This window comes from Paenibacillus sp. SAFN-117, from assembly GCF_051966115.1.
In the GTDB taxonomy this organism is placed as follows: Bacteria; Bacillota; Bacilli; order Paenibacillales; family NBRC-103111; genus Paenibacillus_L; species Paenibacillus_L residui.
This window is the reverse complement of sequence record NZ_JBQCLK010000019.1, coordinates 1-57,671: the sequence shown is the minus strand read 5'-3', so window position 1 is coordinate 57,671 and position 57,671 is coordinate 1. Positions and strand designations below refer to the sequence as shown.

Genomic DNA, 57,671 nt, shown 5'->3' with positions numbered 1-57,671 from the left:
CCCCGACACTGGAGAATAACAAAGCAGCGAGCGAAGAGCGGACCGCCGCCCAACCAGCCCCCTTCTATCAATCGCTGTTCCGGCATCACCCCGATGCCATCTTCGCTTATGATTTACAAGGCTTTCTCCTTGAAGCCAATCCCGCTGCGGAGAGATTGCTCGGCTATGATGCGAATGAGTTGAGCAGCATAGCGGTCTGTGATCTGGCCTGCCCGGACAGCAAGGAGCTGAAGAGGAAGGCTTTCGCCCAAGCGGCGGGCGGTATGCAGCAAGAATTCGAGGCGGTTTTCCGGCATAAGCAGGGACACAGCATCCATGCCATGGTGAATAGTTTTCCGATCATTATGAATAACGAAATTATCGGCGTCTTCGAAACCGTTCGCGGAATTCAACCGAATCACCAGCAGATGGCCGAGGACTTGAAATTGACCAAAGAACAGCTTGAATTCTATCTAAGCAATACCGAAGATGCGATCCTTGTCGTCGATGCCGATTTTCATATCGTTAAAGCCAACCAAGCCTGTGAACGTATGTTCGGCTGGACGGAGCAAGAGCTGCTTGGCAAAGAGCCCCCGATGGTGCCGGGCCATTTGGAAAGTGAAAACGAAGACATGCGCAACCACATGCTGCGTTCACGGAACGTCATTCCTTACGAAACGGTGAGACAGCGAAAAGACGGCAGCCTGATCCATGTTAACCATTGTGCCGCTCCCCTCTTCGACAGCAAGGGCAGCGCCGCCGCCTATGTGCTTATTTCAAGGGATATTACCGCCCTCCATCAAATGCACGATATGCTGATTGAAAGTGAGAAGCGGCTGCGGACGCTGATCAATTCCATGCCCGACCTCGTCATCTTTAAGGACGATCAAGGGAAATGGCTTGAAGCCAATAATACGGCGATAGCCGCGCTAAATTTGGAGATGATCGATTATCAGGGAATGACGGACAGGGAGCTGGCCTCCTGCAATCCATTTTACCGGGAAACCTTCATTAAATGCTCGCTGTCCGATCGCCGGGTCTGGGACAAAGGCAGCCTCATCCGATTCCAGGAAATCATCCCGCACCCTGGCGGCAGGTCCATGATTTGCGATATTATTAAGGTTCCCATTTATCATGGGGACGGCAGACGCAAAGGATTGATCGTCATCGGACGCGACATCACCGAGCTGAAGCAAACGGAAGAATTGCTGCGCAAAACCGAGAAACTTGCTGTTGTCGGTCAATTGGCGGCGGGAATCGCCCACGAAATCCGCAATCCGCTTACGACGCTTAAAGGCTTCCTAAGCTTGCTGCAATCTGCTACAACCACGACGAACATCTGGTATCTGGAAGTCATGCTGTCCGAAATCGAGCAAATGGAGTCCATTACCGACCAGCTCTTGACTGTAGCCAGGCCGCAAACCATCAGGATGGAAAAGAGAAATTTGGAAGCTTTGATACGGCAGGTTTCTTCATTCTTGTATCCGCTTGCAACGATGCATAATGTACAGATTTCAGTGGAATCGGACTCTAGTGACTTGCTCGTCGAATGCGAAGAAAACCAGCTTAAGCAAGTTTTCATCAATATTATCAAAAATGCGATTGAGGCGATGCCCCAGGGCGGACAAATTGCCATGAAGGTGAGGCGGTCCGGGGATTTCGTTTCGGTTCAAGTGGCGGACTCCGGCTGCGGCATACCGCAGAACAGAATCGCCCGCTTGGGCGAACCATTCTACAGTTTAAAGGAGAAGGGGACCGGCCTCGGGTTAATGATCTGCTACAAAATTATCAAGGAGCATAAAGGAACCCTTCAAATTGACAGTGAAGTAGGCCGGGGAACGACCGTCGAAATTATTTTGCCGCCCTAGGAGTTATAAAAAGTTCAGGTTGCGCGGCTAAGAACGCCCCAAAGTGATTTGCTAACTGGGTTATATATGCACGGGTGAATTCAGGACCCTGGAGACAAATCTTTTCTTCCGTATCTCAACGATATGCCCACTAACTATATACTTTACGTAGGGCATTTACCCTGCTCCACTGCTTTTCATTTACGGTTTTAACGCCATCAATATGATAATGGCAACGACGAGTAGTTTACAAAACCAATCATAAGGAGTCAGTTTACTAGACAAGATTTTATATTGTTGCGGAATCTCTTCACTTTCACAGGTTCTGATCATTTCATGCATAGTTTTCATTTTAGGTCCGATAACCATTTCCGAGTAAAGGCTGAAAACTACGAACAAAGCAATGGATGTGTCGAACCACAACATCTGAAACAGTGACGGGTTGATCCATCCCATCAATAATCCTGTAAGCAATAAAGCGATCCAACCAATAGTGGCCGCCTTATTCAGTTTCTCAACGCCTTGATGTGCATATTTTAATTCAAGTGCCAACCATACAGCGGAAGCTTGCCGATATGACTGGAAAGCTTGATCCTGAGAACGTAAAGTATACGAAAAGCGGCGATATGTGAACCCCTCCCCCAAACCAATTCGTGATAAACTATTAGACTTGAGAAGTTCCTCATATTATATTTTTTAGAATACGACCGAATAAGATTCAAGGCTTTTTCTAGACGCTTTTCCCTCAAATAACCAAATACGGTCGTTCCATATAGTTCTTTAAAACCAATTTTTAATTTGTTGTCGTTAATGCCAATCATACGGGATAATTCGAGCAGCGAGGGGGGATTTGCCATACGCTCCAACATTATATCGCGTGCCTGCTGTATTTTTTGCCTTTCAATGCTGGATAATTTGGGAAGGAAGCTTCGGCTCAACGAGATAGTGCGTCAGAAGTTCTTTTTTCCGATTATAAGTCCATAAAAACAAATCCCTGCCGCCAGGTTTTATAGGCCTTACAAACTATTTTTTCAAACAAAAACGGCAGAATGGTTAAATTTTGAAAAAAGAACACATGTTTTGTAGGAATCTGTCGCTTGATGGCGAATTTGATAATAGGTACAAAGGATTGCTAATGGTCCTTTCGACGGGTATGCTCAGTACGATAATCGCAAACCTCTTGAAAAATTGGGACGCAAAACCTACGGGCCTAAGGATCTGCTTTCTATGGCGGCCGGGTTGCCGAAATGGTCGTTCTATCCGGAAAGGAAATTAGTCATGCCATCCACACAAGCTCTTATCAAACAAGAAGATTTATATCACGAGTTCCAGCCGATCTGCCATCTTCATACCCACAAGACGATTGGCTATGAAGCTTTAATCCGCTGCTCAACGGAACCAAGAATCGATCGGCTGTTCCGGGCCGCTGCAAGACATAATATGCTGTTCACGCTGGACACCCTTTCCATTTATAATGCAATTTCCGCGTGCTTTGCTGATCCAGGGAGGGTGGAATCCGATCAGCACCTGTTCGTGAACGTATTCCCTTCGACCTTATCTTCGGATCGATTTACCAGATTCATATTTAAGCTCATGCAGCGGTACGGAAAGTACGCCCACAATATCGTATTCGAAATTAATGAAGCCATCTCGGAGATGGACGACTGGGACACCGGGCAATTTCTGAGAAACATCCATCTGCTGCGGGATTGCGGCTTCCTGGTTGCGCTCGATGACGTTGGAGAAGGGGCAACCACCTTGAAGAGAATCGTGGAAATCGGCCCCGACTTTATCAAGATGGATCGTTTCTTTGCCAAGCACCTGCTCTTCAGCAAACAGAAGCAAAAATTGTTAAAGTTCTTCGTTGATTTCTGCGGAGACGAATCTAATCTGATTCTGGAAGGAATCGAAGAGATTGAGGATTTGCGGCAATCCTGCAAGCTAGGCGTTCCCTTCGGCCAAGGCTATCTGCTGGCGAAGCCCGGCCCTCTGCCGGGTCGTCCACCGACCTCGTTTCGCTCAATCGAAGATTAAGGGAGTTATGACATTGGACATGAGGACGAATTATTCCAAAAGAGCTATGCTTTCATTGAAATTTTCCGAATTTGAAATGCCTCCGATGCAGGACATGCTCATTATCGGAAAAAGGGCGCCGATTGGTCCGGAAGCCGCACGCCGTATGGCGGAAGCACTGTCTCCCGAACAATTCTCCATCATCGAACTGGAGCACCCCCGAGTGGAAGCCGTTCTGGTGCGTAACTCGCTGTTGCAAATGCTGGAAAAGAAAGTGCTCATCGGCATTATTTTGGAGGAGGTGGAAAACCTGCTCAGCGATTCGATGGTGCTTCGTTCGGAGCTAAAGATCGAGATAGCCGTGCATCGGGAGGTGGATATGAGTTGAAAGTGGCCGATGTGATGACTTCGCCGGTTCACAGCGTTTCGCTTGGAAAGAGCGTATGGTACGCTTCGCAGCTAATGTCCGAACTAAAAATCGGCTCGCTGGTCGTCGTTGAAGCAAGAGAAGTTGTCGGAATCATTACCTCTCGAGACGTCCGGACCGCGCATCCGAACCGGATCGTGGCCGACGCAATGACGCCTAACCCGATCTGCGTCCCGGAGCATGTTTTCGTATGGGATGCGCTTCTGCTGATGGAACAAAACAGGATTGAACGACTGATTGTCCTCCGGCAAGGAGAGCTCGTTGGCATCGTCACACGAGAGTCTCTGACTACCCGGCTGTCCGAATGGTACGATTCGCTAACACAGCTGTATGGTTCCTCCTATATTCATGTGATAGGAGAGGAGCTGCTCGCGAGCGGTCGGTCCTTCCAGCTGCTGTTCATCGATCTGAACCGCTTCGGCGAAGTAAACAAGCGGTTCGGGCATCCGGTCGGTGACGACATGATCCGTGAATTTTCGAACAAGCTGAAGTCGCTGTTCGGACCGGGCGATTACATAAGCCGCTATGCCGGAGACGAATTTGCCATTATTACGCAGAAATCCGATGAAGAAGTGCAGCGAATTATCGATCAGCTCTCCTGCGGTCAATCGGTCGGCAGGGCCAGCGTCTCGGCCGATACCGGCTGGGTGAACGAACGGGTTGTGCCGGAATTCGGACAAATGACCTTCCGCGAGTTGATTTCCAAGGCAAGCATGCTGTCCACGCAAGCGAAGATCGACTATGCGGGCCGGAGGTAACCGCTTGAGCGCCTGCCGCATAGTCTGGCCTTAGTGCATTCGAATGTATCCGATAAGGAAAGCGAAATGCAACCGGGAATGCCTCCTCAGGCTGTCCCGGTTTTTTTTTCGGAGATTGACGCACCGGCTGCTCAAGTTATGCCAATACTGAAATTTTCCTTTGTACGATTCGGCCAGTGCAGACCTTGTAAACATAGTAACAACGGTTGGTCAAATCAACCAATCCCAAGACCCGCTCCTCGATCACTGCATTTTTCTCTTGTAGAAAACCCTCGACCCGAAGAAAACGACATTCCCTCCCAATAAGATGGTAAATTCCCATCCCGTTTTACCTACAGTAAAGAAGTTGGTTAAGGACCAAGCCAATAAGGCCACGGTAAAAAATACGAAAGCATTCCTTGCCGATTTATCGCTCTGGTATCTTTCCATCTCATCCGCCTTACGCAGTAGTTTCATAGGGAGTCCTCCTCGTATATAAATAATTGATCAACCTTTGTTCCGAGATGAATAGCCAATTTAAAAGCAAGGGAAAGTGAAGGATCGTACTTATCGTTTTCGATGGCGTTGATAGTTTGTCTTGTAACTCCACACTTGTTTGCGAGCTCCTCCTGGGATATTCTCATCGTTTTTCTAATATCCCTGATATTATTCTTCAATGTAAGGAATCACCTCGATGAAAATGTAAAAAAGTTTTTACATTGATTATCGTAATACTCTTTAACCAAAATGTCAAATTGTTTATACATTTCTTACAGCTTTCTCCCAAGCTTATGGTACTTTTTCGTTGTAAATACAATATTACCATTGGGCTTTTTTTGAAATTATTGTAGATTTATGATTAGACATATTCTGAAAGGAACTTTCTTAAATGATTACAACAACCATCAAGGGGATAAGTTAAAATTTGAAGACTCGTGCCGGGCTCTTCTCTCCGCGAACGGTGGACAACGGAACTCTGGCCATGCTGTCGGTCATTGAATTTGAAAAAGACGATAAAATATGCGATTTAGGCTGCGGTTATGGAGTTGTGGGCTTATTGGCGGCCAAACTGGTCCGTCCAGAAAATGTAGTTATGGTGGACAACGATGAACAGGCTATCGAAACCGCCAAAGAAAATGCGGCGGCCAATGAGGTTTCCGGTGTACACATTGCCCACAGCGACGGTTTTTCCGGTATCCGGCATAATGACTTTACCAAAATCATTTGCCACCCGCCTTATCATGCCGATTTTGCCGTGCCAAAAATGTTTATCGAAAAAGGATTTAACCGGCTCGCTCTAGAGGGCAGGATGTATATGGTGACCAAGAGAAAAGAGTGGTACAGAAACAAACTGATTTCCATCTTTGGCGGAGTTAAGGTTTGGGAAATCGAAGATTATTTTGTTTTCATGGCCATCAAAAAAAGTGATCGATACTCTAACTCAAAAGGAAATAGGGGACTTCGGAAAATATAGTTGAAATCTGTTATTTACTTGTACCGCGTGATGTAGGCGAGAACCTACGCTGAATTTAATAGGATTGCCAACGGCAACGAAGAGGCTTCCCCCGCTGTTAAACTCCGGGTCGATCTTGATCTTACCTATGATCCGATTTCTATCCAAAATCTTTTGATGACATTGCCATCTTCCTCCGTAAAGCTGAAGTCCGGGATTCCGCCGTTTTTGAGTATCGTTTTCTCGGAAGCTATATTCCCCTCATCACATACGACAAGGGCTTGCTTAATGCCAAGCTCTTTAGCTTTCTCCAGGGCCAGGAACAGTAATACGGTCGCATAACCCTTCCTTCTCTCCGACGGACGAATCCCGTAACCAATGTGGCCGCCGCGATGGAGTAACTTCTCCGTTAAGCCGTGTCTGATATTAACAGCCCCTATCACCTTCTTATTGTCGGACACTAGCCAATAGGTTGAGCTCGGAACCCAATGGTCAGGGGGATTCTCCTGTTTTTCATTCTCAAGCAGAAATTGGAGCATCCCTTCAAAGTCCGATGGATCTCTGCGTATCACCCACGGAACCATAGGTTCGCCGCCAGATTGCCAATCCTTATAAAAATCGAGATATTCATCGCGATATTCCATACTCGGCTTCACCAGACATACGGTCTCCATAGCGATCCCTCCTTTGAGTTGCCATCCCTTTTGGAATCAAACATCGATTCAACCATGTAGCTCGTGAAATTTGCCGCTGCATAACGGCCTCCGCACCCCTTCCCGAACGGAAAAAGAGGGGAACCAACTCCCCTCTTAGTTACACACGCGTGGCTGCATCGGATGTCTCAGTCATCCACAGAGCTTTCATAGATTTGGTACATAGATACTTCTTCATCCATAGCCGAGGCAAGCTCGTAAGCCTCTCTTACGCTCTTCCCGTTCTGAATCATTTCATAGAAAAGCCGCAGCATGAACATAAGAGCCGAACTGCCGTCCGGATAATCATCCGGGCCGATATAGATCCGGCAGCCGCGCTCCAGGAATGCTTCGGCCAATGCCCGGTCACCTAGTGAGCAGCCATTGCCAAAGACGATTTTCCCGTCCAGCTTCGCATAGCGCAGCACCTCTTCCGGACCAAAGTCTCCCCGCGGCTCTCCTTCTTCATAGACGCTCTCACCCAATTCCGGCATGAGAAGCTTGCCTTCATCGCCGTGGAAACTGAGAATAATCATGTCGGTATCCGCATAGAGATCTTCGCCTGATAGTACGGAGATCAAATCATTCGGCCGGCCAATCCAATAAGTAAATACTCTTGCGCCAAAACATTCGAGAGTCGCTCTGATGGCCTGCGTTTCCATATCACTATCCGGTCCGCATACCAACGCAACATTCATTACCGGTTTACTCATTTCCAATCCCTCCATAGTTTAGGTTTATTTTGAATATACAGGCATACTTCTATGGAGGACCGCGGGCGTTGCCGGCAAAGGAAGAAGCATTACGTTAATTTGTTGTCATCATTACAATTTCCTCCTGTTTTGCACTTATCGTTTATATGTACATTAAGATAGAAAAATAGAAAAATCAAATCGTCAGGAGAATTTATCCATATATTTTATAATGTCGAAATACCACTAAACTCCAACCCTTTAAGAACGGAATGGTTTGCAACCAAACTTCTTACCCGCTCCATTATTTTAGGTCCGGCAGGAGCCCCACCGTTTCTACTAAGCAGCATCCATCTAAGACAAGCCAGCGCTTCATAAGCTCCAAGCTCTCCTGGAGGAATCTCAATGATCGTTAGATAAGCGGAACGAAATAGATTCGCATAACGCTCCGAAATGTATATTTTCTGCAGGGTAAGCGCCCAAGCAAAATCATATCTGGGGTCTCCCAATTGCCCGTTCGTCCAATCTATGACGGTGTATCGGCCGTTGTTCTCCAGAATGTTCATCAGGTGAAGATCACCGTGAATAATACGGTCCTGCTTGATTGGGGTTATTTCAACAAGAGCATTTAATGCTTGGCTCAGGTCTGAGTGTTCGCCTACTCCGGAAAAAAAGTAATGGATAAAATCATACCTGGGAAGCTGCAGATTTCCCATCTCTTCCATGCCGATTTGATGTATTCCAGCTAAAATGCCCGCCAAACGGGCCATTATTTTCGCATTCACCTTATGAAGGGGCGTGCCGTCGAAGGAGGTTAACAAAACCTGCTCGCCATCCGGATTTATCCCCCACCCCAGCGGTTCAGACACAGATAGTCCCCGTGCATAAAGAACATTCAGCAGCCGAAATTGAAAACGGACATCCGGCTTGGAGCTCCTGTTCCATATTTTCAGGACATAGCTATCATCATGTGAGTTTATCCTAACGACTTCCGCTTCAAATCCTTGATTCATCGAATGCACGGTTAAGGCATCTTCTTGGGTTAATAGCTCATCCAGCCTTTTGTTCTTCTCCATCCAATCCACGGTACTTAGAGGGGTTCCCAATCACGCTCTTCCTTCCATACAGAGTCTCTTCTTGATTGGCGGTACCTGCAAGCTGCCTTAACATTGCCATTTTTGATCCCGGCGAATTCTCTCATACTTCGAGCGGTTGCGTTCGCTTTTTGAAAAGATCATTCACACAGCTTCAAGACGGTCCTGTGCCCTGCTTGATTGGCTAGAATTATAACATATCCGCCATAAAAAGGAAGACAATTTTATTAGCAGATAGATCATAGCAGTTACAGCTTATATTGAGGCAAAAGGAAAGACTACCTTCAGAAGAATAAAATCGGTTGTTGACTTCCATTCGCAATCCGCTTTTCGATGGCTATCTTTTGAGAATCAACTCAATCATCGAAAACAGCAATCCATAAGAAATACAGGAGTATGAATTATTATAATATTGTTTTTAAGCTAAAGATTTAATCCATTTAGAAAGGTTGTTGAAGATGGCAAAGCTAAAGCCTTATATTCTGTCAGAAGACGCAATTGCCCAGGCCGAGTTTTATACGCAAGTGTTCGGAGGGCGAATCTTGTCCGTGACAACACATGAACAGGCAATGGGAACGCAGAACGAATTCAAGGATAAAGTCATGCATATGTGTTTCTCAATTGCAGGAGACAATTATATCTTTATCGCCGACACGATGGAACCCTTAAAGCAAGGAAACGACATCGCACTAAGCGTGGAGTTCGGTCCGGAAGCCGAAGCCGTTGAAGCATTCACAAAGCTTTCCGAAGGCGGTACAGTCAAATATCCTTTGGAAATGCAGCCTTTCGGCGTGTTTTACGGGGAGGTTGTCGATAAATATCAGGTGACCTGGATGATTACGGCCGGGATGGAAGGCTGATCTGCTATTTACAACGGATGGGCTTCGGAAGGGATGATGCGGAGAGCCGTGGACAGTAGTATCAACATGGCTGTCTGTTCTTGGCGATCATGCCGAGTTGACGACTTATCGTCCGAAGGACCGCGTCTGTGGTAGATGGGGCCTGACACTTATCGTCGAAGGCCCCGTCAACGGCACGGGGGGCCTACTCTTTTCATCCGAAAGACCCCGTGCGACGGCACAGGGGTCTTAGCCTACTTTCATCCGATGATCCCGTGCGACGGCATGGGGGGCTTAGCCTGCTTTCATCCGATGATCCCGTCAACGGCATGGGGGGCTTAGCCTGCTTTCATCCGAAGACCCCGTGCGACGGCACAGGGGTCTTACTCTACTTTCATCCGAAGACCCCGTACGACGGCATGGGGGGGCTTACTCTACTTTCATCCGATGATCCCGTGCGACGGCACGGGGGGCTAACTGTATTTTATACAGGTAATTTCAAGTAAATTGCAGAAAGTGGCTCAACTAAATGGAAAAACTACAGTTAGATTGGATGAATTCAGGAGATATCGCCTAATTTGCCCAAACTAGATGGAGGTTTTCCATTTAGTTTTCGTATTTCGCCCTAGAATGGGAAACTAACTGGATGAAATCCATTTAGTTATCTAGTGGAGATATCGGGAGGATGCGAAGGATCTTCCAGGAAACGGTCGAGGATATCTGGGCTGCTTCCGGGGCAGTCGGAGGCTATCGAGGATGTCTGGGGGGCGTCCGGGATCGTCCAAGAGAGGCTTATCGGGATGTCTGCGGATGTGGTTGACCACCGTCATGCGACGCCATATACCGCGCACTGAGAGTCTCGTGTGGTCCGGAGGCTATCGAGGATGTCTGCGGCATGTGGCTGATCACCGTCATGTGACGCCATACACCGCGCGCTGGAAGTCTCGCGCGATTCGGGGCTGGCAGGGCGCCTTCAGGCGGATTCCTATTACATACTTGTTGACAATTAAAACCATATGAAATATGGTAAAATCGGGTTCATATTAGGATAATATAGTCAAGTTATTTATTCTTGCTAGATTAATACCCGACTGTCCGCCGAAAGGAATGGTATTGTGAATTCGTTGGAAAGATACGACTTCCACATGCGCCCGAATGAACAGTTCGATGGCGCCATTCGCTGGTATTCGCCTTTAGAGGAGCCTTTTCAAGTATCCGGTCTCGCTTGGTTTGCGCAGGAAAGAAAATATCGCCGATTGCCAACTTCACCGGCTCAAGCGATTCCCCAGGCGGTCGATCATTTGGCCAATCATACGGCAGGAGGGCAAATCCGGTTCCAATCGGATTCCTCCTCCCTATCGGTCAGAGTGAAGCTGAGAGGGATAGCCGGCATGGCCCATATGCCTGCAACCGGGCAATGCGGTGTCGATTGTTATGTGAGCGCTCCTGATACCAACGCTCGCTGGAGGTATGTCAATACAACCAGGTATGATCATACTCTCATAGAGTATGAATGTGCCTTGTATACCGGTTGGGAACCGACGATGCGCAATTTGGTGCTGAACCTGCCGCTGTATCAAGGGGTGGAAGAGATCTGGATCGGATTGGATGAGGGAGCCTCGGTGATGGCCCCGCCCGGCTACGCTTCCGGGAAGAAAATCATCATCTATGGAACATCGGTCACTCAAGGCGGCTGCGCTTCGCGTCCTGGCATGGCCTACTCCAATATCTTGAGCCGCAGGATTCCATTGGAATTCATTAATCTCGGTTTCTCGGGTAGCGGCAAGGGGGAACCGGAGCTCGCCGAAATCATATCGCAGATTAACGATCCGGCATGTCTTGTTGTTGATTATGAAGGTAACTGCGTTAGCACCGAACTATTCCGCAAGACCCTTCCGGAATTTATTCGTATTTATAGAGAAGCCCATCCGGTCACACCGATCCTGGTCGTGTCTCGTATCCGTTACGCTCGTGAGGAGCTGACACCGCATTTATATCAAATGAGAATGGAACGCAAACAATTCGAGCAGTCTCTCGTTAACGAGCTGCGGGAGCAAGGGGACTTGAATATTTATTTCTTCGACGGCTCCAAAACATTGGGCGAAGATTTCTTCGAATGTACGGTAGACGGCCAACATCCGACAGATCTTGGTTTTCTGCGAATGGCGGATGCACTCGAGCCGGTTCTGAAAACCCTGCTTTTATAACATCCCGTTACAGCAAACAAGCCGGAAAGCGAATCGCTTCCGGCTTGTTTTAATATACTTGTATAGTAAATTCAAGAATAGTTGCTTATCCCATTTGTTCCTTCGTCGGCCCCATGACTCCCGGCACGGTAAGCCCGGCTTGACGAAGCAGTACAGTCATCTGGCCGCGATGGTGCGTATCATGGGCGATCAGTGTGTGGAGCAGCTTTCCGCGGGCCATTTCCCTACCCATAGCAGACACCGTTTCAGCCAGCATATCGTCCGTCAGCGCGTTTTGGACCCCTTCCTGCACATCCGCGGCCATACGGCGATAGGCCTCGACAATTTCGCTCACCTTGTCAGGCACACCATCCCGCGTCCCTGCAGGCTGTACTTTAACACCGACCAAGCCTGTAAAGAACGCCGGGCTCGTCGCCAAATGCCAACCCAGCCAGCCAAGTGTGCTGTGTCCTTCCACGATAGCCTGTCCAAGCTTGTCGTCGGAAATCGCTTCGATCACCCGTAGCGTGCCCGCCGTCTGTACATTCCAATCTGCAATAAAGTCGTCAATTTTCCGGTACATCTTCGTCACTCCTTTGTTCATAGTACAGAATTTGTAAGTTCCGGGGCTCCCCGCAAAGTATCCGGAATACGCTTCGAAGGCTGACCGTCACTTTGTGGGGTATTACAGGGCTCCCCGCAAAGTACTCGGATTATACTTCGAAGGTTACGTGTCACTTTGTGGGGTATTACAGGGCTCCCCGCAAAGTATCCGGAATACGCTTCGAAGGCTGACCGTCACTTTGCAGGGTTATTTTAAAATTGTTTCCATCTTCATTGTAAGAAAACGGCGGATAGAATGCAAACATATGACCGTAAATTTTCTTTAGGTTTGGCTATGTCAGTAAGCGTGACGGGACAGCCCAATTTCAGCGGCAGGTTTATTTATAATTATTTTTTGCCGGACGTTTAATGAAGGGAACTGATATACTCAATTCAGGATTACAGAAAGCAGGTGTTCAGGCTGGAGCTGAATATTGTAAAAGTGCCGATAGAAGAGAAACCGATACTTAACAATCTAATGCAGCTTTACTTGTACGATTTTTCCGAGTTCATGGATTGCGATGTTGAAGACAATGGTCTATTTGGAGAGTATCCGTATTTAGACGACTATTGGATTAGTGTAGAACACCGTTTTCCTTATTTTATAAAGAGGGACGGAAAGAATGTCGGATTTATATTGGTTCGATATATCGATTCCAGCGACACTCCTCATTTTTCAATGGCCGAGTTTTTCATAATGAAAAAGTATCGGAGATTAGGGCTAGGCAAACATGCTGCCATGAAAGTGTTCGATATGCATAGAGGGCGCTGGGAAGTTACTCAATTGGAAAGGAATATTCCCGCACAGCAATTCTGGAATAGGGTCATCACGGAATATACTTCGGGAAGGTTCAGCAGTCGAATGGAATCAGAGAAATACATACAAGCATTTTTCAACTAACGGAAAATGGGGCCGTACAATTAACGGATAACCTCTCATTTGTTGAGAACCCGACGCCAAGGATTCAGCCCGCACGAAGCGGTTCGTCCGTTCTAGAGCAACAGATTAGTCGGCAGCATCTATTTCTTCAAAATGAAGGCAAGCCACCTGGTGGCCGATTTCGCCCGGAACGGATCGCATCTCGGGAGCCTCGGAACGGCAGCGGTCGCTGGCATACCTGCAGCGGGTATGGAACCGGCAGCCTGACGGAGGATCGATCGGAGAAGGCACGTCCCCCTTCAACAGAATGCGCTCCGCCTTGCGTTCCGGATTCAGAGTCGGAATGGCGGACAACAGAGCGCGGGTATACGGGTGCCGCGGCTGACGGAATAAGGTGGCCGTATCGGCGATTTCAACGATCGTTCCCAGATACATGACAATGATCCGGTCGGAAATATGGCGCACGACCCCCAGATCATGCGAGATGAACAGATAGGTCAGCTTGAATTCCCGCTGCAGCGCCTGCAGCAGATTGAGCACCTGGGCCTGGATGGACACATCCAGGGCGGATACGGCTTCGTCGCAGATGATCAGCTTCGGGTTGACCGACAGCGCCCGGGCGATGCCGATTCGCTGACGCTGTCCCCCGCTGAATTCATGCGGATAACGGTCTGCCTGATGGGAGGAGAGCCCCACGGTTTCCAGCAGCTCGATGGCCCGCTCCCGCCGGCGTTCCTTGGGCACGACATTTTGGATTTCCATCGCCTCCTCCAGCACCTGCACGGCGGTTTTCCTCGGGTTGAGGGAGGCATACGGGTCCTGGAAAATGACCTGGATGTCTTTGCGCTTGCGGTTCATGGCTTTCTTATTGAGCGTAAGCAGATTGACGCCGTCGAACAGAATCTCCCCCGAGGTCGGTTCATCCAGGCGCAGAATGGCGCGTCCGGTCGTCGATTTGCCGCAGCCCGATTCCCCGACGAGGCTAACGGTCTCCCCTTCACGAACGGTGAAGGAGATGTCGTCTACGGCTTTGACATAGTTGAGCGTCCGTCCGAAGATGCCTCCCTTAATCGGGAAATACTGCTTCAGCCGATTTACGGTCAGAAGGGTTTTGCTCATATCGTCACTTTCACCTCCGGCTTCATCTCCCTAATGCTCGGTATATATCCAGCAGCGTACCTTATGGTTGCCCCCTACCTCGTTCAGCTCCGGCTGAGCTTCGCGGCACCGCTCCTGCGCATAGGGACAGCGCGGCGCAAACCGGCATCCGGCCAGCGGTTCATAGGGGCTTGGGACGGAGCCGGCAATCGGCACAAGCTCCTGCTGCTCGACGTCATGGCGGGGCAGCGAATTCATCAGTCCTACCGTATACGGGTGCTTCGGCTCCCGGAACAGCGTAACCACATCCGTATATTCCACGATCTGTCCGCAATACATGACGGCAACATCGTCACATGTCTCCGCCACGACGCCGAGATCATGGGTAATGAATAGCACCGACATGTGCAGTCTGCGCTGCAGATCCCGGATCAGATCCAGAATTTGCGCCTGGATCGTTACGTCCAGCGCTGTTGTCGGTTCATCGGCGATGAGCAGATCGGGATTGCAGGCCAGCGCTATCGCAATCATTACCCGCTGCCGCATGCCTCCGGATAACTGGAAAGGGTACTGCTTCACTCTCTTCTCGGGAGAAGGGATTCCGACGAGGCGCAGCATCTCGACCGCTTTGTCCATCGCCTGACGCTTCCCCAGCTGCTCATGAATCCGGTATACCTCCGAGATCTGCTGGCCGACGGTAAAGACGGGATTCAGCGACGTCATCGGCTCCTGAAAGATCATCGATATTTGATTCCCCCGGATGTGGCGCATCTGCCTGCCGGTTTTGTCCAGCAAATTATCCCCGTTGTATTTGATTTCACCGCCGATAATGCGGCCGGGATGGGAAATCAGGCGCAAAATCGACAGCGACAAAATGCTTTTCCCCGAGCCTGACTCGCCGACAATGCCCAACACTTTGCCTTTATCGATAGTAAGGCTGACGCCGTCCACCGCTTTGACCTCACCGTGTTCCGTGAAAAAGGAAGTTCGCAGGTTGTTGATTTCCAGCAGCGGCTGCTTCGTGTTCATCCTTCCTCGCTCCTCTCTCGGAAGTATCGGATTAATCCAAATCAATTCGTTTATTAAAATATTTGTAGGAGATGTCCACTAACAAATTTACAAGCACGAAAGTTAAAGAGATGATCAGGATGGTAGCCTGAACCACTGGAAAATCCCGCGCCCGGATCGAATCGATGACATAGCGGCCGATTCCGTTGACGGCGAAGACGGTTTCCGTCAGCACCGCTCCGCCCAGCAAGCCGCCGAACTCAAGGCCGATGACCGTAATGACGGGGATCATCGCATTTTTCAGAGCGTGCCGGTATATAACAGCGCGCTCTCGCACCCCCTTCGCGAGGGCTGTGCGAATATAATCCTGATTCAGCACCTCCAGCATGCTGGAACGGGTCATGCGGGCAATAATCGCTGCGCCGCCGGTGCCCAGCGTAATGACCGGAAGCACGGTCTGTCCCCAGGTTCCCCAGCCGGAAGGACGGAACCAGCCTAGATCGACGGCGAAGTATTGAATCAGCATCAGTCCGAGCCAAAAATTCGGCATCGATACCCCAAACAAGGCAACGAGCATGACGCCGATATCGGAGGGAGAATTTTTGTAAACGGCGGAAATAATGCCTGCAGTCAATCCGAGGAAAACAGCCAGTATCGTACTGTACAAGGCAAGCTCCACCGTAATCCAGAAGCGGCTCTTGAAAATTTCCTCAGCGATAGGACGGCTGCTGCGAATAGAGACTCCGAGATCCCCCTGGATCAGCTTGCCGGCGTAATTCCAATACTGCACGTGCAGCGGATCGTTCAGGCCGAGGCTCTCCCGAATCTGCTCCACCTTCTCCTTGGGAGCGCCTTCTCCGACAATGACTTGAGCGGCATCTCCGGGAATGAGATGCATGAGGAGGAAGACGATAATCGTTACCCCGATAATGACGGGGACAGTTTGAATCAGTCTCCGGATAATATATATGAACATGGCGCCGGCTCCTTTGCAAGTGAATTGATGACTCCGGTCACTTCTTCATTTTCGGGTCGAGCACGTCCCGCAGTCCGTCGCCCAACAGATTGAACGCAAGGACCACAAAGACGATGGACAGTCCGGGGAAGAGGGCAACATGAGGATGCTCCACAATGTATTCGCGCCCATCGTTCAGCATTGCCCCCCATTCCGGCGTCGGCGGCTGCGCCCCAAGCCCGAGGAAGGACAGCCCGCTGGCAGTCAGAATCGCAATCGCGATGCGGAGAGTGGCCTGGACGATGATGGGAGAAGTAATATTCGGCAAGATATGCTTGAAAATAATGCGGCTGTCGCTCGAACCAAGAGCCCGCATGGCATCGATGTATTCCAGCTTGCGAACCGCCAGCGTCGATCCCCGCACGATCCGGGCGAAGGTCGGAATCGAGAAGATGCTGACCGCAATGATGACATTGAACAGACTCTTTCCGAGAGCGCTTACAATCGCCAGAGCCAACAGCAGACCGGGGAACGCCAGCAGAATATCGCAGATGCGCATGATGATAGAATCCCATATTCCCCCATAATAACCGGAGAGGACACCGAGAACGATTCCGAAGACTGCACCGAGGAGGGCTGCGATGAAGCCGATCGTCAGGGTGATCCGCGTTCCATGGATAATCCTCGTGAAGATATCCCTGCCGTTATGGTCCGTTCCGAACCAATGGTCTGCGGACGGCTTCAACAGCTTGGAGGAATAGTCGACGATGGTCGGATCATGCTGGGTAAGGTAAGGACCGAAGATAGCAACGAGAATGATAAAAAGAAGAAAGTAACCTCCCCACAGCGCCGCTGTGTTTTGCCGTAATTGTCTGTACAACCTCCCCCATCCGCGTGCCGGAGTCCGGCTGCGTCCTGGTGCGTTATCCGCTGCTCCTGCCCCGTTTCGCATGTGGAATTCATCCTTTCTACAAATAATTATCCGCCCGTTTAAGTAGAATCCTAGAATAAATTGGAATTACTCAAATATATGTTAAGTACGAAAAAAATATTTATCTTTTGATCGAGAGGGGTGTGTTAAGTGTTGATTCACAGAACAAGGTTAAAATGGTTCGTTCCGCTTATGCTCGCGATGATCCTGCTGCTTATACCGGCATGCAGCGAAAGCAGCGGTACGACCGAGGAGAAGCCTCCGGAGGAAAACAAAGGAAGCACAAGCTCTCCAAGTCCAAGCCCAAGTCCCGGGAATGAGGACAAGAGCAAGGATCCGCCAAGTGGCGGCGGCGGTACCGGGGATCTCATTGTGGCCTGGCTATCCGAACCTCCTACTTTAGACCCTCATATGTCGACCGATCAGCAAACCAGCATTGCGTCCTCCCATATTTATGACACGCTGGTTAAGCATGACAAGGATCTGAACATCCAACCGAGACTGGCCGAGAGCTGGAAGATGGTGGATGACGTAACCTGGGAGTTCAAGCTTCGCCAAGGCGTGAAATTTACAGACGGATCGGCCTTCAATGCCGAGGTGGCGAAGGCTAATCTGGACCGGCTGCTGGACCCCAAGACGGCTTCCCCGAGGGCTTCATTGGTAAATATGATCAAGGAAATTACCGTCGTTGACGAATACACGCTGCAACTCGTTACCGACTATCCCTATTCTCCCCTGCTAGCCCACCTGGCCCACCCCGGAGTAGGGATCGTCAGCGCCGAAGCCATCAAGAAAGACTACGAGAAAGTGAACGCCGGCGAGAAGGCCGGAGCCTGGCTGTCCCAGAATCCGGCAGGAACGGGGACTTTCAAGCTGGACTCCTGGGAACCCGGGCAGGAATTGAAGCTGGTCAAGAATGATGACCACTGGGGGAATAAAGCGAAGATAGACAGTATAACCTTCAAAGTGGTCAGCGAGAACGGCACGCGCATAGCGGAGCTGGAGACGGGATACGCGCATATTATTGAGCCTGTATCACCGAGCAGCATCGCCCGAGTGGAAGGACTGGATGGCGCTTATCTGAACCGTCAAGCATCGCTCAGCCTGTCATATATTGGCTTTAATACGGAGAAGGAGCCGTTCAATGACGTTCGCGTGCGCCAGGCTCTATCCATGGCTATTAACAAGGATGAAGTGATCTCCGGCATTTACGAAGGAACGGGAATTCCCGCGGTCGGACCGCTAGCCCCGGATGTGTTCGGCTATGACCCGTCTGTCAAACCGATAGAGTATAACTTGGATAAAGCCAAGGAGCTAATGAAGGAAGCGGGATACGAGAACGGTTTCTCTACCACGATCTGGACGAATGACAATCAGGAACGGATTAAAGTTGCGGAATATGTGCAGGCGAAGCTGAAAGAGCTGAATGTGGATGTGAAGATCGAAGTGATGGAATGGGGCGCTTATTTGTCCCAGACGGCCGAAGGAAAGCATGATATGTTCGTGCTCGGCTGGTCTACGGTGACGGCCGACGCCGATTACGGATTGTACCTCGTATTCCATTCCGCTAATGCGGGCGAGCCAGGGAACCGGACCTTCACGAAGGATGCGGAGCTCGACAAGCTGCTGGATGAAGGACGCAAGGAGAACGATCCGGAGAAACGCAAAGCAATTTATAAGCGAGTACAGGAGAAGCTCGTCGAATTGGCTCCTATGCTGTACATTCACCATCAGGAATATTTGGACGGGGTAAGCAAGAAGGTGAAGGGCTACTGGAGACATCCGAGCGGCATTATGCAATTCCATGACGTGTCGATAGAGCCGTAGAATAGATGCAGGCGAAAGCCCCAGTACTTTAGTTCTAAAGTGCAGGGGCTTTTTTATTGCCATTTATAGATATAAATTGAATTTCAAGAAGGATTTTCCGGAAAAAGACAGAATACTTATGATCGCGCAAAAATGATCGCTGTGTCGATCTGAGGAGAGTGTTACGATGAAAAATTACGGTCATGAGTTATTTAAAGGAACCGCATCTTATTATTCTGCGTACCGCCCGCTTTACCCGTCTGAACTGGTGCGGTGGATCGTGAACCGATTTTCTCTCGATGGCCAAGGCAATATGCTTGATTTGGGGTGCGGAACCGGTCAACTCATGATGCGCTTCTCCGATTGGTTCGAGAGGCTGGTTGGCGTAGACAGTGAGCAAGAAATGATTGACGAAGCCTTGAGGAGAAGTGAGGAAGCGAGGATCGATAACATCAAGTGGATTACGGCCGATGCGGAAAGCTACTTGCAGAATACTAACGAAATCTTTCGGGTAGTCACGATCGCCAAAGCGTTTCATTGGATGGATAGAAAAGCGGTGCTCGACGATTTATATAACAAAATCCAACTAGATGGCGGAGTCGCCATTATTGATCATTATGCCCCGCATAAAGAGCCGCTGCCATGGCAAGCTGAGCTCCAGAAGATCATCAAATTATGGTATGGAGAAGAAAGAAGAGCGGGAAACACGACATACTCCCACCCACAAATTAGTCACGAGGAGATCGTTGCGCAATCTCGATTTGAATTAGAAGTTCATCGTCTGCCAACGTATGAACAGCAGTGGACGATCCAGTCCATCATTGGCAACCTGTATTCCACTTCCTACGGTTCCAGGCGTTTCCTTGGCGACCGGGCTGCTTCTTTCGAACAGGAACTGGAAAAAGCTCTATTACGCATAGACAACAGCGGAATCTTCACAGAAGAAATAGACCTGTCCATTATTTTAGCGATGAAACGTTAGCGAACGTTAAGGTGTTGATTTCCCTGCGGAATTTGGAGCCTGGTTGAAGAAACATTTCTGTTCCCGACATCGTCTCAACAGCAAGCAAGGAGGGACAAGCGTCCCTCCTCTATCGTATTCCTCTATTCAAATTTTGAGTCCCTAAACTTCCATATAATTCGAGAGGGCCTTGTTAAACCCGTCTCCACGCTTATTTAACAAGGTGAGATTGATTGCCAGGGAGCGCTTATTGGGCCGGTAAATTCTAAATAAATTTGCAGAGACGGTTACCCGTACGCCTACCCCTACCCGGTTCTTGTATACTTCATTCCGGGTTCCGACAACCTCGTTCCAGGGTACGAATTCTTCGATAAAAACAAAAGATCTTATCCCAATTCCATCCGGAGAAATTTGCACAATCGGCCTTGGGTCAAAAGTCAAAATGGCACACGCCAAACCGCCTACAACGGCTACAATTAAAAAGCCATAAAAGACAAAATAAGCCTTAAGGATGTGCGGTAAAATTGGCCTCCTTATACTTGGCCGCAACGCTATCCAACGTTTCTCGCGCTCCTTCAAGCTTCTTGACATAAAGGTCAAAGAAAGCAAGCGAAAAATCGTTGATCATCCGGTGAACGCTCCTTGGATCCTCTCCTTTATTCTTCAGCAACGGGGAAAATAAGTGAAAATCCGTGAAGCTCATATGCGAAGTATTCGGAATAACAATAGAAAAACCGCCGCCGGACAACGCCCGTTCCCGGCGCCTGACGGTCTCCTGCCACGACTGTTCAAGATCTTCTCTCGATCTTCCCGTTGTCTCGGCCGCGACCTCGGCCATTTTGTCGTAGAGTTCCTTGTCCACGCTCTGTTCTGCACTCATGATGAAAAGCGGCTTGCCGACACCCGATTCCGGCGCGACATCGCCGTACAGCGTGCCGTCCATGTTAATTGCCGCCTTGATTCGCTCATCCTCCATCAGCGTTTGAACTGCCGTAGCTCCTCCATAGGAATGACCGAACATACCGATTCGCACCAAATCCATCCGACCTGCAAACCGATCGTCTTCCGTATCCAGCCGCTCCAGCATATCCAGCACAAATCGGATGTCGCCCTTCCATAGCTCAATATGCTCATCAAGCCTCGTGAAGCCGGAAAGATTGGCGAACCGGATCAGAGCCGCACGTCCATCCGGAAACACAGTAGCCGCCGCGTCATAAGTATGATCAATACCGATCACGATATATCCATGGCTGGCCAGTTCTTCCACTTCGAACGTGTTTTGATTCCGGAAACCGGTCAGGCCATGCGAAAAGAGCAGTACCGGGAATCTTTCCTCCCCGGCGGCAAGCTTCCCCTCTTCGTGGGAGTGAGTAACCACATTCTCCAGATGGCTGAAGACAAAACCAGGCAAAGAGAATGTTTGTCCCAGCCCCGCGGCTACCTCTTTGGGATATCGGGTATAGGGGGAACGCTTGCCTTCCGCTTGCCCGGCCGGGTACCACACCTGCACCATCAGTTCACGCCGGTCTTCAGGATTGTCGCTGTACGGCTCACTGCGGTTCTCGTCCACCCAATGATAGACGGTGGTACCGACCGCATAAGGTCCGTTAGGCGAAACAAATGAAAAGACGGGCATCAGCAGCGGCAATGCAATCGAGACGCCGGCAAAAACGAACAACGCCAGGCTTTGCACTGCCATGACAAGCCTCCTTCGGGTGCTGCTTCGCCTGGCTCGCCCGGAGAAGCAGCACCCGAGCGCTAGCAGGGCTGCAATGTAAATCGGAACCATCTGCCAGCGCCAACCGCCGGTCGATATGTGCAGCAGAGTAACCGCGATGGCCCCCGCCGCCGCCATGGCCGCATTGGCCCGAGAAACATTCCGATCCCATACCAACCAGAACAATACTCCAAAATTGACCGCAGCAGCGAGCCAATCCCATATGGTCAAGAAAGATTCCCCCCGTGGATATGAATAAAGCTTGGTGCGCTGCCTGCAACCTTAGCAACCGTCATTGCCGGCCGCCCTTTGCGTACCTCAAACCATTTCCATATCATGTTTATTTTGGAAAAATTTTATAAAAATTTAATGGCTCAAAACCATAATCAGTGCTTGAAAGAAATCCGTGGCTCCATAATAACTATATAACGGGCATAGGATTGGGTTGAACATATTGGTTTTGATGTTGGGCCATCCGATCATGCGCTGCTCTTTATGAAGCAGGATGTGGCGGGGTAACATTTCACTCCAACGTGTGCGGCGGAGTATGGGGTAAACAAAATGCATTTTGTTACGAAACCTGGAAACGTTATTCGGGCAAAACGGCTCTTTTCCATTTTCTTACGAAACTCCATATCGCTATTGACCAAAAAAGAAGGCTATGGAGCAGGATTTCGCCCAAATAACGATTGTGAGTTTCGTTATATTTGAAACGGCATCATTTTTAAATCAATAACGTTACCCAGATTCGTTAGCGAGATTGAAACCGGATGGGAGCCGGGCAGATGACCAGTTAGTTATTCCGCAGGTAGAAAATCAAGCACTGATTTTGAGATTGAGCCAATTTCATTTATTACGAAATATCACCTGACCACGGTTGCAAGTCCTTTTCATCAACCAGACTTCCAAATCCGCGCGGCTTCATCCGCAAGCCCCATTTTAATCATTTCTTCCGTAACTACGGAGCACAACGGCTCGTCATCCCATAAAATATAATTTAGCTGAATATCCCTAAACAATGCAAGCTTCGAGGCTTTAGGCGCGGTATCCAGGAAATCTCTCAGACTATCCAAATCAGGGGCTGTGTTCTTATCAATCGGGAATGGCACATGGTTCAGCAGCATTGACTTTGGGTCCTTTTTGGCATCTTCTATTCTTCATTAACTCAATGGTCTAATAAGTAAAATTCCAATTCAAGTATCAACCATAACAGGGAAGGAAGTCTCTCAAATTCTGTCGGCGATAGCAATTCTTCGGCTCCATATTCCTGTAGCCATAACGTGCGGAAAGTCGGCCAACGGTGTCTTTCGAAGTTAATGTAAACGAAAAAGTTGGGCGTGTATGATGATAAGCCAAGCACATTTTCCGTCTCGTAAACTTTATTCACAGATGTCTTTCCACTTAATACCTCATCACAATAAAAATCTTCTGACATTCTATTCCCTCCTATACATGGGACGACTGTCAGGGCGACGCAATTTCATGACTATATCTCCGCGATGTTCGAGCAGCCTCGAAGTTTTCAAGGCGTTTTAAACGGTGTTGACACGACACCAAATGGTGTCATATACTAAAAAGGGCACTGAATGGTGTCCAATTAGGAAGCATTCATCGATCAACCAATGCGAGTTCCAATCACATTGTTGTTGCAAGGGGGTTGTGGACGAGGAGAGGCCTTTGCGGAATAGGATTGACACGAATTAAGTAACGCTTGATCCAACGAATATGGAGGAGGAAAAACAATGAGTTTGACGTTGTCCTTGGATTTCGAGTACAAAACTTCGATCGAGAAGCTGTGGTCCGCCTTGACCGATTCAGACAAGCTGGCTCAATGGATCTTGTCGAATGATTTCAAACCCATCGTCGGGCATCAGTTTCAGTTCCGCTCCGAGCCGAACGAATGGTGGAACGGAATTATCGACTGCGAAGTGCTTATCGTGGACGAACCCAACCGGTTGTCCTACACTTGGGCCAGCGGAGACGAGCAGAATACCGTGACCTGGACACTGCAAGATTTAGGCAACGGAATGGTGAAGCTTCATTTCGAACAAACCGGGATCTCCAATAAGCAGGCTTTGGGAGGCGCCAGAGGCGGCTGGATCGGAATGCACGACGAGCTCAAAAAATTGGTGGAGTAATTACATACATTGGAGGAACAAGGCCTGCCGACACGATTCGGCGGCCTTTTTTGTGTGAGCTTGGCAGCGAAACTGAAAAAAAAGAAGATGCCGCAAGGTCATTTTTTTGAAGTTAATAACCAAGTATGAAAATATAAGCGGCATATCTGCAGTTTGTATTAGCCCGTATGAATGGCAGTACCGGTACGCTCCGCCTGAGCTCACAGCCCGTCTACGATCGTCTGCCAGCCACCGTGTGGGTAATTTTAATTTTCAAACACAGCCATGATGGCTTACCCCACAGCATTTGAAAAAAGGGTTAATAAAAATAAAAGGACGTAAGTTACGCCCTTTATTGTTAATTTATTGCCGATCATTCTCCGGAAAGATCGAGGCAAGATCTATGGTCAAACAAGGAATCGTTGGAGACTGGAGTTGATCCTCTTCTGTTAAGGTTGCCACAAGCCGATAGCCTTCTCCTTCGGTTAGCACGAATTGATCTACCGTCCGATAGGTTGGGTCGGCAAGCCAATATTCTTTGACGCCGTGTTTCTCATATAAGTCTTTCTTGATCGTCTTGTCTCTTCGTCCCGTACTGCTGGATAAAATTTCGACAAGCAAATCAGGCACACCGAACACGAAACCATCGCGGATAATTCCAAGGTTGGCGTTGGCTATATAAATGACGTCTGGCTGTACAATATTCTCCTCGTCGAAATGGACATCCATCGGAGCGAGCAATATTTCCCCCTCCTCTTTGCATGCCCCGTGGAATGCAAGATAAAAATTCGTCAATATCTTCTGGTGTACATATTTGGGGGAGGATAAAAAATCATACCGGATTCCGCCAATAATCTCGTAGCGCTCGGGCACATCGTAAATCCCCCGCTGTTCCTTCACTTTCGGTGTCTGTTTGGGATTAGATGGTTTGGATGAACTCATCAAACATCACTCCTCATCAGATCATAATAGTCGTACACCCGTTCTCATTATTATAACCTGTTACGGCCGTATTTGCATTATTTTATAATTCCGACCTCATTCTCGTTGAGCAATTATCCCAGGACCATTACAGGACCATTACGGGCCTTCTCACAAACCTCCGAACAGCACTTGGCATTCCGATATCCCTTTACAATTCAAATCTCTTTTTCACGTTGCCATATAATCCATCAATCCTTATAAGGATCAAATTCATCTGCTCCAGCCATACAGACACCGATCGGTCTCAGCACATGCAGGACCTCAATCGTTTCGGCATGCGCATCCAGCACCTCCTGAAGCTTCCGGTAAACAAACGGACTCTCGTCCGTGCCTGCGCCACGCAGTTCTACTCCGAACGCCCGAACGGCCTCCAGCATTTGCTGAGTAGTGATTTGACCCCCGCTTCGGGTGCGGGTTTTCCAGTTCATTTTGCCTGCGGCTTGGGTTCGGCTCATGATTCGCCCGGCTCCGTGAACGGTGCTGTAATAAGCCTCCCGGTTCTCTTCACTGTCCTTTCCTTTCACGATAACGGAAATATCCCCCATGCTGCCGCCGATAAAACCAACCTGACCGGGTGCGGATGGCGTCGCCCCTTTGCGGACGACAACGACTTCCTGCCCATTATGCGTCTCTTTCCAGGCATAGTTGTGATGGTTATGCACTTCGAGGTCCACTTCCGTCCCCAGAATCGATAGAACTTCCCCAATCACATAATCCCGTCCGGCATAAGCATAACGTCCGGCCAGCTTCATCGCCCGATAGTACATATCTCCAAGCTCGCTGCTCAAATCAAGTAGTATTGGCGGCTGATCCATCTTCTCTCCGGGAGCGCTGGCTAGAAAATCTCTTCCGGCAGCCAAATTGATAAAACCGCTCGCCGTCTTATGCCCGAAGCCCCTGCTTCCGAAATGGTTGGCGATCCACACTCGGCCTGTTCCCACTTCTTCAAACAAGTCCACAAAATGATTGCCGCTGCCGACTGTGCCGAGCTGATCGCGGGCCAATGTTTTCAGCTTGTCGTGCTCCTGTTTGCCTATGGCTTTATAAATCGCCCAGTCCGGATCATCAAAAAGGTCATGATCCACCTTTTCATTATTGACACGCCCCATGCCGAAAGAGATTTTGCGCGCGATTTCATCCATAATTTTGGCCAGTCCGGGCTTCACATCGTCCACATATAAATGGGTTCGCACCGCTTTATTCCCGCAGGCAATATCATAACCGACGCCGGAAGGGGAAATTTGCCCATCATAGACGACGACCCCGCCGATCGGCTGACTGTATCCTTTGTGATGATCCGCCATCAGAAGAGTTTGAACCACATTGCCTGTTTGTGCGCACGTCTTCGCTTGAGCAAGCGCCCCATCATCGGGGCTTCCCCAGACACGCACGCCGTCTATATTTTGATAAGCCATTAGATTTTCACTCCTGTAGATTGATTGCATTTTCTTGTTGAATCTTAAACCTAACCAAATCGTACCATATTCCGGTGTTTTTAAGATGGGGAAATTACTAGGACCGAAGTCATTAATTATGAAAGCAAATTTCAGACATTAGTTACAAAATCAGCTTTCTTTTCGCCAACAAAAAATAGTGATATATCCATTTCTTGATTCGTCTAAATAGTGTAAGAAGGTAAAGTGAAGGGTTACATCAATGGCGCAATTATCACCCGAAGATTTAACCACCGGCTCGTACCTTGGATCTAAAACAAATCCATTTGAGTGGGATACGGTAAAAATCGGAAAAGGTAATGATCTTAGTGAATATGAGTGTTGGATGGTTTTGTGGATATAAAACTTACAATGTGCTTGTGGACTATACAGATAATAACAACGAAAAAATCGTTGTTAAAACAGGTAGACTTTACCCGTGAGTAGTTGTGCTTTCATTGGCATACTTAAATCTTTGCTTTATAAGGAGAAAATTATATACGTCTATGAGGAATAATGCTACAAAAATGATATTAACTCTTCTTGCCGTAATCTTGATAATTTCTGCCTATTTGTTATTTAACTACATGTCAGACCCCTATGCCAAACATAATATCGCAGCAAAAAATACATTAGATAAGTTTTATGATGCTTTTATTAGGGAAGATTACCAAACAATTTCTACATTAATAGTTAACAAAAATCCTCAAATGGTCATCAATATAAGACATTGGTATGGGGATGTAAAAAAATATGAAATTATCCATATACGAAAAGTTGATGAGTTCGAAAAGAAGGCAAAGATAAAAATTACTAGCTTCCTCAATAGCGAAGAAAGAAATAATATAGATATTATTCTACTAAAAAAACAGCAAGATAAGTGGCTTGTCCAAAATTATGATTCAGACCTGGGTTACACCCTACCTTGAAATGAAATCGGATAGCGGGTCTCTAATTTAATGACGTGATACAGTATTATTGATTGGCCGCTACCAGCCCCCACAGCGGACTTTCACCGCCGAATTAATTGCCACACGTAGCGCACCATAAAAAGGCGCAAGCATTTTATAGCTTGCGCCTTTAATAAATATAGGCAAATACAACTCCGCAACTTTTACTCGTTATCGCCTTCATCCCAAATGGCATATTCCCCATAACCTAGAAACTCTCGTACTTCAAGTACTTCCTTGCCTTTAATAATCATTTCAATACCATCTTCATACTCCCATTCCATACCAGCCAAAATGCTTGCTCCAAATACAGGGTCATTTTGATCATAAGGATTTCTATAGATATAAATATCGCTTACCGAAATAAAGCGTAAGATGTCCCTGCCCTGAGCATCCGGCAAACCATCCGGGCATATCATATCCGGGTAACTATCTGTCAGCAGATGATCTTTCCATGCGCACATTTTTTTGCATAACTCATCAACCGTTTCGTCAGGCAGATTATTTAAACAATTTTCGATATAGGATTCGGCTTCATCCAGACTCATGTCTTCCTCTCTGAAATGGTACTGTACGGGTTCATTAGATAACACAAACGGCCCGAATCCCGAAGTTGCTTCTCCGTTCGATGCGTAAACGTCTTCCTCTTTACCGACATTCTCCAGACGAAATTTGCTACTCATTGAAGATTCCCGATTCGACATTCCCATTTATACCCCTTTATTCGTATAGAAAAAGCTCCTATTTTCCTGGCTGCCAGAAAACGATCCATGTACTACAACGTCTGGCCACTAGCGTTCCGAGTCCTACAACTCATTCAATGATACGATTTCACCGCTTACGGCATGTACCCCGTAGTTGCAGTCGAATTTGCCGCATAAACGATACTGCTTTTGTTGAGCATCGTAAACATAACAGGGAGTCAGCTCGAAGCGTGATTTTAGCTTTGCATACGCTTGTTCCCCGGAAATCTTTACTTCTTCCGCCTCTTCAAAAGAGTTAAACATGTCCAGCAGCGGTTGATTGTCTATAAAGTTATGGACTTGCAAGGTGTCTGCATCCAGCAGCACGACAAGCTTTCTTTGAAACACACATGGGTTCGGTTGAGCCGTTCTTAATGTGGCGTGAATGCAGCCCTTTTCCCTATGCAAGCTTCTAAGCGTCCATTGGCCGGTGTCATCAGGGAATTCCCGTGATAAAAAGTCTTTGACAGCAAGCGCACAGGCTACCCGCTCTTCCTCCGTGATCGGCAGGGAATCCGGGGACGGCTCATTGGCAAATGCCTGCTCTGCAGTAATCTCCTCCAGCCAGTGAATCTCTTTTCCTTCGAAGGCTGTTTGTGATCGCTCATTGGGCTTGTCCCAAACCATGGTTTGGTCCATTCGCACGGAAGACCGCGCATTTCCTAATAATTCAAAAGGGATTGTCGATGCTCCGTCATTCGTTACGAAAACCTCTTCCACCGCGTAAACGGGAATCCATTTGTTTTGTTCGTGAGAAGGAAAATGCACCAGCTTTATTTGCTCCTTGGCCAACGATTCCACTCTATCCAGAGACAAGGCATACGTTTCTTGTTTAACCTGCTCATGAGAAGGAAACTGGCCATAAACTAAGAAGGACGTAAGCTGGCCCTGCGGGTTCCATTTGACCTCAATGGATCCGGAGGGAGATACCGCCACGCCTTCAAAGCATTCCGCAAAATGAAGCTCCCCTTCCTTTTCCTTACGGAGCTGAAATTGCTTGCCGTAGGTCAAGCCGGTTTCCGCCTCCACCCACCGGATAATGTCCTGCGTATTCCGGTTAGGGAACACAATACCCTCTTGCGCATAGGTTTTCCCCTTGACGAAAGTAACGCTTTTTATTTTTTGTCGATGAACTTCGAGTTCAATAACCGCCGTGCCTTCCGGGTTCAGGTCCTCCTCTTGTAGTCCGTCGGCATGATTCGGGAACCACTCCATACTTAGGGTATATACCGTTTCATTCGTAGGAGTAATTTCCCGGTCGAATCTATGCCGTTGCAAATAATAGTTATTCAGTCCAAATTTCGCTTTGGTAAAATCCATTAACTGCTTTGTCTTTGAATCCATCCCTTGGTACCTCGCTTCCGGCTGTTTGTAGTATGGGGCCATCAACATGGTGAGAACGTGAGCCTGTAAGCAACTGCGAATATAAAAGAACCAGCAACTCCTAACTCCTTGGTAAAAAAGTCGGTGATACCCAGTTTTTCAGACTTGCGATGCAGCAATGGTTTATCAGCCACTTCTTTGGAGTTACTTCTAATATACGGCTGAAGAAGGGACTAGGTTTCATGCTAAAAGGTACTGGTGAAAGAGGAATCAAACGCCATCTTGATCTGGTTGACAGTTTGATTCCCGCCTTGAAACGTGCAGGATCATTCCATTTAAATATAGAAATAAAACTGCACAGCATGAACTTTTTAGATGGGTCGTTGATCTAATAAGTGAGGAAGACGATTGGAGGTAATGGTTTGTCTTATGAACAAGATGTAATTCTGGCAAGGGACGGTGATCGGGATGCTTTTGTTAGACTTATCCGCCACCATGAGGGGAGCTTATACCGAGTAGCCAAAGGAATGTTAGATTTGGAAGCAGATAGCATGGATGCTATTCAAGAAGCTATAGTTAAAGCTTATTCATCCATAACCAAGTTAAGAGAAGCAAAATTTTTTAAAACCTGGCTCATCCGTATTCTTATTAATGAGTGCAACCGAATCCTGACTTACAAAAAAAGAGTTACTCCTATGGATAAGATTGGGGAAAAGGTTCGCTCTTCAGAATTTTCAACACCATCATTCGAGAATGTGAAAGAGGCACTACAAGAATTGGAGCCAGACCTAAAAACAACGGTCATTCTGTTTTATATGGAGGATTTACCTCTAAAGCAAATTGCTGAATTACTGGAAATACCTGAAGGAACAGTGAAATCGAGGCTGTATAGGGGTAGAAACCAACTAGCGGACCTGCTTAAAAAAGTTCAGAAGGAGGAAGATTTATGATCGAAAACATGTTGGATAAAAAGTTGAAACATGATCTTAAGAAAGAATATGAACCCGTACCGGAATCAGTTCGTATCGGAATTGAGGCGATTTTGCGTAATTTACCTGAGCGGAGAGAGTGTGCGACTTTAATTTCCTTAAAACGCCGTAGACGACTGCGTCAAGCAGCGGTCGCTTGCTGCCTCATAGTATCGTTAGGTATAGGAGGAATTCTTTCCGCACCTGTATGGGCAGCAAATTTCATGGCTAGTCAAGCTCAGGAACATAACAAATACGTCGTCTATGACGGACATTATTATAGAGCAAATGGGGAGCAAATAAAGGAACCCGAACTTGGCAAACAAATCGGAGAGGTTCTCCGGGCAGGAAACTGGCAATTGGTCCAGGATGGGGACTCTAACGAATTTGCACCCTCCACTCCTCTATATAAGATAGATAAGGTAAACGAAAGTGAAAAAATAGCCGTTAAAGTTTCTCTAGGCCAAATAAATTTCCTTAGCGCATATATTGTCTTAGAAAGACAAGAGGCAGTTGTACAACCGGATCATTCCCAGATTAACCATGCCAAAAATGATCCGACAGAAGTAGGAATCGCCCTCGACAATATAAGGGAACGTGCTCCGGAATTTGCTGAATTCATTGGCTTAGAGGAACGCTTGGAAGCAAATTTGGTTAAATTTGATCCTGATCGGGGGGCAACTATCTATTACAGCTTGCCTGAGGCGGATATTCATGAGAACGGTAGTTCTTTCTCAACTCAGGGGGTGCTATTTATCTACCAATACAAAGAAGGGGATGTCGAGAATTTTCCCCAATCTGCTTTCTCTTCCAAAATGAAGAGTACACTTGTTGATAATGGAAAGGCGGTAATAAGGGAACCGGATCTCGATTATGCCCCTCCTCAACCAAAAGAAACCTTTATTATAGGAGAAATCGAATGGAGTTACTATTCAGATAAACTATGGCGCGGCCATAAGGACGGTATGTATTACGAAATTCAGACCCAAGGGAACGTAACGAAACCATTAATGTTAGAGCTGCTGTCATACTTTAAACCAAGAGAAGCTGAATAAGAAAATAGGGACCGAAGCCCCCTCTTTCGGTCCCTTTTACATTTGCATAAACACTCGCCTATGATTCTTTTGATTCTTCGACAGCTATCCACTAAATCCTTAGTTGCTTTAAATCTATGCTTCTTTTGTCTGTCTTCCCCTTGATGCATTCGACCAGAAGACCTTGTACGCATCTATTAGACCATACCTTTCTACCCGGGTTGTTCGCAAGCTAACTCGCGCCTAACAATCTTCATATATTCCAAAGGCCCCCAGATATTTATATCTCCTACGACATAGAAGCGATATTTCGCTCTGGAAACGGCAACATTAATAAGATTAGGTTCGTTAGTGGCCCATGAAGCCGGGCCCAGATTTTTATGATCAACTCCTAAACAAAAAATGACAACGGATGCTTCTTTACCTTGGAAAGTATGAACGGTTCCTACCGATTCATTAACCCATCTATGAAACTGCTTTTTATTAATCTTAGAGGAAGTTAACTCTTCATACCTATTTTTCAATAAAGACTTGAGTTCTTCTTTGACAGCCGTAAATGGTGTAATAATAAACAAGCTCGGAACTTGTCCGTTAAAGTATTGAAATGCTTTCTTAACCAGTTCAGCAACCAGTTTGCCCTGGGCCGGAACATATTGTCTGACATCCGTCTCTCCCTGAACTTGATACCATGAACTCGGACCCATATGCTTTAGAAACTTTACCAGACTCTGTTCCTCTGCCTTAAGAGGTGCTTGTTTATCCTCGGGATTCTCCGTAGCGAGTACCATGTTGCCATCATATGCAATTTCGTTACAGATCTTAAACATAGGGTTGATACATCTTCGATGCACCCATAATGGCGACCCTATCCACCGACTTTGAAGAAATGTACCGTATTTATTAGCTAGGTCCATAAGTGTCTGAACAGAGCTTTTCTCGGACAAATAGTGCGGAGTAATTTCATAATATTTCCTAATGTCATTAAAGACAGATTTCGGTAAGGTGACTACCGGTTCAATTTGTATTGGATCTCCAACCACCACTGTTCTTTGGGCTCTCCATACGGCACCAACAGCAGCTTGGGGCACCGCTTGTCCTGCTTCATCGACTATAAGCCATCCTAAACTTTCACTTCCAATACCTCTAAACATGCTGGCAACGGAAGCAAATGAAGTGGAAACGACAGGGATGATCAAGCTGATAACATCCCATATAGGTTTGAAAACCTCTTTCTCCGCAAAAGTATCAAGTGAATTTAGTTTGCTAAAAAGGATTACATTGCCAATAATTTTCGAAACCGATGCACGGACGAAGCATTCATGAACATGCATAGCCGCTAAAAACAATTTGCTTCTTGCTGCAGAAAACTCTTGCGTAATCCATGGAGAAGATTTTTGCATCTCATCATTATCGCCATGAATTAAATCCATCAAGCTAACCACACAGCGCGGTTTTTCCTGCAATGAGTTCTTGATCCTCGATTCAATGGACGCAAATTCTTCCCTTAGTTGAGCAAGCTCTTCATTTAACTTGATAGATTTATCAGATATTGGCGCAAGTTTGTCTTCTACGGCTTTTAGATCAGATTTCTTTTGGCTAATTAAATGAATTTGTTCAGATATATCTTTATTTAATAAATTTGCCCGTGCCAAATGATCTTTATAGGGTTTACGTCTAAATAACTTGACAAAAAAACCAATTTTTTGCCTATTATGATAATCTAGCGCTTCCTTCAAATCGTAAATTTTCTCATCCAGTTCACTACATTCTCTGTTTAATCGCTGATGCTTTTCTTTCAGTTCTTCCATTTTCAAAGTAAGGGACTGTATTTCATCCTGCCTATGCTTTATCTCCGCTTCGACTTTATTACTTCTATTGCAGAGTTCATATAACTCTACCGCTTCCTTCTTTAAATCTTGAACATTTTTTAGGGCTTGTTTAAATAATTCTCTAGCTTTGTTCCATTTCTCTATATGTACGTGATCTGGTATGGCCTTACATTCATCATGAATTTGAAAATAGGATTTTCCCGGCTTACCCTTATCTTTGCCCCGGTCAAGGAATTTTGTATTGAAAGTAAACCGATTACCGCTATTGCCAAGAACGGCAGAGATAAGCCCCCATGAATGGGCTCCGTGCATTCTTTCGGCAATATCCCTGAAATAATCTGCCCCTTCAACCTCTAAAAATGATTCATGTAACGCTTTAATATCGGGCAGCTCTTTTGATATATTTTCTACGGCTCCGTTATTCGAAGACGCCACAACTATGCCAAACCCGCATAATTCGGGAGAAAGTGTATTTACATAAGAATTTTGCACTTTCTTGATAGAACCGTCCGCTTCTTTGATGAAGGAAAAGGCCTTTTTCGGATCATCATAGGCTACTAAGCGCTCAGCCCGTTGAACCATGATTTCGGCGATGACATCCCTTAACAGCGTTGTTTTTCCGGTCCCCGGCGGACCATTAACGGAGAATATTCCAGTTGAGTCTTGTAATTGTTTAAATATCTGGTTTACTGCAGCCTGCTGCATTAAGTTGAGAGAATGTTCCGGATTTCCCGGCCATTTTCCTAGTGGGATGTTTTCAGGGGAAAGGATCTCGAAGAGTTTTTCCTTATTACGATGAATGTCTTGCCGATTTTCTTGAGGAATCTCTTCACCGCTTAAAAACTGGACCAGCCCGCCGCTCTTTACTCCTTCCGATTTAAGACTATTTCGCACCAACTCAAGATCTTTAATATAGAAACTGTTTAAAATCCCCGGCTCTCTATTTAAAGAACTTTGTTCTTTGTCTTCCTGCTTAGGTTTTGGAACTTTCCTGCATTTTGCAATAAAATAAGAATAGTCTGATGACCATCTGACAAAATCACTAATTTCTTGCTGAATAAATTTCATTCTGTCCAAAGTGACTGTATGTTGAAGTTCTCTTTCAACCATCTCACTTAACTGTACGTGAAGTTTATTAAACTCATGGTACCAATCCTTATAAAAATCCCCTTTTTTCATCTTGCCAAGTGCAAAAGGCAACGTCGATAACTTAAAACTTCCAGCTACGTATTTCCCGTTAAAATCTAATGAAATCTCTGCAATGGCTGTATTTGTCTTATAATTTATATCCTCCAGGACTTGTTCTTCATCATGCAAAAATTTACGTACCGATTGCATAACGACTTCAGTGTCCATAACCCCTAAGTATACGGTAAAACGAAATGTATCCTCTTCCGTCTCTTGGAGACGATATTTTTCATGGTCCATCCATGGAATATGTCTCTCTTCCATTATCAGATAATCTTCATCCTTATCCCACTGGAACTGGAAAGGTGTTAGAAATTCAACCTTGTGCCATGCTTCGATTTTATTAACGAACTGCAAATTCAATGGTAGCATTCCCTTCAACATTTACTTATGTAATATTATACCATTGGCCTATTCCGTTTACCTATTTTAATAATTAGGGAATAAAAAAAGCTCCTAACGGAGCCTCTTCGAAGACGAATAACCCGGTTTTAAAGGTAACTTTTTATGCCAATTAGAAAGTTGTTCCATATTAATGCTTTAATGAACTTAAACTTTCTAATGTGGTAAAAAAACCTATTGCCTGTAAAGAGGCGATAGGTTTTCCTTCGTGGTACCACTCTTCTTGTTTCGTTGGTTTCATCTTAAAATCTAATGACGGGGGTTGGTATTCTCGACCAAGTCATAAAAATTCAGTCAACTGCTCGAACTCCTTGATTTCATTACTAGCTTCATTATATACCTCAATCCATTTAGCTTTAATTTCTCTCAATTTATCAACCAAGTAAGGGTCAAAATGGGTGCCGCTGCCTTGCTCAATAATCTTGAAGGCCTCCTCAGGAGAGATTGCTTCTCGATAAGAGCGTCTGGAGGTGACCGCGTCAAAGACATCGGCAATAGCTAAAATACGGGCATCCAGCGGGATCTCTTCGCCCTTGATGCCGGTAGGATAACCGGTCCCATCCCATTTTTCATGATGATATAGAACTCCGGGTTTGAGCGAGCCCAGCATGGGCAGCTTTTCAACCATTCTCCCCCCAACTACAGGATGAGATTTAATCAAATCGTACTCTTCCTTCGTTAAAGCTCCTGATTTAGTTAATACTTGCTCCGGAATGTTGATTTTACCGATATCGTGAAGCAGTCCTGACAAATACAAGCACTGCAATTTCTTCTTATCCCAGTACTCGGGAAGGTTGCGGGCCAATTCAATGGCATACTTGCTGACGCGCTCGCTATGTCCAAATGTATACGCATCCTTGGCCTCCACTGCAATGATAAACGTCTTGACCACTTGCCTAATAGAGGCGTCCGCCGAATCCATAATGGTAGTAACCTGCGCCTCATACAATTGATTCAGCTGTTTAAGCAGCAGATGGCTGAAGGTAGCGATAATAAGATACAGCAGAATGCGGTTGGACAAATCAATAGAGTCAAAAATGCCGGAAACAATCGGGTATTGGTGCCCCACGAATATCATCATCAAGAGCCCGAGCAGAGAGTAAAGGATAAGCACGAACCGGTCTCCGTAAAAACCGGAAATCAGCGGAATCAGAAAGAAAAATCCCCACGCTTCCCTATATCCGGAGCCGAAGTATAGACAACAGACAACTAAGATCATAAATAGCAAAACCAGATGCATAGAGATATTGGCAGACAAACGTAAGAGTCGTTTGCCCCCTACCACAATGAACCAGGCCCCTAGACACGATAGCAGCAAAAGAAGGTTGGCCCGTGAAAACGGAAGCCTAAAAAGAAGAAATGCGGAATTCCAAACAATGCTCAGCAATAAATAGAAGAAGGTAGCATTCAATATTTTGGTGCTTACCTGCTCATTGTGGATCTTATAGTAATTGCCAAGCATGATCATTTTGTCCGTTGTTGGCAGCATATGTACGTACCATCCCTGTTTTTCATAGCGTCGTATAGCTTATTGTAACATGATTTTCCAACTTGAACTATACTCGAGTGGAGTGCAAATCACTCAAAAAAATATAAGGAGTGTGTTGAAAAATGAAGGACACAACACGGTATCAGTATGGCGTAGCCAAAGGGATGGTGCGGGAACAGGCCATTCGTCTCCATCATGACAGGTATGAGGAAATCGGTTTTTTCAAGAAGGATGAAACCGACCCTTACGAGCAGCTCTCCACTTATTTTGCTGCGCAAACGGAAGACGGTGTGATTGTGGGGGTCACGCGTCTCATTAAAGACAGACTGGAGGAGCTGCCTACCATAAAGCATTTCCGTATTTACGATCTCGAAATGGCGAAGTTAAATCAGCTGGATCGAACCCGATTTGCAGAGGTAAGCGCGTTTACGAAAATGCCGCAGCATGAAGTAGGTGCGGGCTTGATCAAAACCGTCCTGCAGTACTCTTTGGATACGGGGCTGACCCATTGGATTTGCTGCATTGACGAAAGGGTGTACAAGTATATGACCCGGATGATAAAATTTCCATTAAAAGTCGTCGGCGAGCCGCAAGTATACCTTGGCTCCGTGACAATTCCCTGCGCTCTGCAATTGTCCGAATTCCTCGCCAGCCTCCAGCAGCATCGACCTTCTCTCTATGAATTTTTTATGTCACCGCTAAATAATGCCTCTGAAAGGGTGAGCTTATAATGAAGGAACAGTTTATTCGTAATCTGGGAATCATGTCTGAAGCCGATATGGACAAGCTCCAGCGCTCCTCTATTGCCATAGCCGGGTGCGGCTGCATCGGAGGCTTCTCCGCGGAGCTGCTGGCCCGCATGGGGATCGGCCGGCTAATGCTGGCTGACCCTGATCATTTCGATGTATCAAATATAAACAGGCAGTGCGCCGCCACTCATTTGACCGTTGGTCAGCCGAAGGTAGAAGCGCTAAGCCGGCATCTGCTTACGATCAATCCGGACTTGCAAATCGACGCCTTTCCGGAAGGTGTGCACAGCGGCAATGTACAGGAGTTTCTCGCCGGGGCCGATTATGTCATTGATGCCATCGATTATTTTGCCTTCTCCGACTCTTTAATTCTGCACAGAGCGGCGCGGGCAAACGGGCTGTTCGTCACTACGGCGGTAGCCCTTGGATTCGGGACCTCCGTATTGACCTTCGCCCCCGACGGCCTGAGTCTGGAGCAATACATCGGCATCCCGGAGGACATTACTCCCGAGCAAGCCAAGGAACTGACCTTTCCTGCGGCTTCCTACAGCGAGCAGCTCCCCCAATATGCGACTCCCGAGCTAGTGGCAGGATGGCTAAGCGAGCAGACTATTCCTACGATCAGCGTTGGACAAGCCCTCGGGCCAGGCGTGCTGGTCTCCAAGCTTGTTCTGCATTTGCTGGGAAGAAAGCAGCCCCAGATCGTTCCGGAAAGATTCCAGCTTCAATTTGAAGACTGAGGAACGCTGCGCATAATTGCGGGTTGAGGTGTACAAATGCAATCCAATTGAGCCCTGCAATATTTGGGGATCTTTAAGAGGCAAAACTGCACCTTAACCGCCCTTTTTCGGAAATAATAGAATGCATAACTTAAGGGGGCTGTTCCAAAAGCGTTCACATAAAACAGGAACATCCCAAAAACAAAGCAAAAAGGACCTCAAATCCCACTGTGAGTGGGAACGGGGTCCTTTTTTAGCAGCTAAATTTAACTCAAGGTGGGGCTTGAAAAATCATAGATCGACTTATGAGACAACCTCTTTTTGTCTGTATTGTCTAGGGATAATTCCCGTGAGCCTTTTTAATGAAGTAATTATTTCACTTTCGATGTCTGTCTGGGATCAGATGGTTTGGATGAACTCATCAAACATCGCTCCTCATCAGATCATAATAATCAATCACTTGTTTGCATTGTTATACCCTGTCTCGATTCGTTTACATTAATTGTAATCGGGATTCCAAACCCGCGCTTTATAAATCCCCGCTCCGGGAAGAATGCCGGTCATGGAGGGGTTAACGAAATCAATACGGGCCGTGCACCAATCGTTGGAGCTGCTTCCGGACTCCGGTCGGATCACCTGATCCGGGACCGCGGATACGACTTGACCCGAAGGCAAATTCCCGACACTTTTAACGTTTGCCCGGCTAATCATATCGCTATTAGAATAGCTTTCATCGAAGTCATTCAAGGACTTGATATATTGATACACATGGCTCCCCGTACTGACCCAGAGTCGATCCGTATTCCCGTATACCGGTTGAAGGTCATGACCATACCGCGTCGGGAGGGCAACCTTATGCACTTCCCGAACTACCGGGGCCGCATCGGACCCTGTAATCTCTAGCGCAACCAGATCATCATCGCCAAGAGCCCAGAGCACCTGACGCTCGGGATCCCACTGGACTCCGTGAGCCCCGGGGAACGGGTACTCCACATAATCGCCACAGTCCGGTCCCTGGGATGATGTGTAAATGCGCACCCAACCGCCCGTACTTGCTGCTACGGCAATGTTTCCGTTCGGCAATAATTCGGCAGAGTGGGGATTGCCTCCGACATTCCATCCCCATTGTCTGCTGTCGCCTTGCGGGTAGGGAACGATCGCAGCCAATCCTCTGGAATCCGTAACGACCATCCAATATCCGCCGCCAAGCCGTTCATTCCACCTGATTTTGGCATCGGTAGGAAGTCCCCAGGAAGCTTCGAGTCCCTCAAATCCATTAGAGGCGGATGCAAACCAAGTCCACACAACGGAGGCTTCCCGGCCCTTTGCCCATTCGTCTGCCTTCAGAACCATGATCCGGTGCGAAACTTGATCCGTCACAGCAACATAACTGCTGCTGACGTCAACATTTTTCGATAGGTGCGGCATCTTCATCTTCTCCTCCCGCTATTTTCAATCCTATTTTACTATAATCACTCATCAAACGGCTCCAGCATTGTCCAAGCCGGTCAGGACTAACCGGTCGTACTTCGAACATGAACGGGCCATGATACCCGCATTCAAGCAGAGCGGAAATCACGTCATTCCAACGAATGATCCCTTCCCCCGGATACCAATGCTTCTCGTCCAAGCCATCATTATCCGACATATGGACCGTAATGATGCGTGAGCCTATCTTCCTTACAAACTCTTCCGGTTCCTCCTGCAGCAGGTGGTTCACGTCACAGCATACACCCAACCGTTCATCCGCGGCTAGGAGCTCCCTCATTTCTGCGCTCGTATTGCCGAGACAGGTTCGCGGCAAGCATTCCACCGCGACCCGCAGGTTAAATCGTTCAGCCTCGGCCGCCATACGGGCCAATGACCTTCGACAAGCCTGCAGACGCTCGGTTCTTTCGGCTGCGGGTATCGGCTCCCAGCTTGGATGCAGGATGACCGTGCCGATCTTCCATGCAGCCGCTAGGTGCACCAACTGCAGATGCCGGGCGATTGCCGCTTCTCTGTGTCGTTCATCCATCGCCGAGACATCCCACTCTGTACCATAGGGCAGATGCAAGGACCAAACATGAATGCCCAGTGCCCTGGCTTGCCGCACAAGCTCCTCACACCGGTTCTGGTTGCCCGGCTCCAGCAAATCGAATATATCATTGCGCCAAGCCAGCTCAATACAGTCGATGCCGTTGTCCCGTAAATCCTCCAGCTTCATATTCGGCTCAGCGCCTACCCCAAGCTGGATAGAGGTGCCTAGTTTCCAAGCGGCAGGACCAGGCGAGGCGCATGCCATCCGTACTATCCCCGTTTGAGTTCCCTCAGATTTGTTCATATCAGTTATCCAACCCTCGAGCCTGCACCGCTTCATTGACTTCTTCGATCGCTTTCTGAAGTCCTTTATTGTCGTACCCTCTAACCGTCTCCTTCCACATGGCCACCGGATCTTCCTTGGCCAGCATAATCCGAATTATATCCTCCGCCACGTTAATCGCGCTCAGCTTCGCTTTAGCCGGCGTATGCAGTAACTCCACTTTGAAATTGGTCGGAACCGGCTCATAATTTTCAACACGATGCTTCAATTCCTCACGGGACATCCTGGCTAACTCCGCCCCATAGGCAATGTCCACCGCTTCGCTTTCGGTAAACTCCATCCATTGGTACCAGGCCGCAAGACTCCCAAACATATTAAATGAAGGATAGAGTGAACCAATGCTTACGAATTCTCCCTCTTCATTCTTGTCCCGAGTGATGCTATAGTTATCGCCTTGCTTCGTGTAATCTTTTCCTTCTATCCCGTAAAACCGGTCGGTCATAAATTCGTCCGACAGCAAATAGTCATATATGTGAAGAATCCGCTCCATCTTCTTGTCGTCTACCTGGGAGCTGAAATAGCTTTCCGACCAGAAGGTGATAGCTTGATAGCGATAGCGCTTCCCATCGGGGCTTACCCAGGATTCAGGAATAATGGCGATGACATCTTCGAATTTGACATCTTTGTTATATTTATCCCATGAATTATTAAGATTTTTCAATGCATTCGGCGTGGCTTGAATGGAGATGGCGCCGACCTTGCCTTGCCCGAACTTATCAATGCCGTCGTTCGTCTGCATAATGGCAAAGTCCGGGTCGATGGCTCCTTCTGTGAAGAGCTCGCGCATTTGCTGAACGACGTCATACATCCTCTCGGAAGCATAGTAAGGGATATACTTGCCGTCCTCCTTGACCCAGGAGCTATTGCTCAGATTGGCAAAGGTCCCTGTAGCGATCGGAAGCAGCATCGCGTTGGAGCGGAACGTCAGACCGACCGTATCGTCTTTCTGGTTGCCGTCCGGGTCCTCCTTGGCAAAGGCTCTGAGCATTTTTAAATAATCTTCATACGTGACCGGGACCTCCAGCCCCAGATTTTCCATCCAATCTTTTCTTACCACCAACGATCTTTCCACGGCCCATTGATCATATTCCTGGTAGGTCTGACGCGGGATCATGTAAAATTTATCATCCACTTTAAGCGCTTGGGTCTCATCCAGATTCATTACTCTTTGTACATTGGGAAACGCGCTCAAATCATCCGGCAATTCTCGAATGATTCCTTGCTTGATCCATGAGTAGTAGGTGTCGGAATTAATGATGTCGTGGCTGAAGACGTCCGGTAATTCGCCGGAAGCGCTCCATAATTGATATTTCTCCACATAATCGGAATAACTGATCACTTTGTCTACGAACGTCACGTTAAACTTCTCTTCCATCCACTTTAAATATTCGTCCGAATTCCGATCCGGAAACGCCTTGCCAATATTGAACGTGGATACGGAAATGTCTATGTGTTCGGCGAATGGATTGGCGTCCGTGCCGCCGGTTTGCTCGCTCCCCCCGGAATTCCCCCCATTTCCATTCGTCGAATTTGAATCCTTCGAGCAGCCAACCATAATCGAAAGCAGAATAGCCAATGCCGTCATTAACAAAATCGTTCTTTTGCTCTTGTTCACGATAGTCCTCCCTTGTACATTCTTTGTCTATTTTAAGACATCCGTCTCAAAACTGCGGGTCATTCCTTCACGGCACCCAAGGTAACCCCTGCCGCAAAGTACTTTTGCAGGAATGGATATACCAGCATGATCGGTGCCATCGTTATGATGACGCTGGCCATCTTCAGGCCGTCCGGGTAGGTTTCGCTAAGCTGGGCCACCATAGATGCGCCCATATCGTCCCTGGCCATTTTGGTAACGTCCATGAGCATATTTCGCAGGAACAATTGCATGGGATACATCTTCGTATCCGTCATGAATAGCATCGCGTAATACCATTCGTTCCAGCGGGCGACGGCATAGAAGAGTGTAATCGCTGCAATCGTCGGCTTCGATATGGGAATAACGATACGAAACAGAATAAAGATATCGTTGGCGCCGTCCATCTTCGCCGATTCTTCCAGCTCCGAAGGAATGGAGCGGAACTGATTGATCATGACGATCAGAAAAAAGGTGCTTACCGCCACCGGCAGGATCATGGCGCCATAACTGTTAATGAGCTTCAAGTTCTTAATCGTCAAGTAAAATGGAATCAGACCGCCACTGAAAAGCATGGCGAAAATAACCCCGGACATCATCACATTTCGGCCCGGCATGCCTTTCTTCGACAATGCATAGGCACCGCAAGTCGTTACCAGCATGTTGATGGTTACCCCTACCAAAGTGACGATCAGCGAATTTGTCAATGCTCTGCCGATATAGCTTCCTTTCAGCAATATCTCGTAGGAGCTCAGATTAAAGCTGGTCGGGATCAGATAGAATTGCTGTTTGACCACCGCTGCCGGGTCTGCAAAAGAAGTAATCAGCACGTTGTAGAACGGCAAGATCGTAATCAAAGCCAACAGCATTAACAATACGTGAATAGCGTAATCCGTCCATGTATTCTTCCGATTCATCAGAATAATCCTTCCTGTCCGAGACGTTTGGCTGCTTTATTCGCCGTATATAACAAGACAAAATTAATAATCGATTTGAACAAGCCGACGGCGGTTGACGTGCCGAAGCTTTCTCCCACGGAAAAAGTCCTTCTGTATATGTAGGTATCCAGAATGTCTGCCTTCTCGTAAACCGCGGGATTATACAGGTTAAAAATCTGATCAAAGCCGCCTCCGCCCGAGCTCATCATCGCACCGACATTGAGAATGAACAGGATGGCGACCGTACTCTTCAGCCCCGGCCAAGTAATGTGCCACATCCGCTGCAGACGATTCGCCCCGTCTATGCTGGCCGCTTCATATAAGGAGGGGTTAATTCCCGCAATGGCTGCGAGGTAAATGATCGTTCCCCAGCCCATATCTCTCCACAAGCTGCTGCTGAAGATAAGAGCTCGGAAAGAACTCGGGTCGACGAGCAGATTGACCTTTTGGAAACCGAATATGTCGAGAAGCTGATTCAATACCCCGAAGGAACCGAGGAAGTTAATCAGAATTCCGCTGATAATGACCCACGATAGAAAATGAGGAAACGTATAAACGACTTGATAGAACTTCTTCAACCGGGCGGTGCGAACTTCATTGAGCAAAATCGCCACAACGATCGGCACGGGGAATTCAAACAGCAGTCGGCCGAACGCTATAATGACCGTATTCCGAAAAGCAATCCAAAAATCGTTCAGATAGAAAATTTCCCGAAAGTTTGCTAAGCCGACCCACTCACTCCCCCAAATCCCTTTGGAAAAATTAAACTCCTTAAACGCAAGCACCAGGCCGTAGAGCGGAACATACTCGAAGACGATGTAGTAAGCAAGGAGCGGAGCGACGAGAATGTAGAAATATTTATATTCGATCATCCGCTTTAACAGGCTCTTGCCATAACCCAATCCTTATCCCCTCATTTCGTTTTGGTTTAAGCGCTTTCAACATTATTGTAAGGGAGCCCCGGTAAAGTACCTATGGATTTATCTCACGTAAAGTATGGAAATTTCTAATGCATTTGTCGATAAAAAAAGCTCCTAACGGAGTATTTCATGGATGAGCGACCGCGTTTAAAGGATGTTTTTATCGCCAAATAGAATTTGAAGTTATTCAGGACGCAATAACTTATAAATTCTGATTGTGGTAAAAAAAGCTCCTAACGGAGCCCTGAGGGAAAGCCAACGTCGCATTCGGGTCGGTAAAGACATCACAAAAGACGAGCAAAAATACATTAAAATCGTGCCCTTTTCCAAAAAAAGGCGAAAGACGCTCAAATGTGCAGGTCTTTTTCACAAAATGGGGCCATTTCGCAAAAATCGCTCCAAAGACGTGCATTATCGCTCTAGAATAGGGCATTGCGTAGCTTTCTCTAAAAAAGACCTGCATTATTGCTCTAGAATCGGTATGTGGCGACTTTTCTCCAAAAAGACGTGCATTATCGCTTTAGAATAGGGCGCTTCGCGGTTTTTCCCAAAAAAAGACCTGCAGTTTTGCTTGTCTTTTACACCATCCGGTAGACGATCCGGGGTTGCCCAAAAAAGTTTAATATAAAACGAAAAATTCCGGTGCTAGCGGTGCTGAAAAATCGCAAACTGGATTTTGGGGCAGCGCCTTAATTGAAAGAAGAGCTATCCGCTAAAACGTTCGGTTTTAATTAAGGAACTAAATAAGCTCTCAAAACTTATACTTTCTTATATTTTTAAAAAAACCAAGCTCGCGACTAATCCATTAGTCGATGCGGAACTCGGTAGGCGTCTGTCCTGTATATTTCTTAAAGGTTTTTGCAAAGTAATAGTACTCCTTGTAACCAGACTGCATGGCGATATCGCTAACCGCCAGTTGTGTCGTTTTAAGCAATTTGCAAGCGTGCTGCATGCGTAAATCGGTCAAATATTTGGTGAAGTTCACCTGCAGCTCCTTCTTGAACAATGAGCTTAAATAATTCGGATGCAAGTAAAATTGTCTGGCAATGTCCTGAATGGTCAGATTGTCGCGAAAGTGTTCATGAATATGCCGCACGATGAGCCGAAGCGTCTCTTTGCCGTCCGTATCCACTGCATCCGCAGCATTGGGGAGGGCTACATCCATTGCGCCCGGGGCCATATCGAGCGCCGGTTCTATCTCACCCGAATCCAAGGACCGCGTCATATCTCCCTGGTCACGAAGCCGTTCGAGTTCATGGCGCAATGCCTGCCGTTCCTTAGCAATCGAATTCTTGACGGTCAGGAGAGCCTCCATAATATCTTCTTCCTTGAAGGGCTTCAAGCAATAGCCGACAGCTCCGTAAGACATCGCCTGTTTGGCATATTCGAATTCCGCATAACCGCTGGCAATGATGAACTTGGTAGCCACTTCGGCAGCCTTCAGCTTCCCGATTAGCTCGATCCCATTCATACCCGGCATACGAATATCGATAAAGGCGACATCCGGCCGAAGCTCGGTAATGCGTTCATAGCCTTCAATGCCATTCGCGGCCACCCCGACGATTTCGAAGCCGATCTCCGTCCAATCAACCGTTCCCTTCAAGCTCTCCAGAATCCACTTCTCGTCATCAACCAACATAGCCTTATACATCTAAATCTTCTCCTTTACAGGAATGCAGAGGGTCACCTTGGTCCCTTCGTTCGGCAAACTATCAATGGATGAGATACCGTACCCGTCTCCATAGGCAATACGAAGTCGCCGATGCACATTCATTATACCAATAGGCTTGGAGGGGGAAACAGGGAGGAGTTCTCCTCCCGTTTCCTGATTCCGCAAGCTTTGCCTGATGCTGTTGAGCAATGCGGCCTCCATGCCTACACCATCATCCTCCACCCACATGATCATCTGCCCGTTATCGCCCATTCGGCTGCCTACAACAAGACGACAGGTTACCATACTCGGCTCAATCCCATGGTATATCGCATTTTCCACCAGAGGCTGGAGGATCATCTTGATGATTTTATTATTTAAAGTGGATTCAGCGAACTCATACTGCACATTAAAGCGTCCTTCAAAGCGGATTTGCTGAACATGGACGTAGGCTTGAATAATATCGATTTCCTCCTGCAGCCTTACGTGCTCCTCTCCCTTGATGCTGTAACGAAAAATCCGGCTCAACGCATCCGACATATCGCGGATTTCCCGAACCCCCCGTGCCAGGGCAATCCCTTTCATCGTTTCCAATGTATTGTATAAGAAATGAGGGTTAATCTGACTCTTCAGGAAGCGAAGCTCCGCCTGCTGCTTCAATATTTCCAATTCAAAAATATGAGTTCGGGATTCGATCAGCTCTTCCACCAAATCATCAATTTCGTCCAGCAGCGAGTTAAATTTGTTGGCCATCACGTCAAATTCCGCATATCCCCTGACTGCTATGCGGTTGCTTCTGCTTTCAAGCCCTTTAGCCCGAATCCCATAGATGTAGGATAGGAAAGAACGAAGAGGGAGCAGAATGTTCCGGCTGATGAAAATATAGCATAAGATCAAAACAGCAATCAGCAGAGCAAAAACTCCAATGATCAAAGCCTGCACGTCCTCCAGACCACGAAACAGCTCCTTCACCGGAAAAACGCTTATGATCCTTCTGCCAATTTCGGGAACCTCCAACGTATGTACGACAGAGTTCTCCCCATTAAGCTTAAAGGTCGATGGAATAGTTTCCTGTTCATATATCTTTAAGGTCTCAGGAAGCGGTTGGCCAATTTCCGTTGGACTGTTGCCCGCATAAATGATCCCCTTGCGGTCTGTAACATAAAATTTTCCCGTAATGCGCTGCGACATGTAGTCCATATGCGGTACGAGCGCATTGACGTCCAGCACCATAATCGCATATCCGATTTTGGTTCCGGCTCCGGTAGCGGTATCATAAACGGGCACCCCGACATAAATCACATAATCTTCGGAAAAGGCTGATCTCAGATGGAGGGGAACTCCGGCCGGAAGCGGGTGGATGCCCAAGTAATAGGCCGTTGTACGCGCAGGAATCTCTTCCAAGGGAATATCCTTCTCGCAGTTGATACAGTTATACGTGTTGCCGTTCATTCCAATCAGTACGATTTCAAGAATGCCCTGCTTCAACGATCTCAGGTTCACGAGCAATTTTTCCAGCTTCAAATAAAGCTCGTACCTGGCAAGCGGATCTTCGTTCCGTAAATATTGCTGCACCGTATCGTTATACGCTATATTCGGCATGATCCGGTTGATGGTATCCGCGTTAGATAGAATATTTTGATTGATCGTAGTAATGATTTCTTGAGTATATACGCTATTTCGTTCATAGGTAATGTCCAGGATGCGATAATAGCTCCAAATGACAATAACAATGAGCATAAGCAAAATAACGATGCCTGTAAAAATCAACTGCCAACGTATCGAATGTCTTCTTAAGAAAGCAAGCATGCGACCCCTCCCGCAAACAAGCAGACCCGAGCCCGCTTCATATCTCACCTATGTGGGATTCTAGCACAGCGCCGCGGGGATGGAAAGGCTTACAAGCATTACAAGCACAAAAAAACAGCATGCAGATGCATGCTGTAGTTGGAGCAAAGCATAGTTTTTTTTATTACTATACTATTACCGGACTAAGTCTTCTTTCTTTTCCAATACACATTTTCTCGCTTATGTTTAATACCATTTATCCAAACAATTGCTTCATCTTCGTCGACTTCAAACACAAGAATAACTTGATAAAGCCCCAGTCTTGCCCAAAGACCTCTCAATTCGCCTGTCATAATTTGTTTAGCGGTGAGCGTTGGTGTATACAGCAACCTGGTAAACGAGTCCAGAAAAATCTTTTCCTTCACATCTGGTGGATAGGCAAGAATACCGCTAAGCTCATCCAAAGCCGTTTGCGTCCAATAAACGCTATACGTTTTGTTCATGTTCAAAATCTTTGACCTTATTGCGTAAATAATCAAGTCCGGCTTCTTTACCGTATATCCGTCCATGTTCACGATCTTCACGACTCTGACCAATTTGTCTAATGAGATCTGCATCCTCCGCGAGTGATGCGTCATCCAATTGTTCCAGAACGGCTCTTTCCCGTTTCATATTCAAATATCCGATAAAATCATATACTTCGATTGCGTCTTGTTCGGGGATTCGGTCAATCATTCTTTTTAGTTCTTCGCGGTCTATACTCAAACCGTTCACCGCCTCTCCATTTTCCTAATGACACATTATTCCCATTATACCACAAAAAGAGCAGGCTAAAGACAGAAGAGAAATCGACGGGTAACCATTGGCATAAAGCATCATTTTTCGCGACTTCATCAACGTCCTGTCAACAAGTTTGCAATGAGCAAGATGCTATATTCTCAAATAAGTTGATGGAAAGCTGCGCTTATTCGATTCTTGGCCTCGCAAGCCCTCTATTCGGACGAAACCGACTTTAACACGCTCCGCAAATCATGTCCGGTTGGAGACTGGTAGACTCGAAGTCCAAACTCCGGCGCAACAGCAAGAATATGATCAAAAATATCGGACTGAACCCCTTCATAAACCGTCCAGGCGGTATCATTCGTGAATGCGTAAATTTCCAAAGGCAGGCCGGTTTCCCCCGGATTCAATTGCCTGACCATGCGTGTCATTCCTTTATGAATTTTGGGATGATGCTCGAGATATTGTTCGATATAGGCTCTAAACACACCGATGTTCGTCATTGCCCTGCCATTCACTTTGCTGGATCGGTCTATTTCATTTTCGATGTTATGCTGCTCAATTTCTATCTCTCTTTTGGTGATATAGTCGTGAAGATAATGAATTTTCTTGAATTTCTCTATCATTTCAGGGCTGCAGAAGGTAATGCTGCCCGTATCCACGTGAATCGCACGTTTGATCCGCCGACCACCGGAGGCTTGCATGCCTCTCCAGTTTTTGAAGGAATCGGAGATTAGCGCATAAGTCGGAATGGTCGTGATCGTCTTGTCCCAATTCTGAACCTTAACCGTGACCAAGGAAATCTCGATAACATCTCCGTCCGCTCCATACTTCGGCATCTCAATCCAATCCCCGACGCGCACCATATCATTGGAAGTCAATTGAATTCCCGCTACCAGGCCCAATATAGAATCTTTGAAAATCAACATAATGACCGCTGATAATGCGCCGATCCCGCTTAGAAGAATGACTGGGCTCTCGCCAATCAGGTTGGAGATAATCAGTATTCCGCCAATGATAAAAATAATAATTTTTACGACCTGAATGTATCCCCGGATCGGTCTGACCTTGGAAATTTCGTAAGTGGTATAAATGTCATTCATTGCATTAAGAAAAGCGTCCAGTACCAGCATCATCACCACGATCATGTAGATGACGACACCCTTCTCTATCCATTGTTGATAGGTGGGGAAGGTGAAAGAGAAGTAATAAATAATAAGGGCGGGAACCACATGAGAGAGCTTCTGGAAGACCTTCCGCTCCAGAAGATAATTGTCCCACTTGAACCGGTTATTGTTAATGTAATGACTAAGGACTTTTATAACAATCTTTTTGGTAATAAAATTTGCTAGTATGCTTAGCGCACTGATTCCAACGATCATGATCGCATTAGACAGGTAAACAGCTGTATCTGCTTGGATTCCGAGCTCTACAAGTAGATTGTTAATGAATTCCATAACTCCTCCTAAAAAAAGAAAAGTCCACCATAGCACGCATGGACTGCTTCACTCCCGTTCAGGCCCTGTTCCTTCCACTCGATGGCTATTGATTAACTGTAAAACCCACTCTTCATCAAACCGGAGCTTCTCCAACCGATGCCGGAAGAAGATCAGAATGTATCGCTGCTCCCCGTCGGGAATCCGCTCATCCTTGCTCGCATACTCCAACCGTTCTTCCTCATGGCGGATTTCATACCGCAGGTAGTCCTTGTATTGGTGTAAAATTAAAAACTGCAATTCCTTGCTGACCAGACCAAAATTCTTCAATTTAGTATAAAAATGCAGCTCGTAATCCGGCGAATAAGGAATCGGTTCTTCCATCAACCGAAAAAAACGTATTCTGCCTTCATCTGTAAGTTTATAAATCTTTATCTTCTTTCCTCTTCCCTGCCTGGCACCCTCCGGTTGTTCATCGGGGACCTGCTCGATCAGCCCGTCTGCAAGCATGCCGTGGATAAGCGGATAAATCGCCCCCCAGCTGACTTTTCGCGTAGGTCCAACAATTCCGTTCAAAATCTGATGCAGCAAATAGCCGTGCATCGGGTTATTCATCAATTCGCCGAGTATGAACAATTCGTACACGCGAAAGGCCTCCCTTATAAGTTCCTACTGCTTTTAAGTAAAGAACAGTATAACATACGACTGCCTGAAATAACAGAAAAGCCGCGGTTTTCGCGGCTTTGTCCAGTCGTTTGCGGCCGATCCCGGCCTATCGTTCTCTCCACTATCACGCCGACGTCTGCTGCACCATCACATTGCGGTGTTTCGGCAGTAGCTGCACGGCGAGCAGGTTCGCAACCGCAATACCGCATATGAGCAGAAAAACGGCATGCATACCGGCAACCAGCTCCGTTTTGGAGCCAAGCGTTGTCACATGCTGGTTGTAAATCGTGCCGAACACCGCGATGCCGACCGTTTGGCCCATCGCCCTCAACAGCATGCTGGAAGCGTTGGCGACCCCCCGTTGTTCCCAGCCGACGACCGATTGCACGGCAACGGTCGAGGGTGTCGCAACGAAGCCCATCCCCAGCCCGATTAGAACAAGGATGCCAATCCAGTATACGTAAGGCGAGTTCATCTGAAGCGCAATAAGCCAGATGGAGCCGGCCACTACGAGAGAAGAACCGAATACAATCGATGCCTTCACCCCGATTCGGTACATGAGCCTGCCGGCGATGTTGGAAGCGAGCGGCCAGGCCAGCGACATCGGCATGACGATCAGGCCGGAGCTTGTCGCAGAATTTCCGAGCACGGACTGAATCCAGATCGGCGAGTAAACCGTCAGCCCCGTCGTGATGCTGAACGTCAGAAAACCGCTGAAATTGATCACGTTCAATACGCGGATGCGGAAAATCGACAACGGCATCATCGGCTCCTCCGCCCGTTTTTCAATCCATAGGAACAACATGAATAATATGGCGGACGCCGCGAACAGCCCCACAATCAACGGGGAATCCCACGAATGGTCGGACCCGCCGCTCAGCAGTGCATACAGCAGCGCGGAGAAGGAGATAGTAAAGATGAGAGCACCGAGGTAATCGATTTTTTTCGCCCGGCGCTCGATCGGTTGATGCAAAAATACGATGACCAGCAGCAGGGAGGCGGCGCCGATCGGCACGTTGATGTAGAATATCCAGCGCCACGACACCTGATCGACGAAATAGCCCCCGATTAGCGGACCGAGAAGGCCTGCCACGGACCAGACGGACGAGAAGACCCCCATCATTTTGCCGCGCTGCTTGCCCGAGAACAAATCGCCGATAATCGTAAAGCATACGGGGGCCAACGCCCCGGCACCGAATCCTTGCAAGGCCCGGAACCAAATGAGTTCCGCAATCGACTGTGCCGCCCCGCACAATATGGAACCGAGCACGAATAAACCGATGCCGGCCGCGAACACGGCTTTGCGCCCGAACAAATCGGCCAACTTGCCGAAAATGGGCGTCGCCACGCAGGTGGTCAACGTATAAACCGCGAACACCCAACTGAACAGGGTCTCGCCATGCAAATCCGTGATCATATGCGGCGTGGCGGTGGCGACGACGGTCGCGTCCAACGCGCCAATAAACATCGCCGCCAGCAGTCCGGCGACGACCAGGTTAACGTTGGTTTTCGGGGCCAGGCGGAGGCTCCCTTGCGCTGTCTCTTTTTCTCTCATTGGCTTAACGATTGCAAACCAAGTAGAGAGTATTGCCGTCAGGATCGCTGAAGTGTACGACTTGGGCCGCTTTGCCATCCACAGCATCATGGAAATCTACGCCGCGGGATTTCAGTGTCGCGATGGCTGACCCCATTTCTTCTACCTCAAGCCCAATGGACATGCTCCCCGATTTTACCGGCTCCGAACCTTGTTCTCCGGCCAAATGCAGGAGTCCGATCGTCAATCCCGGTGCTGCGATCTGTGCAAAATGCCCATCCCCTTCGTGCTGCAGCTCCAATCCCAGAGTCTCGATGTAAAATTGTACCGCCTTTTTCATATCCGCTACCATCACCGTCACATTGCCACTCTTGAACATAGCATAATTCCTCCTTATTCTTTTGATCGTTTTTATTATATCAAAATAATATAATGTGTAAACATATTTTTTTGATATATATTTCTGGTAATCTCTGCTTGTACAATGGATGAATACTTGTTTTCTGCCGGCAAAAGCTAAGCGGTTTGAAGTTGGGTGACGGCTTCCCGGATTAAAGGTGCCTGCTTAATAAAGAAAAAAACGGCCCTCATCCCGAAAACTGGCGATGAAAACCGTCTTTATTATTCGTATCTTCTAATTGTTCAGAAAAGGAAAATATCCTGGCGTTCTTGTTTAGACCCGTAGCGAGCCGCGGAATCCCCTTGCAGCATAATAGGATTCTGCTCCGTTGTGGTATACAAAGACCGTGTCGTAGCGGCGATCACAAAAGATTGCCCCGCCGAGCTTTCTAATATTGGCAGGTGTTTGAACCCAGCTCGATGTTTTCGTATCGAAGCTTCCAAGCTTCTGGAGCTCCCGGTATTGTTCTTCCGTTAGAAGCTCAATGCCCATATCGGCTGCCATATCAACGGCATTATTTTTCGGTTTATGTTCTTTCCTTGACTCCAACGCTGCACGGTCGTAACAAATACTTCTGCGGCCTTTAGGACTTTCCGCCGAACAATCATAGAAAATGTATTCGCCCGTCCTGTCATCATGTCCAACAACATCCGGTTCGCCGCCGGTCGTCTCCATTTCATGGAGCGACCACAGTTTTTCAGGAGAAGCTTCGAGCTTTGCTTGTACGTCAGCCCATTCCAAACCTTCATGTCGGTTCATGTTTTTCTCGAAACGGGCTTTCAATGTTTTGAGTAATCCTTCTCGTTCTTCCGGTGACAGCTCCTTCTTGTTGCTGGTTTCACTACTTTTGGCCATGTTAGTTCCTCCCTTGAATTTTTCGGCATCATGGTTACATAAAATACTGCTTCCTGCTCATGGGCTGCATTAATAAATCTGTTTATCCTGCAGTATTCGGATGGCGATTTCCGCCGCTTTGCTTCCATTTGCTTGTCCATTCTTATTTTGAATAGCACTTGCGAAATAATAAGTATGATCGTCTTGCTCTACAAAGCCAATAAACCAGCCATTAACATTCTTCCCATTGATCATCCCCGTACCCGTCTTACCGTACAGCCGACCGCTTTCCTGCTCACTAATGAAAATCGACTTTTTTACAGCTCGAATACTTTCCTCTTTAAAGCCAAATGCGTTTTCCTCTAATGCGTTCAATAGCTCCACTTGTTCTATCGGCGAGATCTTCAATGAAGATTCCATCCAATAACGGTCCAATTGCCCTGATAGATTCTCGTTTCCATATTTTATTTGGCCAATATAGGCTTGTAGTTTTTCCCTCCCCATTTTTTGGTCAAAGCTTTGGAAATACCAATTGACCGAACGACTCATGGCCGTAGATAAATCTTGATCCGTATTCCATTCTTCATAGGGATAGACGGTTCCATCCCAAGCCTGCTCATCGTTATTTGGAGAAATGATATTTTCCTCTAAGGCAAACAAAGCCGAATAAATTTTATACGTGCTGTTAGGTGAAATTCTCCGTTCGCTCATTTCCCGATTATAGATTTGATAGTGTTCATTAGAAGGATCATACAAAACAAAGCTGCCGGTGTAGCCTTCAAAATAAGGGCTTAAATCTTCATAAACCGTATTATTTCCGCTAAAATGATACACCTCATCAGAACCGGCTATAACAGAAGTGAGCGGAGCAAGAAGTAAAACGAAAATGGCTAGAACTACACAAATCCCTTTGCTTGTCCATTTGAATAGCGGCGAATCCCCGGAATAATCGGCTATACTTCGAATTCTTTGTTTAATTTGTTGTTGTGTTCCCCCCATCCCCGAGGCAAACTGACGGTAAGGCCGAGCCGTTCTATCGGCAAAATGAATAATCGTGTGTCCGTATTCTATATATCCGTTCTCATCCAATAATCTTAATACAGATGCATCACAAGCCAATTCCCGGTCTAACCGCATTCTTCTTACGGCATACCATATTAATGGGTTAAACCAATATATTATTTGCAGCAGCCACATTCCATAATTCACTAATACGTCCTTACTTTTTTGATGGCTTAATTCGTGCAAAAACACATATTTTAATTCGTTAAATGAAAAGACTTCCTGAATATTCTTGGGTAACAATATATATGGCTGCCATAACCCAAGCGTAATAGGAGAGGTAATCCATGAGCTTTCCAGTAAGATGATCTTCTTCCGTACCCCGACCGTCTCCTTGCATTTCTCCAATAATTCATTTATTTCCGGGTTCTTAATGGTAACGGCTGATTTTTTCATTCGATTAAGCTGGTAGATTGCATATACCGCCACACCCATACAAATGAGCAGGCCCGTGACCCAAACACCAAAAAAAGTATAGAAAACAAAATCCGGCGTCGATTTATCCACAGATATTGCAAAATCCTGCAGTAAAGTTTTGCCAGGTGCCTGGAAGTCACTATATCCACTTAATTCTCCATCCTTAAATACAGTGCCTCCCTGTTCCCGGAAGGAGTTTTTTATCCGCTGATACATTTCTCCTAACCGGAATAAATCCGAAGGAAGAAGAGCCGTAACAGGCAAGATGAAAAGAAAATACCAAATGCTATAGTGTGTTTTTTTAGATATATGTCTATATAGTATTTTTTTCGTCAAGAGGATCATTAAAACAAGGACGGATACCACAAATGTACTTATCCAGAAACGGAGTATAAAGGTATCCATTATTTTTCCCCTTCTTTCGTGTCCCTCTCAGATAATATTTTCTTTAGTTCGGAAATATCTTCCTTGGATAGCTGGTCATTTTCAATAAAATTTAAAACCATGGAATTTAATGCACCGCCGAAAAACTGTTTGAGAAATAATTTGCTCTTCTGCTCAACATATTCATGTTCATCAATAAGGGACGTGTATACAAACACTCTCCCTTGCTTTCGCGTTTGCAGTGCTTTTTTCTTGACCAGGCGTGTAAGCATGGTTTGAATAGTATTCGGCTTCCAGTCAATTTTTTTGGATACCTTTTCTACCACCTCGGGAGTGGATATCGGCTCGTATTTCCATACAACCTTCATGACCTCATATTCTGCTTCAGATATTTGCGGGATCTCTTTCAATCTTGACCCTCCTGCTTTTACACTTGTAGTATTTATTATAGCAAGTCGGGGCCATGGCTTAAAGCGTAAATGCTTATTCATCCAAATATTGATATAAATCCTCTATAAATGATTTATTCAGCTGCGTTGCGGAGCTTCCCGCCGTATAATGCTCTACCAATGAAAGGAGGAGAAAGGAAGCTTGTTCCGTATCAAAGGCAAGTAAAAAGCTGTTCTCATCTCCTTGTTCTCCTTGCTGCATCTTCAGTTCTGCCGTTCCCGTTTTAGCAGCTAATTGAAATTTCGGGTTGTACAAAAGATGGGCCGTTCCGTTCGGATCCTTTACTACTTCTTCCAGCCACTTTTTCATTTCATTTGCGGTGGAAGCCGTTATCGCTGATTTTACTTTTAGCTTATCATTCACTAACAATCTCGGATAAACGATTTTTCCTTCATTTTGAAAAACGGAATACATCGCCGCTTGCTGAATCGGCGAAATCAACAATTCTCCTTGGCCATAGGCCGTATCGGCCAAGAGTATTTCCGACTTAAATTCCGGCTGATTAGAAATTTTGGCCGGCTTCATGGCGATTGGCAAATCGAATTCTTCTCCGAAAATAAACTTGTTTAGCCCATCTCTAAACACTTCTTCCCCCATTTCCAAAGCTTCCTGTGCAAAATAAATATTGTCAGAGTAGATGAGCGCTTTTCTCATATCCACATTCTGTACATCAGATACACGAGTAATTGAATATCCGCCCCAAGACTTGTCCTTTTGCCAGCTTAAGCCATTGATTTCTCTAAGCTTATCAGGATACGTCACCTGAGCATCAAGGCCGATACTGGACGTGATTGTCTTAAACGTGGAGCCGGGCGCATACCCTATAGCAAATCTTGATATAAAAGGCTTGTTCTCATCACCGGCATACGCATCGTATTCCTCCAGGGATATCCCTTGTACCATTTTATTCGGATCATACGAAGGGGAACTAACGACCGCATAGAGCCCTCCATCTTTAGGATTCATCACGATGGTGGCGCCGGGTTTTCCCTTTAAATGCCTGAATGCTTCCAACTGGATATATCGATCAATGGTCAGTTGGATCGTTTCCCCATCTGCCTTTTCTTGCTTTTGAATTTCTTGCTTTCTTTCACCGTTCTCACCGACAATGATGATTTCTCCTCCATCTTTTCCTCGCAGCTCTTTATCAAAAGCTCTTTCTAACCCCGCCTTGCCAATGATATCGTCCTCCGTTAAATCATGGTTTTTATCTAAATCTTCCTTGGTTACTTTTCCGACATAGCCGATTAAATGAGCTGCCGCTTCTTTTAAAGGATAATAACGTTGTTTTATCGTCCGGTAGGAGATGCCGGGAATCACTTCCGCTTTATCGGATTCAATTATTTTTATAGGGACGAATAAATCATCCTTCACCCAGCCTTGATTTAATTTTTGCTCGATTTCTTCAACCGGGATATTCAATTGTTGGCTTATGTTTTGAATCCTTTCTTCTTTCTCATTCCCCTGAGACAAGTCTTTCGGCACAATTCCGGCCTCTTTAAAATCTTCATTTACGGCTAATCCATTGCCGCGGTGATCTTTAATTTCTCCACGCTCGGCTTTCCAATAATGGAATTCCACCTTGTCCTTCCCCTCCATTCCAGGAAAGATTAAGGATGGATCCCATTTCACCATATAGAGTCCATCTTCCTTTATGATCTGTGTCCGGTAATCCAAATGCTCTAATTTGCCTAAAGGAGTAGTGAAGCTTAATTGATAGGAAAGTTCCTGCTCCTTATTAGATATTTTTTCAATCCGGATATTGGACGCACGAATGTCGTGAATACCGATTCCATTGTAAATTCGCTCATATTTATTTATTACTTCTTCCAACGTATAATCTAACGATGAATAGGATTGTTTAGCGAGCACATCCCCTAATTTCTCATAGTCCTTATTCTCTAATATGCTAATAAAATGGTACGCTGCTTCCCGCACTTGCCTGCTATCATCCTTAAGCATAAATAAGTAAAAAAGAATACTTCCAACACCCGCTAGAATGATCATTGCCACTACAACGTAAGGAATGATTCTTCTTTTTTTCTTTTTAATAAGGCCCATCCTATTCCCTTCTTTTCTTTCGTTTTAATTACTACAAGTGTAGTTTATATGTTAGAACTACACTTGTAGTAATATTGAGATTATAGCACATTGGCAAATTGCTTAACAACAATCGGAAGTCTTCTTGCCGTAATGCCCCCATAACAAAAAAACCGCTTCGAACGAAGCGGTTCATCTAAATCTAAGGATATCGTATCATTTTCCTAAGCTGTATGTATCGATCGGATAAACGTTGTTCAAACGTTTTAATCCAATAGTTAAAGTAGTCTTCTTTATTGAAGTTACTCATATCCTGTTTTTCTGTTACGATATTTGTGACTCATTCCAAGCTTTAGAATCTCGTTTGCATCAATATGTCCCATGTAAGTCACCTAATTTCTTACAAGTAACGGAATAGAGTAAATCTCTATTCCGTTACCGATCTTAGATTACTAACTCAACTTTCGCACCTGAAATTCTTGCCTGATGCCAAGTATGACAAGGAGTTAACGGTATATTTCAGGTGGTGT

The 57,671-nt window shown here is 46.8% G+C and carries 52 protein-coding genes, 2 pseudogenes and 1 riboswitch (1 of these 55 running past the window's edge); of the genes and pseudogenes, 16 read left to right on the top strand and 38 right to left on the bottom strand.

Translation table 11 applies throughout. The features are described from left to right. Positions 1–1,847, top strand: the 3' portion of a protein-coding gene (locus ACTHRH_RS13915) for a PAS domain S-box protein (RefSeq protein ID WP_440416059.1). It extends 1,012 nt beyond the left edge of the window; 1,847 of the gene's 2,859 nt are visible here — the last part of the coding sequence; its start codon lies beyond the left edge, outside the window; its stop codon occupies positions 1,845–1,847. Positions 1,848–2,027: 180 nt separating this feature from the next. Here ACTHRH_RS13915 and ACTHRH_RS13910 read toward each other — a convergent pair whose 3' ends face one another. Together ACTHRH_RS13910 and ACTHRH_RS13905 are read right to left on the bottom strand one after the other, a co-directional pair. After that, positions 2,028–2,378: a DUF2269 family protein gene (locus ACTHRH_RS13910; protein WP_440416057.1), complete on the bottom strand. Its 351-nt coding sequence runs from the start codon at positions 2,376–2,378 to the stop codon at positions 2,028–2,030. A 155-nt stretch (positions 2,379–2,533) separates the two neighbouring features. Beyond that, positions 2,534–2,722, bottom strand: a pseudogene (locus ACTHRH_RS13905) (AraC family transcriptional regulator); the annotation flags it as partial. Between the two features lie 264 nt (positions 2,723–2,986). Then, positions 2,987–3,073, top strand: a riboswitch (cyclic di-GMP riboswitch). On the opposite strand from ACTHRH_RS13905, the gene ACTHRH_RS13900 reads away from it, so the two are divergent. The 3 genes from ACTHRH_RS13900 (at position 3,054) to ACTHRH_RS13890 (ending at position 5,024) form a co-directional block, all read left to right on the top strand. Next, the gene (locus ACTHRH_RS13900) at positions 3,054–3,860 is read left to right on the top strand and encodes an EAL domain-containing protein (RefSeq protein ID WP_379287851.1); all 807 of its coding nucleotides are present in this window, start codon (positions 3,054–3,056) and stop codon (positions 3,858–3,860) included. (Overlaps the previous riboswitch by 20 nt.) 19 nt (positions 3,861–3,879) lie before the next feature. Beyond that, a complete protein-coding gene (locus tag ACTHRH_RS13895) occupies positions 3,880–4,227 on the top strand; it encodes a hypothetical protein (protein ID WP_379287886.1) in 348 nt (115 codons plus the stop codon). Positions 4,228–4,229: 2 nt separating this feature from the next. Further along, the gene (locus ACTHRH_RS13890) at positions 4,230–5,024 is read left to right on the top strand and encodes a GGDEF domain-containing protein (RefSeq protein WP_379287887.1); all 795 of its coding nucleotides are present in this window, start codon (positions 4,230–4,232) and stop codon (positions 5,022–5,024) included. A 243-nt stretch (positions 5,025–5,267) separates the two neighbouring features. On the opposite strand, the gene ACTHRH_RS13885 is transcribed toward ACTHRH_RS13890, so the two are convergent. Next, complete coding sequence (locus ACTHRH_RS13885) at positions 5,268–5,480, bottom strand: hypothetical protein (RefSeq protein WP_379287853.1); 213 nt, start codon at positions 5,478–5,480, stop codon at positions 5,268–5,270. Further along, entirely contained in the window at positions 5,477–5,680 is a 204-nt protein-coding gene (locus tag ACTHRH_RS13880; protein WP_379287855.1) for a helix-turn-helix transcriptional regulator, read from the bottom strand. The genes ACTHRH_RS13885 and ACTHRH_RS13880 overlap by 4 nt, the downstream gene beginning before the upstream one ends. A gap of 248 nt (positions 5,681–5,928) precedes the next feature. On the opposite strand from ACTHRH_RS13880, the gene ACTHRH_RS13875 reads away from it, so the two are divergent. Next, on the top strand, positions 5,929–6,477 hold the full coding sequence (locus ACTHRH_RS13875) for a class I SAM-dependent methyltransferase (protein ID WP_150960508.1): 549 nt from the start codon (positions 5,929–5,931) through the stop codon (positions 6,475–6,477). 125 nt (positions 6,478–6,602) lie between these two features. On the opposite strand, the gene ACTHRH_RS13870 is transcribed toward ACTHRH_RS13875, so the two are convergent. The 3 genes from ACTHRH_RS13870 to ACTHRH_RS13860 form a co-directional block, all read right to left on the bottom strand. After that, positions 6,603–7,130, bottom strand: coding sequence for a GNAT family N-acetyltransferase (locus ACTHRH_RS13870; RefSeq protein ID WP_379287857.1), 528 nt, complete (start codon positions 7,128–7,130; stop codon positions 6,603–6,605). Between the two features lie 167 nt (positions 7,131–7,297). Beyond that, a complete protein-coding gene (locus ACTHRH_RS13865) occupies positions 7,298–7,861 on the bottom strand; it encodes a delta-aminolevulinic acid dehydratase (protein ID WP_150960507.1) in 564 nt (187 codons plus the stop codon). A 206-nt stretch (positions 7,862–8,067) separates the two neighbouring features. Further along, positions 8,068–8,946: a phosphotransferase family protein gene (locus ACTHRH_RS13860; RefSeq protein ID WP_379287860.1), complete on the bottom strand. Its 879-nt coding sequence runs from the start codon at positions 8,944–8,946 to the stop codon at positions 8,068–8,070. Positions 8,947–9,392: 446 nt separating this feature from the next. On the opposite strand from ACTHRH_RS13860, the gene ACTHRH_RS13855 reads away from it, so the two are divergent. Then, a complete protein-coding gene (locus ACTHRH_RS13855) occupies positions 9,393–9,794 on the top strand; it encodes a VOC family protein (RefSeq protein WP_150960505.1) in 402 nt (133 codons plus the stop codon). 1,094 nt (positions 9,795–10,888) lie between these two features. Beyond that, complete coding sequence (locus ACTHRH_RS13850; protein ID WP_440416052.1) at positions 10,889–11,980, top strand: SGNH/GDSL hydrolase family protein; 1,092 nt, start codon at positions 10,889–10,891, stop codon at positions 11,978–11,980. Between the two features lie 85 nt (positions 11,981–12,065). Here ACTHRH_RS13850 and ACTHRH_RS13845 read toward each other — a convergent pair whose 3' ends face one another. Then, positions 12,066–12,542 (bottom strand): DinB family protein, encoded by a 477-nt coding sequence (locus ACTHRH_RS13845; RefSeq protein ID WP_144936143.1) that lies wholly within the window; start codon positions 12,540–12,542, stop codon positions 12,066–12,068. A gap of 432 nt (positions 12,543–12,974) precedes the next feature. Between ACTHRH_RS13845 and ACTHRH_RS13840 the strand changes: the two genes are divergently transcribed. Further along, positions 12,975–13,463, top strand: coding sequence for a GNAT family N-acetyltransferase (locus tag ACTHRH_RS13840; RefSeq protein WP_379287867.1), 489 nt, complete (start codon positions 12,975–12,977; stop codon positions 13,461–13,463). A gap of 105 nt (positions 13,464–13,568) precedes the next feature. On the opposite strand, the gene ACTHRH_RS13835 is transcribed toward ACTHRH_RS13840, so the two are convergent. Genes ACTHRH_RS13835 through nikC form a run of 4 tightly spaced genes read right to left on the bottom strand, consistent with a single transcriptional unit; the run spans position 13,569 to position 17,455 of the window. Further along, a complete protein-coding gene (locus ACTHRH_RS13835; RefSeq protein WP_379287869.1) occupies positions 13,569–14,561 on the bottom strand; it encodes an ABC transporter ATP-binding protein in 993 nt (330 codons plus the stop codon). Positions 14,562–14,591: 30 nt separating this feature from the next. Next, positions 14,592–15,569 carry an ABC transporter ATP-binding protein gene (locus ACTHRH_RS13830; RefSeq protein ID WP_379287871.1) on the bottom strand — a complete coding sequence of 326 codons (978 nt, stop codon included), beginning with the start codon at positions 15,567–15,569 and terminating at the stop codon, positions 14,592–14,594. 31 nt (positions 15,570–15,600) lie between these two features. Then, on the bottom strand, positions 15,601–16,524 hold the full coding sequence (locus ACTHRH_RS13825; RefSeq protein ID WP_144936152.1) for an ABC transporter permease: 924 nt from the start codon (positions 16,522–16,524) through the stop codon (positions 15,601–15,603). 37 nt (positions 16,525–16,561) lie between these two features. Beyond that, positions 16,562–17,455 (bottom strand): nickel transporter permease, encoded by an 894-nt coding sequence (nikC, locus tag ACTHRH_RS13820; protein WP_144936154.1) that lies wholly within the window; start codon positions 17,453–17,455, stop codon positions 16,562–16,564. A gap of 132 nt (positions 17,456–17,587) precedes the next feature. Between nikC and ACTHRH_RS13815 the strand changes: the two genes are divergently transcribed. Together ACTHRH_RS13815 and ACTHRH_RS13810 are read left to right on the top strand one after the other, a co-directional pair. Then, a complete protein-coding gene (locus ACTHRH_RS13815) occupies positions 17,588–19,261 on the top strand; it encodes a glutathione ABC transporter substrate-binding protein (protein ID WP_379287888.1) in 1,674 nt (557 codons plus the stop codon). Positions 19,262–19,427: 166 nt separating this feature from the next. Beyond that, the gene (locus ACTHRH_RS13810) at positions 19,428–20,222 is read left to right on the top strand and encodes a class I SAM-dependent methyltransferase (protein WP_440416048.1); all 795 of its coding nucleotides are present in this window, start codon (positions 19,428–19,430) and stop codon (positions 20,220–20,222) included. A 484-nt stretch (positions 20,223–20,706) separates the two neighbouring features. Here the strand turns inward: ACTHRH_RS13810 and ACTHRH_RS13805 are convergent, their stop codons facing one another. The 3 genes and pseudogenes from ACTHRH_RS13805 to ACTHRH_RS13795 all read right to left on the bottom strand — a co-directional run. Further along, complete coding sequence (locus tag ACTHRH_RS13805; RefSeq protein ID WP_440416046.1) at positions 20,707–22,149, bottom strand: alpha/beta hydrolase family protein; 1,443 nt, start codon at positions 22,147–22,149, stop codon at positions 20,707–20,709. Positions 22,150–22,811: 662 nt separating this feature from the next. Then, positions 22,812–23,042, bottom strand: coding sequence for a hypothetical protein (locus ACTHRH_RS13800; RefSeq protein ID WP_440416044.1), 231 nt, complete (start codon positions 23,040–23,042; stop codon positions 22,812–22,814). 202 nt (positions 23,043–23,244) lie between these two features. Beyond that, positions 23,245–23,353, bottom strand: a pseudogene (locus ACTHRH_RS13795) (HIT family hydrolase); the annotation flags it as partial. A 307-nt stretch (positions 23,354–23,660) separates the two neighbouring features. On the opposite strand from ACTHRH_RS13795, the gene ACTHRH_RS13790 reads away from it, so the two are divergent. Further along, positions 23,661–24,056 (top strand): SRPBCC family protein, encoded by a 396-nt coding sequence (locus tag ACTHRH_RS13790; RefSeq protein WP_379287879.1) that lies wholly within the window; start codon positions 23,661–23,663, stop codon positions 24,054–24,056. 342 nt (positions 24,057–24,398) lie between these two features. On the opposite strand, the gene ACTHRH_RS13785 is transcribed toward ACTHRH_RS13790, so the two are convergent. Together ACTHRH_RS13785 and ACTHRH_RS13780 are read right to left on the bottom strand one after the other, a co-directional pair. Further along, entirely contained in the window at positions 24,399–24,977 is a 579-nt protein-coding gene (locus ACTHRH_RS13785; RefSeq protein ID WP_440416042.1) for a Uma2 family endonuclease, read from the bottom strand. A gap of 230 nt (positions 24,978–25,207) precedes the next feature. Next, the gene (locus tag ACTHRH_RS13780) at positions 25,208–26,434 is read right to left on the bottom strand and encodes an RtcB family protein (RefSeq protein WP_379287881.1); all 1,227 of its coding nucleotides are present in this window, start codon (positions 26,432–26,434) and stop codon (positions 25,208–25,210) included. Positions 26,435–26,979: 545 nt separating this feature from the next. Here ACTHRH_RS13780 and ACTHRH_RS13775 point away from each other — a divergent pair. Further along, a complete protein-coding gene (locus ACTHRH_RS13775; protein ID WP_440416039.1) occupies positions 26,980–27,381 on the top strand; it encodes a hypothetical protein in 402 nt (133 codons plus the stop codon). A 185-nt stretch (positions 27,382–27,566) separates the two neighbouring features. On the opposite strand, the gene ACTHRH_RS13770 is transcribed toward ACTHRH_RS13775, so the two are convergent. Then, positions 27,567–28,106: a DUF6985 domain-containing protein gene (locus ACTHRH_RS13770; RefSeq protein ID WP_379287883.1), complete on the bottom strand. Its 540-nt coding sequence runs from the start codon at positions 28,104–28,106 to the stop codon at positions 27,567–27,569. 102 nt (positions 28,107–28,208) lie between these two features. After that, a complete protein-coding gene (locus tag ACTHRH_RS13765) occupies positions 28,209–29,489 on the bottom strand; it encodes a hypothetical protein (protein WP_440416037.1) in 1,281 nt (426 codons plus the stop codon). A 401-nt stretch (positions 29,490–29,890) separates the two neighbouring features. On the opposite strand from ACTHRH_RS13765, the gene ACTHRH_RS13760 reads away from it, so the two are divergent. Beyond that, on the top strand, positions 29,891–30,418 hold the full coding sequence (locus ACTHRH_RS13760; protein WP_440416035.1) for a sigma-70 family RNA polymerase sigma factor: 528 nt from the start codon (positions 29,891–29,893) through the stop codon (positions 30,416–30,418). Continuing rightward, on the top strand, positions 30,415–31,491 hold the full coding sequence (locus tag ACTHRH_RS13755; protein WP_379288846.1) for a DUF4179 domain-containing protein: 1,077 nt from the start codon (positions 30,415–30,417) through the stop codon (positions 31,489–31,491). Before ACTHRH_RS13760 ends, ACTHRH_RS13755 begins: the two co-directional genes overlap by 4 nt. 191 nt (positions 31,492–31,682) lie before the next feature. On the opposite strand, the gene ACTHRH_RS13750 is transcribed toward ACTHRH_RS13755, so the two are convergent. Together ACTHRH_RS13750 and ACTHRH_RS13745 are read right to left on the bottom strand one after the other, a co-directional pair. Beyond that, positions 31,683–34,850, bottom strand: coding sequence for an AAA domain-containing protein (locus ACTHRH_RS13750; RefSeq protein WP_379288848.1), 3,168 nt, complete (start codon positions 34,848–34,850; stop codon positions 31,683–31,685). 319 nt (positions 34,851–35,169) lie between these two features. Then, positions 35,170–36,378: an HD-GYP domain-containing protein gene (locus ACTHRH_RS13745; RefSeq protein WP_379288850.1), complete on the bottom strand. Its 1,209-nt coding sequence runs from the start codon at positions 36,376–36,378 to the stop codon at positions 35,170–35,172. Between the two features lie 122 nt (positions 36,379–36,500). On the opposite strand from ACTHRH_RS13745, the gene ACTHRH_RS13740 reads away from it, so the two are divergent. Continuing rightward, positions 36,501–37,109: an N-acyl amino acid synthase FeeM domain-containing protein gene (locus ACTHRH_RS13740; protein WP_379288852.1), complete on the top strand. Its 609-nt coding sequence runs from the start codon at positions 36,501–36,503 to the stop codon at positions 37,107–37,109. Then, positions 37,109–37,867, top strand: a complete 759-nt coding sequence (locus tag ACTHRH_RS13735) for a ThiF family adenylyltransferase (RefSeq protein WP_379288854.1) — start codon at positions 37,109–37,111, stop codon at positions 37,865–37,867. Before ACTHRH_RS13740 ends, ACTHRH_RS13735 begins: the two co-directional genes overlap by 1 nt. A gap of 477 nt (positions 37,868–38,344) precedes the next feature. Here ACTHRH_RS13735 and ACTHRH_RS13730 read toward each other — a convergent pair whose 3' ends face one another. The 17 genes from ACTHRH_RS13730 to pbp4 all read right to left on the bottom strand — a co-directional run bounded on the left by ACTHRH_RS13730 (position 38,345) and on the right by pbp4 (position 57,162). Further along, positions 38,345–39,280 carry a DUF6528 family protein gene (locus ACTHRH_RS13730; protein ID WP_440416031.1) on the bottom strand — a complete coding sequence of 312 codons (936 nt, stop codon included), beginning with the start codon at positions 39,278–39,280 and terminating at the stop codon, positions 38,345–38,347. Then, positions 39,249–40,169, bottom strand: a complete 921-nt coding sequence (locus ACTHRH_RS13725; RefSeq protein ID WP_440416029.1) for a sugar phosphate isomerase/epimerase family protein — start codon at positions 40,167–40,169, stop codon at positions 39,249–39,251. Before ACTHRH_RS13725 ends, ACTHRH_RS13730 begins: the two co-directional genes overlap by 32 nt. 1 nt (position 40,170) lies before the next feature. Further along, entirely contained in the window at positions 40,171–41,823 is a 1,653-nt protein-coding gene (locus ACTHRH_RS13720) for a hypothetical protein (RefSeq protein ID WP_440416027.1), read from the bottom strand. A 59-nt stretch (positions 41,824–41,882) separates the two neighbouring features. Further along, complete coding sequence (locus ACTHRH_RS13715; protein ID WP_440416025.1) at positions 41,883–42,758, bottom strand: carbohydrate ABC transporter permease; 876 nt, start codon at positions 42,756–42,758, stop codon at positions 41,883–41,885. Then, positions 42,758–43,681, bottom strand: a complete 924-nt coding sequence (locus ACTHRH_RS13710; protein WP_440416023.1) for an ABC transporter permease — start codon at positions 43,679–43,681, stop codon at positions 42,758–42,760. Before ACTHRH_RS13710 ends, ACTHRH_RS13715 begins: the two co-directional genes overlap by 1 nt. An 823-nt stretch (positions 43,682–44,504) precedes the next feature. Continuing rightward, a complete protein-coding gene (locus ACTHRH_RS13705) occupies positions 44,505–45,350 on the bottom strand; it encodes a response regulator transcription factor (protein WP_379288866.1) in 846 nt (281 codons plus the stop codon). Then, entirely contained in the window at positions 45,351–47,159 is a 1,809-nt protein-coding gene (locus ACTHRH_RS13700) for a cache domain-containing sensor histidine kinase (RefSeq protein WP_440416021.1), read from the bottom strand. 182 nt (positions 47,160–47,341) lie between these two features. Further along, complete coding sequence (locus ACTHRH_RS13695; RefSeq protein WP_144936240.1) at positions 47,342–47,641, bottom strand: type II toxin-antitoxin system RelE family toxin; 300 nt, start codon at positions 47,639–47,641, stop codon at positions 47,342–47,344. Then, complete coding sequence (locus ACTHRH_RS13690; RefSeq protein WP_225312800.1) at positions 47,625–47,912, bottom strand: hypothetical protein; 288 nt, start codon at positions 47,910–47,912, stop codon at positions 47,625–47,627. The genes ACTHRH_RS13695 and ACTHRH_RS13690 overlap by 17 nt, the downstream gene beginning before the upstream one ends. Positions 47,913–48,130: 218 nt before the next feature. After that, positions 48,131–49,375 (bottom strand): mechanosensitive ion channel family protein, encoded by a 1,245-nt coding sequence (locus ACTHRH_RS13685; RefSeq protein ID WP_379288873.1) that lies wholly within the window; start codon positions 49,373–49,375, stop codon positions 48,131–48,133. A 48-nt stretch (positions 49,376–49,423) separates the two neighbouring features. Further along, positions 49,424–49,999 carry a PadR family transcriptional regulator gene (locus ACTHRH_RS13680; RefSeq protein ID WP_144936246.1) on the bottom strand — a complete coding sequence of 192 codons (576 nt, stop codon included), beginning with the start codon at positions 49,997–49,999 and terminating at the stop codon, positions 49,424–49,426. Positions 50,000–50,144: 145 nt separating this feature from the next. Next, positions 50,145–51,575, bottom strand: coding sequence for an MDR family MFS transporter (locus tag ACTHRH_RS13675; protein WP_440416017.1), 1,431 nt, complete (start codon positions 51,573–51,575; stop codon positions 50,145–50,147). 4 nt (positions 51,576–51,579) lie between these two features. Further along, positions 51,580–51,933, bottom strand: a complete 354-nt coding sequence (locus ACTHRH_RS13670) for a VOC family protein (protein ID WP_144936250.1) — start codon at positions 51,931–51,933, stop codon at positions 51,580–51,582. A gap of 294 nt (positions 51,934–52,227) precedes the next feature. After that, the gene (locus ACTHRH_RS13665; RefSeq protein ID WP_440416015.1) at positions 52,228–52,809 is read right to left on the bottom strand and encodes a DUF4256 domain-containing protein; all 582 of its coding nucleotides are present in this window, start codon (positions 52,807–52,809) and stop codon (positions 52,228–52,230) included. Positions 52,810–52,878: 69 nt separating this feature from the next. Then, the gene (locus ACTHRH_RS13660) at positions 52,879–54,672 is read right to left on the bottom strand and encodes a BlaR1 family beta-lactam sensor/signal transducer (protein ID WP_440416013.1); all 1,794 of its coding nucleotides are present in this window, start codon (positions 54,670–54,672) and stop codon (positions 52,879–52,881) included. Then, positions 54,672–55,061, bottom strand: coding sequence for a BlaI/MecI/CopY family transcriptional regulator (locus tag ACTHRH_RS13655; protein WP_144936258.1), 390 nt, complete (start codon positions 55,059–55,061; stop codon positions 54,672–54,674). The genes ACTHRH_RS13660 and ACTHRH_RS13655 overlap by 1 nt, the downstream gene beginning before the upstream one ends. Before the next feature lie 73 nt (positions 55,062–55,134). Further along, positions 55,135–57,162 carry a penicillin-binding protein PBP4(5) gene (pbp4, locus tag ACTHRH_RS13650; RefSeq protein ID WP_379288882.1) on the bottom strand — a complete coding sequence of 676 codons (2,028 nt, stop codon included), beginning with the start codon at positions 57,160–57,162 and terminating at the stop codon, positions 55,135–55,137. Positions 57,163–57,671 lie beyond the last annotated feature (509 nt).

Bases quoted from the DNA above. Each gene is read 5' to 3' on its own strand.
- ACTHRH_RS13900 (WP_379287851.1), top strand. From the start codon at position 3,054: ATGGCGGCCGGGTTGCCGAAATGGTCGTTCTATCCGGAAAGGAAATTA.
- ACTHRH_RS13895 (WP_379287886.1), top strand. From the start codon at position 3,880: ATGAGGACGAATTATTCCAAAAGAGCTATGCTTTCATTGAAATTTTCC.
- ACTHRH_RS13885 (WP_379287853.1), bottom strand. From the start codon at position 5,480: ATGAAACTACTGCGTAAGGCGGATGAGATGGAAAGATACCAGAGCGAT.
- ACTHRH_RS13870 (WP_379287857.1), bottom strand. From the start codon at position 7,130: ATGGAGACCGTATGTCTGGTGAAGCCGAGTATGGAATATCGCGATGAA.
- ACTHRH_RS13865 (WP_150960507.1), bottom strand. From the start codon at position 7,861: ATGAGTAAACCGGTAATGAATGTTGCGTTGGTATGCGGACCGGATAGT.
- ACTHRH_RS13855 (WP_150960505.1), top strand. From the start codon at position 9,393: ATGGCAAAGCTAAAGCCTTATATTCTGTCAGAAGACGCAATTGCCCAG.
- ACTHRH_RS13845 (WP_144936143.1), bottom strand. From the start codon at position 12,542: ATGTACCGGAAAATTGACGACTTTATTGCAGATTGGAATGTACAGACG.
- ACTHRH_RS13835 (WP_379287869.1), bottom strand. From the start codon at position 14,561: ATGAGCAAAACCCTTCTGACCGTAAATCGGCTGAAGCAGTATTTCCCG.
- ACTHRH_RS13830 (WP_379287871.1), bottom strand. From the start codon at position 15,569: ATGAACACGAAGCAGCCGCTGCTGGAAATCAACAACCTGCGAACTTCC.
- ACTHRH_RS13825 (WP_144936152.1), bottom strand. From the start codon at position 16,524: ATGTTCATATATATTATCCGGAGACTGATTCAAACTGTCCCCGTCATT.
- nikC (WP_144936154.1), bottom strand. From the start codon at position 17,455: ATGCGAAACGGGGCAGGAGCAGCGGATAACGCACCAGGACGCAGCCGG.
- ACTHRH_RS13810 (WP_440416048.1), top strand. From the start codon at position 19,428: ATGAAAAATTACGGTCATGAGTTATTTAAAGGAACCGCATCTTATTAT.
- ACTHRH_RS13800 (WP_440416044.1), bottom strand. From the start codon at position 23,042: ATGCTGCTGAACCATGTGCCATTCCCGATTGATAAGAACACAGCCCCT.
- ACTHRH_RS13790 (WP_379287879.1), top strand. From the start codon at position 23,661: ATGAGTTTGACGTTGTCCTTGGATTTCGAGTACAAAACTTCGATCGAG.
- ACTHRH_RS13785 (WP_440416042.1), bottom strand. From the start codon at position 24,977: ATGAGTTCATCCAAACCATCTAATCCCAAACAGACACCGAAAGTGAAG.
- ACTHRH_RS13780 (WP_379287881.1), bottom strand. From the start codon at position 26,434: ATGGCTTATCAAAATATAGACGGCGTGCGTGTCTGGGGAAGCCCCGAT.
- ACTHRH_RS13775 (WP_440416039.1), top strand. From the start codon at position 26,980: ATGATATTAACTCTTCTTGCCGTAATCTTGATAATTTCTGCCTATTTG.
- ACTHRH_RS13770 (WP_379287883.1), bottom strand. From the start codon at position 28,106: ATGTCGAATCGGGAATCTTCAATGAGTAGCAAATTTCGTCTGGAGAAT.
- ACTHRH_RS13765 (WP_440416037.1), bottom strand. From the start codon at position 29,489: ATGGATTCAAAGACAAAGCAGTTAATGGATTTTACCAAAGCGAAATTT.
- ACTHRH_RS13755 (WP_379288846.1), top strand. From the start codon at position 30,415: ATGATCGAAAACATGTTGGATAAAAAGTTGAAACATGATCTTAAGAAA.
- ACTHRH_RS13745 (WP_379288850.1), bottom strand. From the start codon at position 36,378: ATGCTGCCAACAACGGACAAAATGATCATGCTTGGCAATTACTATAAG.
- ACTHRH_RS13740 (WP_379288852.1), top strand. From the start codon at position 36,501: ATGAAGGACACAACACGGTATCAGTATGGCGTAGCCAAAGGGATGGTG.
- ACTHRH_RS13735 (WP_379288854.1), top strand. From the start codon at position 37,109: ATGAAGGAACAGTTTATTCGTAATCTGGGAATCATGTCTGAAGCCGAT.
- ACTHRH_RS13730 (WP_440416031.1), bottom strand. From the start codon at position 39,280: ATGAAGATGCCGCACCTATCGAAAAATGTTGACGTCAGCAGCAGTTAT.
- ACTHRH_RS13725 (WP_440416029.1), bottom strand. From the start codon at position 40,169: ATGAACAAATCTGAGGGAACTCAAACGGGGATAGTACGGATGGCATGC.
- ACTHRH_RS13715 (WP_440416025.1), bottom strand. From the start codon at position 42,758: ATGAATCGGAAGAATACATGGACGGATTACGCTATTCACGTATTGTTA.
- ACTHRH_RS13705 (WP_379288866.1), bottom strand. From the start codon at position 45,350: ATGTATAAGGCTATGTTGGTTGATGACGAGAAGTGGATTCTGGAGAGC.
- ACTHRH_RS13700 (WP_440416021.1), bottom strand. From the start codon at position 47,159: ATGCTTGCTTTCTTAAGAAGACATTCGATACGTTGGCAGTTGATTTTT.
- ACTHRH_RS13695 (WP_144936240.1), bottom strand. From the start codon at position 47,641: ATGAACAAAACGTATAGCGTTTATTGGACGCAAACGGCTTTGGATGAG.
- ACTHRH_RS13685 (WP_379288873.1), bottom strand. From the start codon at position 49,375: ATGGAATTCATTAACAATCTACTTGTAGAGCTCGGAATCCAAGCAGAT.
- ACTHRH_RS13675 (WP_440416017.1), bottom strand. From the start codon at position 51,575: ATGAGAGAAAAAGAGACAGCGCAAGGGAGCCTCCGCCTGGCCCCGAAA.
- ACTHRH_RS13670 (WP_144936250.1), bottom strand. From the start codon at position 51,933: ATGTTCAAGAGTGGCAATGTGACGGTGATGGTAGCGGATATGAAAAAG.
- ACTHRH_RS13665 (WP_440416015.1), bottom strand. From the start codon at position 52,809: ATGGCCAAAAGTAGTGAAACCAGCAACAAGAAGGAGCTGTCACCGGAA.
- ACTHRH_RS13660 (WP_440416013.1), bottom strand. From the start codon at position 54,672: ATGGATACCTTTATACTCCGTTTCTGGATAAGTACATTTGTGGTATCC.
- pbp4 (WP_379288882.1), bottom strand. From the start codon at position 57,162: ATGGGCCTTATTAAAAAGAAAAAAAGAAGAATCATTCCTTACGTTGTA.